The 57,189-nt window shown below is 68.8% G+C and carries 51 protein-coding genes, 1 tRNA gene, 1 pseudogene and 1 riboswitch (2 of these 54 running past the window's edge); of the genes and pseudogenes, 18 read left to right on the forward strand and 35 right to left on the reverse strand.

The features are described from left to right. Nucleotides 1-631 carry the 3' portion of a hypothetical protein gene (locus IG75_RS0132495; RefSeq protein ID WP_030525118.1) on the forward strand. The gene continues 38 nt to the left of window position 1, outside the view, so the window shows 631 of its 669 coding nt (coding positions 39-669); its start codon lies beyond the left edge, outside the window; the stop codon is at nt 629-631. A 20-nt stretch (nt 632-651) separates the two neighbouring features. Here the strand turns inward: IG75_RS0132495 and IG75_RS0132500 are convergent, their stop codons facing one another. Continuing rightward, nucleotides 652-885: a hypothetical protein gene (locus IG75_RS0132500; protein WP_030525117.1), complete on the reverse strand. Its 234-nt coding sequence runs from the start codon at nt 883-885 to the stop codon at nt 652-654. An 18-nt stretch (nt 886-903) separates the two neighbouring features. Between IG75_RS0132500 and IG75_RS0132505 the strand changes: the two genes are divergently transcribed. Next, nucleotides 904-1,560 (forward strand): hypothetical protein, encoded by a 657-nt coding sequence (locus IG75_RS0132505; RefSeq protein WP_030525116.1) that lies wholly within the window; start codon nt 904-906, stop codon nt 1,558-1,560. A gap of 45 nt (nt 1,561-1,605) precedes the next feature. On the opposite strand, the gene IG75_RS0132510 is transcribed toward IG75_RS0132505, so the two are convergent. Both IG75_RS0132510 and IG75_RS0132515 read right to left on the reverse strand, forming a co-directional pair. Next, complete coding sequence (locus IG75_RS0132510) at nt 1,606-1,932, reverse strand: histone-like nucleoid-structuring protein Lsr2 (protein ID WP_030525115.1); 327 nt, start codon at nt 1,930-1,932, stop codon at nt 1,606-1,608. A gap of 290 nt (nt 1,933-2,222) precedes the next feature. Then, nucleotides 2,223-2,597: a WDGH domain-containing protein gene (locus tag IG75_RS0132515; protein WP_030525114.1), complete on the reverse strand. Its 375-nt coding sequence runs from the start codon at nt 2,595-2,597 to the stop codon at nt 2,223-2,225. Between the two features lie 67 nt (nt 2,598-2,664). Here IG75_RS0132515 and IG75_RS0132520 point away from each other — a divergent pair, with 67 nt between their 5' ends. Then, nucleotides 2,665-3,633 carry an ADP-ribosylglycohydrolase family protein gene (locus tag IG75_RS0132520; RefSeq protein WP_051715398.1) on the forward strand — a complete coding sequence of 323 codons (969 nt, stop codon included), beginning with the start codon at nt 2,665-2,667 and terminating at the stop codon, nt 3,631-3,633. Nucleotides 3,634-3,716: 83 nt separating this feature from the next. Here the strand turns inward: IG75_RS0132520 and IG75_RS0132525 are convergent, their stop codons facing one another. After that, nucleotides 3,717-4,070, reverse strand: a complete 354-nt coding sequence (locus IG75_RS0132525; RefSeq protein WP_030525112.1) for a UBP-type zinc finger domain-containing protein — start codon at nt 4,068-4,070, stop codon at nt 3,717-3,719. A gap of 406 nt (nt 4,071-4,476) precedes the next feature. Between IG75_RS0132525 and IG75_RS0132535 the strand changes: the two genes are divergently transcribed. Then, nucleotides 4,477-5,850 carry a cytochrome P450 gene (locus IG75_RS0132535; RefSeq protein WP_051715400.1) on the forward strand — a complete coding sequence of 458 codons (1,374 nt, stop codon included), beginning with the start codon at nt 4,477-4,479 and terminating at the stop codon, nt 5,848-5,850. A gap of 50 nt (nt 5,851-5,900) precedes the next feature. Here the strand turns inward: IG75_RS0132535 and IG75_RS0132540 are convergent, their stop codons facing one another. After that, a complete protein-coding gene (locus IG75_RS0132540; protein WP_030525110.1) occupies nt 5,901-6,308 on the reverse strand; it encodes a four-helix bundle copper-binding protein in 408 nt (135 codons plus the stop codon). Between the two features lie 117 nt (nt 6,309-6,425). Further along, nucleotides 6,426-7,373, reverse strand: coding sequence for a helix-turn-helix transcriptional regulator (locus tag IG75_RS0132545; protein ID WP_030525109.1), 948 nt, complete (start codon nt 7,371-7,373; stop codon nt 6,426-6,428). A gap of 467 nt (nt 7,374-7,840) precedes the next feature. Here IG75_RS0132545 and IG75_RS0132550 point away from each other — a divergent pair, with 467 nt between their 5' ends. Beyond that, nucleotides 7,841-8,662: a SigB/SigF/SigG family RNA polymerase sigma factor gene (locus IG75_RS0132550; protein WP_030525108.1), complete on the forward strand. Its 822-nt coding sequence runs from the start codon at nt 7,841-7,843 to the stop codon at nt 8,660-8,662. A gap of 106 nt (nt 8,663-8,768) precedes the next feature. Here the strand turns inward: IG75_RS0132550 and IG75_RS0132555 are convergent, their stop codons facing one another. The 4 genes from IG75_RS0132555 to IG75_RS0132570 form a co-directional block, all read right to left on the reverse strand. Then, a complete protein-coding gene (locus IG75_RS0132555; protein ID WP_030526060.1) occupies nt 8,769-9,356 on the reverse strand; it encodes a TetR/AcrR family transcriptional regulator in 588 nt (195 codons plus the stop codon). A 204-nt stretch (nt 9,357-9,560) separates the two neighbouring features. Next, nucleotides 9,561-10,739, reverse strand: a complete 1,179-nt coding sequence (locus IG75_RS0132560) for an acyl-CoA dehydrogenase family protein (RefSeq protein WP_030525106.1) — start codon at nt 10,737-10,739, stop codon at nt 9,561-9,563. A 163-nt stretch (nt 10,740-10,902) separates the two neighbouring features. Beyond that, a complete protein-coding gene (locus tag IG75_RS0132565) occupies nt 10,903-11,745 on the reverse strand; it encodes an IclR family transcriptional regulator (RefSeq protein ID WP_081877284.1) in 843 nt (280 codons plus the stop codon). A 192-nt stretch (nt 11,746-11,937) separates the two neighbouring features. Continuing rightward, on the reverse strand, nt 11,938-12,699 hold the full coding sequence (locus IG75_RS0132570) for an SDR family NAD(P)-dependent oxidoreductase (RefSeq protein WP_030525104.1): 762 nt from the start codon (nt 12,697-12,699) through the stop codon (nt 11,938-11,940). Between the two features lie 184 nt (nt 12,700-12,883). Here IG75_RS0132570 and casG point away from each other — a divergent pair, with 184 nt between their 5' ends. Next, on the forward strand, nt 12,884-14,548 hold the full coding sequence (casG, locus tag IG75_RS0132575; RefSeq protein ID WP_030525103.1) for a steroid-24-oyl-CoA synthetase: 1,665 nt from the start codon (nt 12,884-12,886) through the stop codon (nt 14,546-14,548). On the opposite strand, the gene IG75_RS0132580 is transcribed toward casG, so the two are convergent. Further along, entirely contained in the window at nt 14,538-15,158 is a 621-nt protein-coding gene (locus tag IG75_RS0132580) for a TetR/AcrR family transcriptional regulator (protein ID WP_030525102.1), read from the reverse strand. The two genes, casG and IG75_RS0132580, sit on opposite strands and share 11 nt — an antisense overlap. A gap of 269 nt (nt 15,159-15,427) precedes the next feature. Here IG75_RS0132580 and IG75_RS0132585 point away from each other — a divergent pair, with 269 nt between their 5' ends. After that, nucleotides 15,428-16,270, forward strand: a complete 843-nt coding sequence (locus IG75_RS0132585) for a mycofactocin-coupled SDR family oxidoreductase (RefSeq protein WP_030525101.1) — start codon at nt 15,428-15,430, stop codon at nt 16,268-16,270. A 78-nt stretch (nt 16,271-16,348) separates the two neighbouring features. Here the strand turns inward: IG75_RS0132585 and IG75_RS0132590 are convergent, their stop codons facing one another. Beyond that, nucleotides 16,349-17,170: an SDR family oxidoreductase gene (locus IG75_RS0132590; RefSeq protein ID WP_030525100.1), complete on the reverse strand. Its 822-nt coding sequence runs from the start codon at nt 17,168-17,170 to the stop codon at nt 16,349-16,351. A gap of 171 nt (nt 17,171-17,341) precedes the next feature. Here IG75_RS0132590 and IG75_RS0132600 point away from each other — a divergent pair, with 171 nt between their 5' ends. Continuing rightward, a complete protein-coding gene (locus IG75_RS0132600; RefSeq protein ID WP_030525099.1) occupies nt 17,342-18,214 on the forward strand; it encodes a P1 family peptidase in 873 nt (290 codons plus the stop codon). Between the two features lie 80 nt (nt 18,215-18,294). Here the strand turns inward: IG75_RS0132600 and IG75_RS0132605 are convergent, their stop codons facing one another. Beyond that, a complete protein-coding gene (locus IG75_RS0132605) occupies nt 18,295-19,038 on the reverse strand; it encodes a hypothetical protein (protein WP_156059312.1) in 744 nt (247 codons plus the stop codon). Between the two features lie 268 nt (nt 19,039-19,306). Continuing rightward, a complete protein-coding gene (locus IG75_RS0132610) occupies nt 19,307-19,942 on the reverse strand; it encodes a TetR/AcrR family transcriptional regulator (protein WP_030525097.1) in 636 nt (211 codons plus the stop codon). Between the two features lie 62 nt (nt 19,943-20,004). Here IG75_RS0132610 and IG75_RS0132615 point away from each other — a divergent pair, with 62 nt between their 5' ends. The 4 genes from IG75_RS0132615 (at nt 20,005) to IG75_RS0132630 (ending at nt 24,074) form a co-directional block, all read left to right on the forward strand. Further along, nucleotides 20,005-20,943, forward strand: coding sequence for a TIGR03564 family F420-dependent LLM class oxidoreductase (locus IG75_RS0132615; protein WP_030525096.1), 939 nt, complete (start codon nt 20,005-20,007; stop codon nt 20,941-20,943). Nucleotides 20,944-21,027: 84 nt separating this feature from the next. Then, entirely contained in the window at nt 21,028-21,876 is an 849-nt protein-coding gene (locus tag IG75_RS0132620; RefSeq protein ID WP_030525095.1) for an alpha/beta fold hydrolase, read from the forward strand. A 323-nt stretch (nt 21,877-22,199) separates the two neighbouring features. Beyond that, entirely contained in the window at nt 22,200-22,697 is a 498-nt protein-coding gene (locus IG75_RS0132625) for a cupin domain-containing protein (protein WP_030525094.1), read from the forward strand. A 183-nt stretch (nt 22,698-22,880) separates the two neighbouring features. Further along, nucleotides 22,881-24,074 carry a thiolase C-terminal domain-containing protein gene (locus tag IG75_RS0132630; RefSeq protein WP_030525093.1) on the forward strand — a complete coding sequence of 398 codons (1,194 nt, stop codon included), beginning with the start codon at nt 22,881-22,883 and terminating at the stop codon, nt 24,072-24,074. Nucleotides 24,075-24,283: 209 nt separating this feature from the next. On the opposite strand, the gene IG75_RS0132640 is transcribed toward IG75_RS0132630, so the two are convergent. The 6 genes from IG75_RS0132640 to IG75_RS0132665 all read right to left on the reverse strand — a co-directional run bounded on the left by IG75_RS0132640 (nt 24,284) and on the right by IG75_RS0132665 (nt 33,235). Next, nucleotides 24,284-25,621, reverse strand: coding sequence for an NAD(P)/FAD-dependent oxidoreductase (locus tag IG75_RS0132640; protein WP_245713396.1), 1,338 nt, complete (start codon nt 25,619-25,621; stop codon nt 24,284-24,286). Between the two features lie 89 nt (nt 25,622-25,710). Next, the gene (locus IG75_RS0132645; RefSeq protein ID WP_245713395.1) at nt 25,711-26,904 is read right to left on the reverse strand and encodes an ATP-binding protein; all 1,194 of its coding nucleotides are present in this window, start codon (nt 26,902-26,904) and stop codon (nt 25,711-25,713) included. Nucleotides 26,905-27,105: 201 nt separating this feature from the next. Beyond that, on the reverse strand, nt 27,106-28,053 hold the full coding sequence (locus tag IG75_RS0132650; protein WP_210436866.1) for an alpha/beta hydrolase fold domain-containing protein: 948 nt from the start codon (nt 28,051-28,053) through the stop codon (nt 27,106-27,108). Next, nucleotides 28,040-30,064: a CocE/NonD family hydrolase gene (locus IG75_RS0132655; RefSeq protein ID WP_030525089.1), complete on the reverse strand. Its 2,025-nt coding sequence runs from the start codon at nt 30,062-30,064 to the stop codon at nt 28,040-28,042. The genes IG75_RS0132650 and IG75_RS0132655 overlap by 14 nt, the downstream gene beginning before the upstream one ends. 219 nt (nt 30,065-30,283) lie before the next feature. Continuing rightward, nucleotides 30,284-32,434, reverse strand: coding sequence for a catalase (locus IG75_RS0132660; RefSeq protein ID WP_081877283.1), 2,151 nt, complete (start codon nt 32,432-32,434; stop codon nt 30,284-30,286). Nucleotides 32,435-32,626: 192 nt separating this feature from the next. Further along, entirely contained in the window at nt 32,627-33,235 is a 609-nt protein-coding gene (locus tag IG75_RS0132665; RefSeq protein WP_030525087.1) for a LysE family translocator, read from the reverse strand. Between the two features lie 209 nt (nt 33,236-33,444). On the opposite strand from IG75_RS0132665, the gene IG75_RS36790 reads away from it, so the two are divergent. Further along, on the forward strand, nt 33,445-34,314 hold the full coding sequence (locus tag IG75_RS36790) for a globin domain-containing protein (RefSeq protein WP_307689017.1): 870 nt from the start codon (nt 33,445-33,447) through the stop codon (nt 34,312-34,314). After that, a complete protein-coding gene (locus IG75_RS40790) occupies nt 34,311-34,664 on the forward strand; it encodes a ferredoxin reductase domain-containing protein (protein ID WP_307689015.1) in 354 nt (117 codons plus the stop codon). The genes IG75_RS36790 and IG75_RS40790 overlap by 4 nt, the downstream gene beginning before the upstream one ends. Before the next feature lie 10 nt (nt 34,665-34,674). Here the strand turns inward: IG75_RS40790 and IG75_RS0132675 are convergent, their stop codons facing one another. Next, the gene (locus IG75_RS0132675; RefSeq protein ID WP_051715406.1) at nt 34,675-35,427 is read right to left on the reverse strand and encodes a MerR family transcriptional regulator; all 753 of its coding nucleotides are present in this window, start codon (nt 35,425-35,427) and stop codon (nt 34,675-34,677) included. A gap of 27 nt (nt 35,428-35,454) precedes the next feature. Here IG75_RS0132675 and IG75_RS0132680 point away from each other — a divergent pair, with 27 nt between their 5' ends. Next, a complete protein-coding gene (locus IG75_RS0132680; RefSeq protein ID WP_030525085.1) occupies nt 35,455-35,925 on the forward strand; it encodes a DUF6194 family protein in 471 nt (156 codons plus the stop codon). A 22-nt stretch (nt 35,926-35,947) separates the two neighbouring features. Here IG75_RS0132680 and IG75_RS0132685 read toward each other — a convergent pair whose 3' ends face one another. The 4 genes from IG75_RS0132685 to IG75_RS0132700 all read right to left on the reverse strand — a co-directional run bounded on the left by IG75_RS0132685 (nt 35,948) and on the right by IG75_RS0132700 (nt 41,914). Beyond that, entirely contained in the window at nt 35,948-37,108 is a 1,161-nt protein-coding gene (locus IG75_RS0132685) for a bifunctional 2-methylcitrate synthase/citrate synthase (RefSeq protein WP_051715409.1), read from the reverse strand. Next, nucleotides 37,108-38,022, reverse strand: a complete 915-nt coding sequence (gene prpB / locus IG75_RS0132690; protein WP_030525083.1) for a methylisocitrate lyase — start codon at nt 38,020-38,022, stop codon at nt 37,108-37,110. The genes IG75_RS0132685 and prpB overlap by 1 nt, the downstream gene beginning before the upstream one ends. Next, nucleotides 38,019-39,524, reverse strand: coding sequence for a 2-methylcitrate dehydratase PrpD (prpD, locus tag IG75_RS0132695; protein WP_030525082.1), 1,506 nt, complete (start codon nt 39,522-39,524; stop codon nt 38,019-38,021). The genes prpB and prpD overlap by 4 nt, the downstream gene beginning before the upstream one ends. Nucleotides 39,525-40,486: 962 nt before the next feature. Then, nucleotides 40,487-41,914, reverse strand: coding sequence for a short-chain fatty acyl-CoA regulator family protein (locus IG75_RS0132700; protein ID WP_030525081.1), 1,428 nt, complete (start codon nt 41,912-41,914; stop codon nt 40,487-40,489). 291 nt (nt 41,915-42,205) lie between these two features. Then, nucleotides 42,206-42,436, reverse strand: a riboswitch (cobalamin riboswitch). A 484-nt stretch (nt 42,437-42,920) separates the two neighbouring features. Here IG75_RS0132700 and IG75_RS0132705 point away from each other — a divergent pair. Next, nucleotides 42,921-42,997, forward strand: a tRNA-Pro gene (locus IG75_RS0132705). Nucleotides 42,998-43,859: 862 nt separating this feature from the next. Here IG75_RS0132705 and IG75_RS0132710 read toward each other — a convergent pair. From IG75_RS0132710 to IG75_RS0132745, 8 genes and pseudogenes are all read right to left on the reverse strand, one after another. Beyond that, the gene (locus IG75_RS0132710; RefSeq protein WP_030525080.1) at nt 43,860-45,140 is read right to left on the reverse strand and encodes a cytochrome P450; all 1,281 of its coding nucleotides are present in this window, start codon (nt 45,138-45,140) and stop codon (nt 43,860-43,862) included. Nucleotides 45,141-45,386: 246 nt separating this feature from the next. Continuing rightward, nucleotides 45,387-45,578: pseudogene (locus IG75_RS0132715) on the reverse strand (IS256 family transposase); the annotation flags it as partial. A 118-nt stretch (nt 45,579-45,696) separates the two neighbouring features. Further along, a complete protein-coding gene (locus IG75_RS0132720; RefSeq protein WP_245713394.1) occupies nt 45,697-47,079 on the reverse strand; it encodes a DoxX family protein in 1,383 nt (460 codons plus the stop codon). Continuing rightward, nucleotides 47,076-47,234 carry a hypothetical protein gene (locus IG75_RS39445; protein WP_156059310.1) on the reverse strand — a complete coding sequence of 53 codons (159 nt, stop codon included), beginning with the start codon at nt 47,232-47,234 and terminating at the stop codon, nt 47,076-47,078. Before IG75_RS39445 ends, IG75_RS0132720 begins: the two co-directional genes overlap by 4 nt. Before the next feature lie 2 nt (nt 47,235-47,236). Next, nucleotides 47,237-47,779, reverse strand: a complete 543-nt coding sequence (locus IG75_RS0132730) for a helix-turn-helix domain-containing protein (RefSeq protein ID WP_030525077.1) — start codon at nt 47,777-47,779, stop codon at nt 47,237-47,239. Nucleotides 47,780-47,794: 15 nt separating this feature from the next. Then, nucleotides 47,795-47,986 carry a hypothetical protein gene (locus IG75_RS0132735; RefSeq protein WP_030525076.1) on the reverse strand — a complete coding sequence of 64 codons (192 nt, stop codon included), beginning with the start codon at nt 47,984-47,986 and terminating at the stop codon, nt 47,795-47,797. Nucleotides 47,987-48,240: 254 nt separating this feature from the next. Then, nucleotides 48,241-49,644 (reverse strand): MFS transporter, encoded by a 1,404-nt coding sequence (locus IG75_RS0132740; RefSeq protein WP_036515737.1) that lies wholly within the window; start codon nt 49,642-49,644, stop codon nt 48,241-48,243. A gap of 14 nt (nt 49,645-49,658) precedes the next feature. Next, the gene (locus IG75_RS0132745) at nt 49,659-50,231 is read right to left on the reverse strand and encodes an NADPH-dependent FMN reductase (RefSeq protein ID WP_030525074.1); all 573 of its coding nucleotides are present in this window, start codon (nt 50,229-50,231) and stop codon (nt 49,659-49,661) included. Nucleotides 50,232-50,343: 112 nt separating this feature from the next. Between IG75_RS0132745 and IG75_RS0132750 the strand changes: the two genes are divergently transcribed. After that, the gene (locus IG75_RS0132750) at nt 50,344-53,460 is read left to right on the forward strand and encodes an ATP-binding protein (protein WP_030525073.1); all 3,117 of its coding nucleotides are present in this window, start codon (nt 50,344-50,346) and stop codon (nt 53,458-53,460) included. Between the two features lie 928 nt (nt 53,461-54,388). Here the strand turns inward: IG75_RS0132750 and IG75_RS0132760 are convergent. Both IG75_RS0132760 and IG75_RS0132765 read right to left on the reverse strand, forming a co-directional pair. Continuing rightward, a complete protein-coding gene (locus tag IG75_RS0132760) occupies nt 54,389-55,315 on the reverse strand; it encodes an aminoglycoside phosphotransferase family protein (RefSeq protein WP_030525072.1) in 927 nt (308 codons plus the stop codon). Between the two features lie 473 nt (nt 55,316-55,788). Continuing rightward, on the reverse strand, nt 55,789-56,808 hold the full coding sequence (locus tag IG75_RS0132765) for an alpha/beta fold hydrolase (protein ID WP_081877282.1): 1,020 nt from the start codon (nt 56,806-56,808) through the stop codon (nt 55,789-55,791). Between the two features lie 99 nt (nt 56,809-56,907). On the opposite strand from IG75_RS0132765, the gene IG75_RS0132770 reads away from it, so the two are divergent. After that, nucleotides 56,908-57,189, forward strand: the 5' end (the start) of a protein-coding gene (locus tag IG75_RS0132770) for a TetR/AcrR family transcriptional regulator (protein WP_051715410.1). 447 nt of this gene lie beyond the right edge of the window; the window shows 282 of its 729 coding nt (coding positions 1-282); it begins with the start codon at nt 56,908-56,910; the stop codon falls past the right edge of the window.

Genomic DNA, 57,189 nt, shown 5'->3' on the forward strand with positions numbered 1-57,189 from the left:
CGAAACAGGAAAGTTGCTACAGCCGTATGGTTTTCACGGCACCGATGCCCCCTGGGTGCGGGTCGAGCCGGCGGGCGTCGCGTCCGTCGGCCGCACCCGGGTGTCGCGGACCTGGGCCGACGGTCAGCAGGTCCTGCGATTCGGGCTGCATCTCGACGCCACGCCGCGGGCATGGTGGGAATTCGGCAACTGGCGCAACGAACGGCTGGGCCTGGACCCGATCCCGCTGGAGGAGGCCACCGGCCCCGATTTGATCGACGACCACGGCCTGCCCGAGGAACTCACCCGGCCCTGGTCGCTGCGGGTCGATCCGGAGCAACCGGGCGGGCACGCGCTACAGACCGATCTCGACACCATCCGCGCCGAACTCCCCCGCCGGGTCCACGCGTACGCGCGCCGGGCGATTCAGCTCGCCGACCCCGACCGCTACCTGACCGAACTCCTGGCGCAACCCGGTGACCGGATCGGCACCCGGGAGGCGATCGTCGTCCTGCTCGCCGACCGCGGCCGCGGGGCGGACCTCGACCTGGCAATCCACCGGCTGCGGACCTGCTTCGCCGACCGCACGGCGTCGGAGTTCGCGGAGGAGGTCATCGCCTACGCGCAGACCCGGGCCGCCACCGTCGTCTGAACGGTGGCCGCGCCCGGACGTCAGCGGCGGAGGAGCCGGCGCACCCGGGCGCGGGCCCGGGCGGCGCGTGATTCCGGTGCCGGGACCTCGACCGCCTGCTCGGCGGCCACCGCCTGCGCGAACCGGGCATGTAACTGCTCGCGGACCTCGTCCGGCGTGTAGGCGCGCCGGCGGCGTTCGGCGCGCACCACCACCACACCGGTGGCCACCACACCGGCCGCCCCCGCCAAACCCAATACCTTCCACCACCTCATAACGCATAGGCTACGTCCATGGCGGGTGTGGATCTCGATCTCGACCGGGCTGTCGAGATCACCAGGACAGGCGATATCTGGTTGTTCCGTGGACATTCCACGGCCGATCGGATGATCCGGATGACGACGAACAGTCCGGTCAACCACGTGGGTATGTCGGTGGTGATCGACGATCTTCCCGCGCTGATCTGGCACGCCGAACTCGGCCGGTCGCTACCCGATATGTGGTCGGGCACCGCGCACCGCGGCGCTCAATTGCACAATCTGCGCGACGCGGTACTGACCTGGGCGAACCGCTACGGCCAGCAGGCATGGCTGCGCCAGCTCGAACCGCCCGCGACCCGGGAGATGGAGGACGGCGTGCTGCGCACGGTGGCGCGACTCGACGGCACCCCGTTCCCGTCCACCGCCGCCCTGGCCGGGCGCTGGTTCCGCGGCCGGGTCCGGCTGCCGCGCCGCCGTTCCCGCCCGCCCGCCGCCCGTGAGGTGGAGAACGCGTACTGCGCGGAGATCGTGGCGGCCACCTACCAGGCGATGGGGCTGCTCCCGGATACCCGCAGCCCCGACTGGTACGACCCCGGCCGCTTCTGGAGCGGGGACCGCCTGCGGCTCAGCGGCGGCCGTACGCTCAGCGGCGAGATCGCCGTCCATGCCCCGCCCGAGCCGGCGAACTGAAATCGCCGGCCGGGGACTGCCACGGCCTACCGTGGTGCCCGGGCGTCAGCCGGCGGCGCGCTGATACGCCTCCAGCACAACACCGGGGATGCGGCCGCGATCGGGCACCTCGTGCCCGTTGCGCCGAGCCCACTCCCGCACCGCCTTCGCCGATTGCGGACGGTCCGGTGTCTGTCCCTTCGCCCGGCGCTGTTTGCCGACCCTGCGGGCGAACGGCACCCATTTGTCCAGTGCCGCGCGGAATTCCCGCGCATTCTCCTCGGAGAGGTCGATTTCGTACAGCAGTCCGTCGACTCCGAACGACACCGTCTCCGCCGCGACGGATTCGCCGTCCAGATCATCGACCATTGTGACAATTACCCTGCGCGCCACACCCACATCCCTTCACTCACTACACCACCGGCCGACCCGGCACGCGACACCGTACTGGTCCCACCCTCGGATACCGCCTCAGAAACGCTGAGAAACCAATGAGAAAGAGGCACTTGGACTCTCGTCCGACAGCGCCGAGGCGCCGCGGCGACTTCGGAAGGGTGGTCCTGCCGCCCCGGAAAGACTCCGGCGCTGCCGTGTCCGGGAGTGCCCCGACTCCCTCGGCGAGGCCCTCACCTCGGCATACAGCGCTGTCAGGCGTGTGCCGACGGCGCTGCGCGCGGCACCGATCAGGACACCTGCGCCCGGCCGCATCCCGGCGGCGGTGGTTCCCGCAGGAAGCGGAGCATCCGCTCGGCGGCCTCGCGCGCGCTGTGCCCATCCCATACGGCGGGCACCTGCCGTTCCGGGATCCGGAACAGTCCCCAGTGCCGCATCCGGTAGTGGTTGGCGATCTGCCCGGTCGGCAAGGTCGCGTACACGACGAACCAGCCACCGCCGAAACAGAGTTCACCGTCGCTGTGCCGGATGCTCTTGTGCACGTCGTATCGGTCGCCGCGCGCCCACTCGTTGAATACGAGCGCGTTGTACAACATCCGATAGTGATACAGCTCGGCGAACGTATGGACGCCGTCACTGGTGTTCTCGTCCGCCTTGCCGTGCACGCCGCCTCCAGGTCGCTCACTGTGGTGGTGATCGGACGAGTACCCGATCCGGCTACCATTCGACGCGATGCACATCGACTCGATGCTCGATTCGCTGGACGGCTTGTCCGTGGGGGATGCGCTGGGCCAGCAGTTCCCGGTCATGCGCCGGTCCATCGACGACCTCCGGGCAGGTGAGCTGCCCACCGAGCGGTCTTGGGCGTGGACCGACGACACCGAAATGGCCTGCAGCGTGGTCGCCGAACTCCTGCGCAACGGTGCGATCGACCAGGATCGGCTCGCCACCGCTTTCGCGCGCCGGTTCCAGCCGCACCGTGACTACGGGTTCAACACGGTCGGGGTACTGCGCCGGATCGGCGCCGGCACACCCTGGCGGGACGCGGCCGGAGAGTTGTTCGAGCACCAGGGGTCCCGCGGTAACGGGGCGGCCATGCGGGTCGCCCCGCTGGGCGCCTGCTTCGCGGGCGATCCGCAACGGATCGTCACCGAGGCCGCCCGATCGGCCGAGGTCACACATACCCACCCGGAGGGTATCGCCGGCGCGGTCGCGGTGGCGCTGGCCGCCGGCCTGGCCGCCCACACGCGGCGGGCCGGTGTCCGGCCCACCCCGGCGGAGTTCGTCACCGCCGTTCTCGACCGGCTGGCCGACAGTGAGACGACCCGGCTGATCCACCGGGCCCGGTCGATGCTGGGCGTCTCCGCGGCGGAGGCCGCGCACGAACTCGGCAACGGTTCGCTGGTCACCGCGCAGAACACGGTGCCGTTCACGATATGGGTGGCGGCGGCCACCCTCGAGGACTATCCGGCCGCGATCACCACCTGTATCGCGGCGGACGGCGATATCGACACCACCAGCGCCATCACCGGCGGTATCGTCGCCGCCCACACCGGCACCGGCACCGGCCGGGCCGGTGCGGTGCCGCGGCAGTGGCTCACCGCACGGGAACCGCTGCCCCGCTGGTTCGACCCGGAACGCCGGCCGCCCCGGCCGACGGGGCTCGCCCGCGTGCGCCGTTGGTTGCCCGGCGGCTCGTGACGGTCCGGCGAGCGCACCTGTTCATCGACTGTCGCCGATCGAATTCCACGGCTCGCAGACACAGGCGGGGCCGGCCGGCGATCTCAGTGAATATGGTCCTGCCAGTCCGCCGGTACCCGATCCCGCGGCCCGGGCACGGTCTGCGAGCTCGGATGATCCCGCGGCGGCGCGAGTTCCGGGCCGGCCCCGTACATCTCACCGGACCGGTAGTCCCAGAACCAGTCCTCGCCCGGTTCGTAACTCTGCACGAACGGGTGCCCGGTCGCGGTGAAATGCGCGGTGGCATGCCGGGCGGGAGACGAATCACAGCAGCCGATATGACCGCACTGGGCACACCGCCGCAGATGCACCCACCAGCCCCGCGCCTGTTCGCATTCGACACACCCCGGGCCGCTGGGCGGCACGGCCGGGTCGATACCCTCGATGGCCTGAGACATCATGTACCTCCGCAAATGCCGATGGGGACGATTATCGCGCCGCACGCCGCCCGGGAGCAGCGCGGGGCCGGTAGCGAGAACGCGGACGCCGCCCGGCCACGACCGGAACCCTACCGCGTCCGCGAGGCCGATCGCCGTACACGCGGACAGATCGTCCGAGGTCGATGGGCCTGCCCATCCCGTCCTCGGCCGAGCAGCCGGACGTCGAGTCCGGCGAGATGGTCACGGCCGTAGCGACCGTATCGACGTCGCCGGTGTAGGCGGAGCAGAGCGCTCATCGCAGTTGACGAAACGGTCCGCCGGGTTCGCCGGCCACCGGCGCGGCCGTGTTCCGTTTCACCGGCCCGCACCCGGGTACGCGCCCGACGCCGGCAGTCGCCGGCCAGGGCAACGGGAGGAGAACGGCATGGCGGATGTGCACGCGCACCGGCTCACCGGAATCCGGGCGGCCACCACCCTGGTGGATCTGGGTTTCCCGGCAATCGCCGCGGGGGTGATCGCGCGCCGCCGGCCGATGCTCGGACTGCTGGAACGTCTCCGTGCCGACGAACGCGCGATCCAGCGGATCCGCGCCCTGCGCGCGGAGTTCGGCCGCGGACCGGTCGAACTGGTGGTGCCCGGCCGCCGGATCGTCGTGGTCCTCGACCCCGAGGATGTCGGCCGCGTACTCGATGAAGCACCCGCCCCGTTCGACCCGGCGAATCGGGAGAAACGGGCCGCGCTGGGGCAGTTCCAGCCGCACGGCGTGCTGGTGTCGCAAGGACCGGTCCGCGAACGGCGGCGCGCGGTGAACGAGGCGGCACTCGACACCGGCGCACCGCTGCACCGGCTCGCGACGCCGTTCGCGGCGAAGGTGGCCGACGAGGCACAGGATCTGCTCACCCGCGCCCGGGGGCGCGGGGTGCTGGACGCCGGTACGTTCACGGCCGCGTGGTGGCGGCTGGTGCGGCGGATCGCGCTCGGTGAGCGGGCGCGGCACGACGAGGCGATCACCGACGAGTTGTGGCGGCTGCGGTCGGCCGCGAACTGGTCGTTCCTGGCACCTCCGCACCGCAGACGCCGCGACCGGTTCCTCGCCCGGTTGTACGACTACGTGGAGTCGGCGGAACCGGAGAGCCTGGCGGGCGCGCTGGCCGCGGTACCCGCCGCCGGAGCGATCGACCCGGTGGGTCAGATGCCGCAGTGGTTGTTCGCCTTCGACGCCGCCGGAACAGCGCTCTCGCGGACCCTGGCCCTACTGGCCGACCATCCGGACCAGCGGGCGCGGGCCCGCGCCGAAGCCGAGGACCCCGGCACCGCCGGACTGCGGCCCTACCTCCGGGCCTGCGTGCTCGAATCGATCCGGTTGTGGCCCACCACTCCGGTCATCCTGCGCGACACCACCGAGTGGACCCGGTGGCGGTCCGGCTCGGCGGAGTTCGCGCTGGAGCCCGGGGCGGCACTGGTGATCGTGGCTCCGGCCTTCCATCGCGATCGCGACACGCTACCGTTCGCCGACCGGTTCGTGCCCGAGATCTGGCTGGACGGGCGCGCACAGGAGTATCCGCAGTTGGTGCCGTTCAGCGCCGGCCCCGCCGAATGCCCGGGACGGAATCTGGTCTTGTTCGTCACCAGCGCACTGCTCGCGCATCTGGTGTCCGGGCCCGAACTACGCCTGCGCTCGCATCCGCCGCTCGGCCCCGCCGCACCGCTGCCCGCCACCTTGAACAATTATGGGCTCGAGTTCTCGGTCGTGCCCGGCGCCGAAGCCCCGAGAATCGCGGACGCCACGCCGCGATGAGCACGGCCACAGCGGCCCACCGGCTCGTCCCGGGTGGTCGCCACGCCCGGTCAGCCGAGCGTCGCGAGCAGGTTCCGGCAGGCCTGCTCGCAGCGGCGGCATGCCTCGGCGCACACCTCGCAGTGCTCGTGCATACCGGCATGCCGCAGGCATTCCTCCCGGCACGCCGCACATGCGGCGGCGCAGGCCTCGAGCAATGGCCGAGTCGGCGCGGTGCGACCGCCGGTGTGCCGGGTGAGCACGCGACCGGTGGTGTCACAGATCTCGGCACAGTCCAGGTCGGTGCGGACACAGGTGACCAGGTCGGCGACCGTGGCTTCGCTCAGGCAGGAGTCCGCGCACGCGGTGCACACCTGCGCGCAGGAGAAACATTCCTCGATGCACCGGGCCAGTGCGGTGCGGTCGATTCCGTCCAGGTCGTGCGGGTACAGGTCCAGCATTTCGGCCGCATGCGTCATGGTGCGCTCCTCGCTCCGGTGGTCGGATTTCCCCGGCGTGCTACCCAGCGACCGGGCCCGCACACCTCCGCCGGGGAGGCGGCCCTCAGCGGGGTACCGCATACCGCGGCGCCGGACTCAGGTGTGCAGAACCTCAGACGGGGGGCGTCCGTAGTGATGGCGGTAGGCGATCGCGAAGCGGCCCGGATGGGCGAAACCCCACCGGTGGGCGATGGTCGCGACGGTCCGCCCGTCCCCGGCCGCGGCGGCGCGCAGGTCATCGTGCGCGCCGGCCAGCCGCAGCCTGCGCAGGTACCGCAGCGGTGTCGTGCCGAGGTGACGCCGGAACGCCAGCTGCAGGGCGCGCGGCGTCACGAACGCCGCGGCCGCTACCTCCGTGATGGTCACATCCTCGTGCAGATGCGATTCGAGATAGGCCACCGCGCGGCGGACCGTCTCCGGGTGGGCGTCGCGGCGGTCGGCGGCCGCGGCCTCGGTCACCGCCGTGGTCGGCATGGTGGCGAGCACGGTCGCGGCGAGATAGTCGGCCCCGGTCGCGGCGAGCAGTGGACTGTCCGCGGTGGCGGGGTCGGTGGCGACCCGTTGCAGGTGGATGATCACCGCCGTCAGCTGCCGGTTCGCCGCCTGGCTCATGGCCCGGTGGCCACTGATCCGGACGGGGTCCGCCGGATCGGCGGTGGTCGCGAGACGGTCCAGCAGCTCCGGGCCGAACATGGTGATGTCGTAGCGCGCGGAGCGGATCACCCCGGAATACGGCAGATCGTGCGGGGTGAGCAGGCCGGAGTCGCCGGGGGTGAAGGTGTCGCGACCCTCACCGTGGTAATCCTCCTCGACCGTCCCGGAGTGCACCGTCACCAGGCAGACCTTGTTCAGCGGGTCGGCGTCGTAGGCCATATCGAAACCCAGGTCCAGCCGGTCGAGACTGACCGGGCCGAGCATGTCGCGGCGGATGCGGGTGCGCACCCCGCGTGGGCTGTCGTTGCCGATCTGCATCTGGGTGTAGGCGTCGTTGAGGAATGCCTCGGTCGCACCGAGGTCCTCGCTGTCGAACGCCAGACTCTGCATGAACAGCCTCTCGTCGGGTCGAACGCACCATCGGCGGTCGTACAAGTGGAACGATGGTCGTTCTCTTCTACGACACCATGTGTACTCGCCCGGATCAAACCGGTCGACGAACGCTGTGACCCCGACGACCCGCCGATTCCCGGCAGGCGGCTCCTGGGAGAAGCCCGCACCACGCTCATGACCGCCACGCACCGAGCCGAAAGGCCGACGCATTGCCGGTCGTGCTGTCGCCCCCGGACGGGACGCCCGGAGGCGTCCAGTATCCGCGACCGGAGGCGCCCGCATGCGCGGAGCGACCTGCCGGCCGCCTCGGCTATCCGGAAAACGCAGCCCACCGACCTCGGCGATTCACAAAACGAAAGAAGCGGGTCGATCTTGATTGCTGACGCCGCGAGGCGGTAGCCGGGGATCGTGTCGCCCTCCGACGGCGCCGATCGAGGCGGAGGCAACGGAAAGCGAGGTTCTCGATGACGACTGTGGCCGCATACGACTCCCCCACCACCGCGCGGCGGGCCAGCCGCGGTACCGACAGCTACGACGGGATCGAGCCGCTCTTGGAGCAGCTCGCGGAGATGGACAGCGACGACCCCGGGCGACCGGAGTTGCGCGAGGAGATCATGCGGCGTTGCCTGCCGCTCGCCGATCACATCGCGCGCCGGTTCACCGGCCGCGGGGAAACCTACGACGATCTGCACCAGATCGCCTCCCTGGGCCTGGTGCTGGCCGTGGACCGTTACGACGCGACCCGGGGCGCCAACTTCCTGGCCTTCGCGGTGCCCACCATCATGGGCGAGGTTCGCCGCCATTTCCGCGACCACACCTGGGCGGTCCGCGTCCCGCGGCGGTTGAAGGAAACCCAGCTCGCCCTCGGCCCCACCATCGAACGCCTCAGCCAGGAGCTCGGCCGCACCCCGACCGCGCTCGATATCGCCGTGGCCATGAATCTCGACCTCAACGAGGTCACCCAGGCACTGCTGGCCGGGAATGCCTACCGCACCGATTCGCTCGACGCCTCGGTGGAGCAGAACGACAACAGCGGGACGGCGGCGAAGAGCGCCGACACCCTCGGCGACGAGGATCCGTCCTACGAGCTCACCGAGAACGCCCTGACCATCGCACCCCTGCTGCGGGACCTACCGGCCCGCGACCAGCGGGTGCTGCATATGCGATTCTTCGAGAACCGCACCCAGGCGCAGATCGCGGCCGAACTGAATGTCTCCCAGATGCAGATCTCGCGCATTCTGTCGCGGACACTGGCACTCCTGCGCGACCGCGCCCTGCGTGACTGACCGCCCGGCGACCGCGGACGGCACTGCTCCGGCCGAGCGTCGCGGGGGCGAATCGCCTCGCGGACGCTCGGCCGGAGCATCGGTCACCGGTGACGACGAACGGTTCTCACTTCGCGGGCATCGCGTACCGGCCCATGAGCTCCTCGACGAACGCCCGCAGCTCGGCATGCCCCTGCCGCATCCCCACCGCCCCTTCGTTGCCGAGGATGCGCGCCGCGCCGGTGAGCAGCATCGAGACCACGACGGGCGGGAATCGCTCCAGATCGACACCGTGCGCACGCAGTACGAGGGTTACGGCCGCGGTCTCGATATCCCGGACCCGCTCGGCGTACGCCTTGAGTTCGACGCCGACCGCTTTGCGATGGTTGGCCAGCGCCATGAACTCGGTGTTCAACTGGGTGAACCGGTCGTCGGTATTGATCTCCCACAGCGCCTGGAGCGGGTCGGCGGCGGTGAGCGCCTGCCGCATTCGCTCCAGCGCGCGCTCGGCGCCCGCCCGCATGACGGCGACGAACAGCTCGTCCATCGTGGGAAAGTAGTAGTAGACCAGCGCGGATCTCACTCCGGCCTGTGCCGCGACCCGGCGCGATGTGGCCGCGGCGTACCCCTCTTCACGGATGATCTGAGCGGTCGCCTCCATGAGCCGGAGCCGCGTTCCGGCCTCGTCGGTCCTGGTCGCACGCTTCGTGGCCATTCAGCGACACCACCCGGACGCGTTCCCGGCAAGCGTGTTCGCGCGCGCCGCCACACTCCTCGGCCGGCCGAAGCGGCACATGGTAGTCATGCCGCACCTTAACATTTGATCGATCGATCAAATTCGGCCGCTTCGGCTCGCCGACCCCGCACCGATAATCAGGCCCATCGGTCGGCACCGTCCGGCAAGTGCCCCGTTCCCGGTTCAGATCATCGAGCGGTGCATGCCCTGCGGTTCCCCACCCAGCTGCGTCAACGCCGAGGCGTGGAAGATGTAGCCGGGCACATGGATCGCGTGCGCCAGCCCGGCGTGCGCGTCGCGGAAGAACCGCTGCATGGGGAACCGGTAGTGCAGCGCTCCGCCACCGGACCTGGCGAAGATTTCGTCCACCGCGCGGACCGCGCGCCATGCCGCCGCGGTCTGGGTGCGCCGGCCGATCGCGCGTTCCTCGAAGCCGACTTCCCGGCCCTTTTCCGTACTGTCCCAGAACCGGTCGACGTTCTCGAGCAGCGCCGCCCGGGAGGCGGCGATTTCGGCGGCCGCCTCTCCGATCGCGAACAGGATGTACGGATCCTCCTTGATCGGGATACCGGTCACCGCGACCCGCTCCCGCTGGGCGGCGATATGGCAGGCCAGCGCTCCCTCGGCGATACCGATCACCGCGGAGGTGATACCCAGCGGGAACATGCAGGAGAAGGGCATCCGGTACAGGGTCTCGGTACGGCCCGCCCGGCGCACGGCGGTACCGTCCATGACTTTCGCGGCCGACAGTGTGCGGTAGGCGGGGACGAACGCGTTCCGCACGATCAGGTCCTTGGATCCCGTACCGCGCAATCCGATCACATCCCAGGAGTCCGCGACGATCTCGTAGTCGGACCGGGGCAGGATCACGTGCAGCGAATCCGGCGGCAGCACCGGTTTGCCGGCGGCATCGCCGACCAGCGCGCCCAGGAACGCCCACTGGCAGTGGTCGGTGCCGGAGGAGAACGACCAGCGTCCGTTGAGCAGGTAGCCGCCGTCGACAGGGGTGGCCACGCCCATCGGCGCGTACGGTGACGCGACCCAGGTGTCCGGATCGGTGCCCCAGATCTCCTCCTGTACCCGGGGATCGGCGAAGGCGAGCTCCCACGGGTGCACGCCGACGATCCCGGTGACCCAGCCCGCCGCACCGTCCATGGCGGCGATGGCCATGGTGGTCTCCGCGAATTCACGGGGATGGCATTCGAGTCCGCCGTACGTTTTCGGTTGCAGCATCCGTATCGCACCGGATTCGCGGAGTCGGCGCGCCGAGGTGTCGGCGAGGCGCATGAGCCTGTCGCCTTCGGTTCCCGCGGCGCGGATTTCTTCCGCGTACTGCTCGATCCGGTCCGTTACCCGACCCATGGCTCCCACTTCCTGTTCGATATCCCGCCGCCGCGCGGTGCGCGCGGCCGCGGCGCCGCGGAGACGCCGTAGACCCACGCCTTCCCGTCGCCGAGGCTGCCAGCCGTTTCGCTGTTCTGTCCGAGGACCTTCCGGTGAGCGAGACGATCACCGGGCCGGTGGCTCAGTGCGAGCCCAGCGCTTCCAGCGGTCGAACGCCTGCGGTCGGCTCCGTCCGGTCGCGAGGGCCGGGGAACAGGGTGCGCGAGATCTCGCGGGACAGGTTCATCACCAGTGGCGCGACCCGGTCGAGCCGCGCGGTGCTCGCGTCGCCGCACAATGAGACCGCGGCGACCGGACCGGCGTCACCGCGCACCGCGGCGCCGACACAGGCCACCCCGGACGCCGATTCGCTGTCGTCGAAGGCGAGTCCGCCGCGCAGCCGGATGCGGCTGAGTTCGTGGTGCAGGCTCGCGCGCTCGGCGATCGTCCGGCCGGTGCGGCGGGGCAGGGACGGGCGGTAGAGGCGGTCGATCGACTCCGGTTCCAGGGCCGCCAGGATCGCTTTTCCACCGGCCGTGGCATAGGCCGGGGCGGACCCGCCCACCCGGGAGGGCAGCCGGGTGGCGAACCGCCCACCGACCTTGTCGAGGTAGACGGTGTCGCCGCCGTCGAGCACCGTCAGGTGCACCACCAGGCCGGTCCGCAGGTGTAGTTCATGCAGCAACGGGGCCGCCGCCGCCCGGATCCGGTCGTGCCCGTCCCCGCCGAGACCGCGTGCGCGGCGGCCGAGCGCGTAGCCGAGGGAGGTGTGCTCGACCCAAGCGGACTCGGTGAGCTGGTGCAGGATGCGGTAGACGGTGGAGCGCGGCAGCCGCGCGCGCCGCGCGACCTCCTCGAGGGACAGCCGCGAGCTCCGGTTGTCGAACGCATCCAGGATCCGGGTCATCCGCTCGACCATGGACAGCGGCAGGTCCGGTTCGCCGGTCTGCTCGGCAGTGCCGTTCCCCGAATCAATGATGGTCATCGACTTCTCCAAAAGAGCTGTTCAGAAGCCTTTCATAGGCAAAAACTGAAATTGATTCTCGCACCACAGTAACACTCGCCGGCTCCCGCGGAGCGGAAACGACGAGTTACCCGCGAGCACAGCTCATGACCCGGCCCGGACGAGTCCGGCGGCCGCCGCGCGTACCACTCCCCCGTGAACCTGCCCGCGTCCTCAGGACCAGCGCGCCTGCCCCCCGTCCAGCGGAATCGTCGCCCCGGTCAGGTAGCCCGCGTCCGGTCCCACCAGGAACGCGACCGCGCGGCCGATATCGTTCTCACAGTCACCGATCCGGCCCAGCGGGATGGTGGCGACGAATTCGGCCGCCTCCTCGGGATTGTGTTCGGTCCACCATTTCAAACCCGGTGACAGGGCGTGCGGGGCGACCGCGTTCACCCGGATGCCGTCCCGCCCCCATTCGCTGGCGGCGGTCCGGGTCAGCGAACGCATCGCCTCCTTGGTGGCCGCGTACAGACCGTATCCGCTGGCATCCCAGCGCACCGCCGCCGAGGTGACCATATTGACGATCGCCCCACCGCCCCGGGCCTTCATATACGGATGGCAGGCCTGCATCAGCCGCAAGGTGGCGACCGGGCCGGTGGTCAGCGCCTCGTTCATGCGTTTCGGCGTGATGTCGAGCAGTGGCCCGAGCGCGGTCTGGTTGGCGTTGTTGATCAGGATGTCCACCCCGCCGAAGAGCTCCGCCACCTGCTCGACCAAGGGCTCCAGCCGATCGGTCTCGCCGATATCGCACACCACGGGTGCGGCCCGGCCCCCGGCCGCGCGGATGTGCTCGGTGGTGGCGCGGAGGGTGTCCTCGGTTCGCCCCACCACCGCGATCGCCGCACCTTCCGCCGCGAGCGCGTAGGCGATACCCTGCCCCACACCCTGACCACCGCCGGTCACGATGGCCACCTTGCCCTCGGATGAACCCATTGTCGATCGTCTCCCACTGTTCGTCGTGTGCGGCACCGTGCGGCGCACGGTGCCGCGGACGCTAGCCGCGCCGCGGTTTCGACCGCGGACGGTGGTCTCGCTCAGTGGCAACGACCGCCTGACTTTCCGGCGCGCCGTGAGAGGTTGTCAGCCGCTACGCACCGTGAACGAGAGGGTCGCCACCATGACGACACCGGCAGACGCACAGCAGCGCCTCAACGAAGTCATCACGCGGCTGACCGGGCCGGGTGGCCGGTTCGAGATCACCGTGGAAGAGGTGCTCGGCGCCACCATGCCCGTGATGCGGCATCGCGGGCGCGCGGTCGGCGACCTGGTGGCCGCGTCCCGGGCCTGGCAGGACCGCGACTACCTGGTGACCGCCGACCGCCGTATCTCCTATGCGCAGCACGCGGATGCCGTCGCCGCGCTGGCCACCGCGTTGCGCGACGAGTACGGCGTACGCCGGGGCGACCGGGTCGCGCTGCTGGCCGCCAACTGTCCCGAATGGGTGACGGCGTTCTGGGCCGCCCAGTGCCTGGGCGCCGTCGCCGTCGGGCTGAACAGCTGGTGGATGCCCCGGGAGATCGAGTACGGACTCGAACACAGCCGGCCGCGGGTGCTGATCGTCGATGCCAAACGCGCCGCGCTCCTGGCCGATATCGATACCGCGGAGATCGCCGTGCTCACCGTCGAGGAAGACGTTCCACGGCTCGTCGCGGCCCACTCCGGCGCCGAGCTGCCCCGGCCCGAGGTCGACGAGGACGATCCGGCGGTCATCCTCTACACCAGCGGCACCAGCGGCCGGCCCAAAGGCGCGTTGCATTCCCAGCGCAACCTGCTCGCGGTCGTCGACTACCACCGTTTCTCCGACGCCATGGCGGCGGCGTTCACCGGGCGCGCCTATTCCGACACCGAGCCGAGTCCCCTGCGCTATCTGCTGACCTCACCGCTGTTCCATATCGCCAGCCTGCACAACCTGGTGGTGCCACGCCTGGCGACCGGGGGCACCGTGGTGATGTACCAGGGCGCTTTCGCCGCGGATCCGGTGCTGGGACTGATCGAACGGGAACGGGTCACGAACTGGGGCGCGGTGCCGACCATGGCCGCACGACTGCTCGAACACGGCGATATCGACAACTACGATCTCTCGTCGTTGACGGCGTTCGCACTCGCCTCGGCCCCGTCGTCGATCGCGCTCAAGGACCGGCTGCGGCAGCGGTTCCCGTTCGCCCGCGACGCCCTGGTCGACAGCTACGGGCTCACCGAATGCAGTACCGCCGTAGCGGTCGCCACGACCGCCGAGCTCGAGCAGTACCCCGGCACGCTCGGCCGGCCGATTCTCACGGTATCGGTGGAGATCCGCGACCCGTTCGGCGAGCGTGTCCCCGACGGCACCGAGGGCGAGGTGTGCGTGCGCAGCCCCTTCGTCATGCTCGGCTACTGGGCGGACGAGGCGGCCACCGCCGCCGCGATCACCCCGGACCGCTGGTTGCGCACCGGTGATTTCGGCATCCTCGAGGACGGCCGGCTGCGGTTGACCGGCCGCCGCTCGGATCTGATCCTGCGCGGCGGCGAGAACGTCTACCCCACCGAGATCGAGCAGTGCCTGGACGAACATCCGGCGGTCGCGGAGTGCGCTGTCGTGGGTGTTCCGCACGAGGATCTGGGGCAGGAGGTGGCGGCGATCGTCGTGGTACGCCCGGGTGCGACCGTCGACGAGGCGCGACTGCACGAGTACGCCGCCGCACGGCTGTCGTACTACAAAGTGCCCAGCCGCTGGCGGATCACCACCGAGCCGCTGCCGCGCAACGCGACCGGGAAGGTCATCCGGCGCGGTCTCACGGCCTGAATGACTCCGGCCACTCCGCGAGCAGCAGATCGCACGCCATGCGCAGGTCCGCTTCGGCGTCGGCGATGGTGATCCGGCCGTTGAGGCACGACTGGATGATGCCGAAGACCGAATGGATCAGTACCCGCAGCAGCCGGGCATCCCGTTCGGTCACCTGCTCGATCCCGGCGGCGTCGTACAGCAGGTGCCGGAAATTGCGGTCCACCCCGGCGGTGTCCGGCACCGCGGACGCCCGCGCCGCGCTGTTGGACTGGATCATCGCGGTGGCCAGCAGCGGCCGGCCCAGCAGTACGCGAACCACCTGGAGCAACCGGTCGTGGACCGCGTCCCGGGCGCTCTGTTCCGGGTCGGGCCGCCGGGCGTATTTCGCGCGCATCCGGTCGATCTGATCGAGCATGACCGCCACGAACAAATGGGTTTTGGACGGGAAATACCGGTACAGGGTGGCGACCGCGACACCCGCGAGTTTCGCCACCTCATGCATCTGGACCCGTTCGAGTTCCTTGTCGGTGGCCAGCGTCGCGGCGGCGTCGAGGATGCGGACCACCCGGGCATGCTGCTCGGTGGAACTCGGTGCCGCGGCATCGCGCGTTTCGGCGATCCTCGGCATAACTCCCCTTCCTCGTCCCACCGCCCGGTATCCGTCGCGTCGGCACCGGCCGCCCGAGACCGGCGGCGGACTTCTTCCTCGGGTGGGACCGCCCGCCGCGGAGTCGACGCTACCGACCCCGCATCGCCGCCCGGTGGTCGCGGTCCCGGCCAGTGAGAGCGCCGGCCGCGGCGCCGGCCGCGCACCCCTACCGTGAGCGCCGCGGGCCACGCGCAGGTCGTGACCGAACCCACTGCTGTGCGCGAGTCGCGCACCCGAGGAGGATACCGATGTCACAGGAATTCCAAGGCCGGGTCGCGCTGGTCACCGGCGCCGCACGCGGTCAGGGTCGCGCGCACGCACTCGCGTTCGCCGAGCGGGGCGCCGATATCGTCCTGTGTGATCGGTGCGAGGACAGTGCCGCCCTGGACTATCCACTCGGCACCCGCGCCGACCTCGCGCATACCGCGGAACTGGTCACCGCCCTCGGCCGCCGGTGTGTGAGCGTGCGGGCCGATACCGCCGACCGGGCCGCGATGGACGCGCTGGTGCGGCGGGCCGAAGACGAACTCGGATCGGTGGATATCGCGGTCGCCAACGCGGGGGTCACCGGGGTCGCGCCGATCGGTGAACACACCACCGAGCTCTGGCACGAAGTGATCGGCAGCAACCTCACCGGGGTGTTCAACACGCTGGCCGCGGTCACCCCGGGCATGATCGCCCGCAAGTACGGCCGCATCATCACCACCTCATCGATGATGGGACGCGGCGCGAGCCCGGCCATGGCCTCCTATGTGGCCTCCAAATGGGGTGTGATCGGCCTGACCAAATCGCTGGCGATGGAACTCGCCCCGCACGGCATCACGGTGAACTCCGTGGCCCCGGGCAATATCGCCACCCCCATGGTGCAGAACGACGCCATGTACCGCCGCTTCCGGCCCGATCTCGCCGATCCAGCCTGGGAGGACGTGGCGCCGGTCCTCGCCGGGCTGACCCATCTGCTGCCCGTCGCCGCCCTGGAACCGGAGGAGGTCTCCCGGGTCGTGCTCTTCCTCGCCGCCGAGGCGAGCGCCCACCTCACCGGCATGGTCTTCCCGGTGGATGCCGGAGCCGGCGCCAAGGGCAACGCCTGAGCCGCACAGCCGCCACGTATCCGCGACCGACTCTCCGCCCAGGCGCGCCCCGACCGGACCGGCCACCCGGAGGCACGGTCAGAAGCGGGACCGCCGGAAACCGCCCTCGGAGTCGAGCACCTGCCCGACCACCCAGCGGCCCGCGTCGGAGACCAGCCATTCGATCAGCCGGGCCGGATCTTCGGGCCGGCCGGCCCGGCCGCGCGGGAACGCGGAGTGCACCTGTTCGACGAACTCCGCGGGCAGGCCCGTGGTATCCGGGGCGAGGAAGCCCGTATCGACCGGGCCGGGATTGACGGTGTTGAGCACGATGCCGCGGTCGATCAGTTCGTCGGCGACCGTCGCCGTCATGCCCGCCAGCACCGATTTCGCCGAGCCGTAGGCGATTTCCGCGCGCATCGGCGCCAAGTGCTGGCCGGAGGTCATCCAGATCACCCGGCCGCGATCGGCGACCTCGCCACGATCGGGCCGGAACTGCCGGGTGAACGCCCGGGTGAGCAGCAGCACCGAGCGGGCGTCCACGGCCCAGTGCGCGTCCAGCATCGCGGCGTCGATATCGAGCAGGGTCCCGTCTCCACCGCTGCGGGCATGATTGGCGATCAGGATGTCCACGTGCCCGAACTCGGCGACCGCGGCGTCCACGACCTCCGCCGGGGCGGCGGGGTCGGCGAAATCGACACTGTGGTCCACCACCCGTGGCGCGGCGGACAATCCGCGGCGGATCGCGTCGATATCGTCGGCGCCCCAGGGTTGTTCCTCGTCGTGGGGCCGCCAATGGGTCAGGTAGAGCGCTGCGCCCCGGTCGGCCAGCCGCCGGGCGATCGCGTAGCCGATCCCGGCCCGGCGTCCCACGCCGGTCACCACGGCCACTCGTCCGGTGAGGTCTCGTTCGGCGTGCATCACCGGACATTGCACTGCCCACCGGCCGTCGACGCAACTGATTTCCGGGGTGTGTCACTTCGCGGTCCGGTCCGCGACAGCACCTTCCACACGGCCGCGCGCCAACGGTGCGATGATCGCTGTGCCGCGCCCGGTTTCCGCGGGCGCCGTCGGGAGAACGGAGGCCACCGGGTGGGTATCGGAATTTCCGGGGTGAGTGTCGGCCACTGGACCGATGAGGTGGGCCGGACCGGCTGTACGGTGCTCCTGCTACCGGCGGGCACCGTCGCCTCGTGCGAGGTACGCGGCGGCGCCCCGGCCAGTCGTGAACTCGATGCCCTGTCCCCGGACAAAGCCGTGGTATCCATCGATGCCGTCGTCCTGACCGGTGGGTCGGCCTTCGGTCTCGCCGCGGCCGACGGTGTCCTGCGCCACCTCGAAGAACAGGATCGCGGCGTCCCCACTCCCGCCGGGCGCGTCCCGATCGTCCCCACGCTGGCACTGTTCGACCTGGGCGCGGGCGATCCCGCGGCCAGGCCCACCGCCGAGTCCGGTTACCTCGCGGCCCGGGCGGCCGCCGGGGAGCAGATCCTCATGGGCCGCGTCGGCGCCGGCACCGGCGCCCATACCTCCCAGTGGCGCGGGCCGGAGCTGCGCCGGCCGGGCGGCCTGGGCTACGCCGAGCGCCGGCTGGGTGATCTGGTGGTCGGTGCGTTGTGCGCGGTCAACGCCTTCGGCGATATCGACCTCGGTGCGGCGGATATCTCGCTGGACGCGGTGCTGCGGCTCGAGGGCGGGTTCGATTTCGCGCGCACCCGCGACCACACCACCATCGGCGCTGTCATCACCAATGCCCGGCTGGACAAACCGGGCTGCCGTATCGTCGCCCAGGGCGCCCACGACGGTCTCTCGCGGGCCCTGACACCGCCGCACACCCGCTTCGACGGGGACGGTTTCATCGCCGCCGCCACCGGCACCGTCGACGCACACGTCGATACGGTGCGGCTGATGGCGCTGGCCGCCGTCGTCGACGCGATCCGCTCGGTCGCCACCCGCGAAACCTGAACCGGCCCGGCCCGTTCACGCCGAGCGCGCCGCGGGACATCACCACCGGAAGCGGGCCGGGCCGCCGCCGGTCTGTGGATTCAGCGGCCGAACACCGTGTTCAGCACCTCCGCCGCGGCCTGGTTCAGCGGCACCAATACCCGCCGGTTCAAGAAACCGAGCGGGCGCACGACGACGAAATCCCATACTGCCGCGAGCGCACGCAGCACCGGCCGCAACACGGTCCGATAGACAAAAACACACGGCACCACGACCAGCACCCGCACCACAGCGGTCGCCCCGCGCCAACCGTAGGACACGATCGTCGCGAGGAGCAGCCCGCACGGCCGTAACACCCAGCGCCACAGCTGCCGCAGCGGCCACACCACACACCACCGCCACAGCCACTCCGCGGTCGACGCGATCGCACCCAGCACCGGTCGCAGGACCCAGCGCCACAGCAGTTCGAGTCCGGGCAGCAGCAGCCGTCGCCAGAGCCACCGTTCGATCGCGTGCCGCAGCGGCCGCAGCAGCCAGTCCATCAGCAGCGCCCCCAACGGCGTGAGCACCATGCCCCACAGCACATGCTGGAGCGCCCACCCCCACACCACATCCTTGACGAACAGCCACAGCGGCCGCACCACCCAGTACCAGAGGAACCGGCCCACCGGCACCAGCAGCCGTTCCAGTACGTAGACGCCCGCCGCGACGACCGCCCGCCCGCACAACTTCACTCCCTCCCAGAGCAACCGCACCGGCACCAGCAACACCACCGCCAAGGCCCGCGCGACCCATTCGCCGATCGACACCCGTGGCCGGGGTTCCCGTGGATCTGTCGAAGACATCGAATCCTCCTCCCGCCCGGAATCATCGCACCCCGGAGGACCCACCGTTAACGGTTGGTTCCCTTGGGCCGTGGCCGTGTGCAGACCAGCGGGCCGGCGCGACAGGGTCCCGGCGGTAGGCGCGCCCGGACCGGCTCACGCCCGAACCGGGCCGTCGGCAACACTGCGGTGGATGCGCGGACCGCCGAGGCCGCTCGGGACCATGTTCGCTCGGATGCTGTTCATCGGTCCGGGGCCGGGGCACGGGCGGAAAGGCGAGGTCCGCGTCTCAATCCGCGGTCGGTACCCTCGGCGCGAATCCCTCGGCGAGCAGTTCGAAGGCGCGGTCGGCCTCGGCGATCGCGACCGGGTGCCGCTGTGCCGCGCTGCGCCCGGCAGCCATCTCGCGCCAGTTGGCCTCGCACAGGTTGCGGCGCACCGCGGTGATCGCGCTCGCGGCCAGTCGCGCGTCGAGATCATCGGGCGGGCCGAGGGTTCCGGCGAGGGCGATCTCGCCGCTGCCGAGGAACCGCGCGAGTCGCGCGGTGAGCGCCGGAGTATCCAGTACCAACCGGTAGCAGGCCACCACTGCGGGTGTGTCACACAGGCCGGTGGCGGGTTCGTGGTTGTCCAGGCCGGTGCGGAACGCCGCGTGCAGCGCGTCCAGTGGTGTCTGCCCTCGTCCCCGATCCCGTACCACCCGGGCCGCGTCGTCGACGTGGTCGGCGAATCGCTGTACGACGAGGTCCTCTTTGGAGGGGAAGTACTGGAAAAGGGTGCGCTTGGACACCTCTGCCGCCGTCGCGATGTCCACCACCGATACCGCATCGAACCCGTCGGCCAGGAACAATTGGAGGGCGGCATCGGAGATGGCCGCGCGCGTTCGACGCTTCTTGCGCTCACGGAGGCCCGGCTCGGGATTCATACCGGACAGCCTAGCCGAAAGGTAGACCTGGTTAATAAGTAAACTTGGTATACATTTGCGATATGCGAATCGGCGTTGCCCTGCCCACCGACTACTACGAACAACTCACTCCCGGCGTGAATCCCGTCGAATACCTACTCGATCAGGCCCGCAAGCTCGTCGAACTCGGCGTCTCCGCGGTGTGGCTGACCCAGCGTTTCGACTACGACGCATTGGCGGTCGCCACGCTGATCGGCCGGGAACTTCCCGGTACCACGGTCGGTACCGCGATCGTGCCCATCCACCCGCGCCACCCCAGCGCGCTGGCCATGCAGGCGCACACAGCGCAGGCGGCCGGTGGCGGACGATTCGAACTCGGCCTGGGCCTGTCCCTGCCGGAGATCGCCGCCGGCTACGGCAATACCCACCCGCGCATCCGATACCTGCGCGAATACCTCTCCGCCCTGCGCGAACTGCTGCACACCGGCACAGTCGACCACACCGGCGAGACGCTGGTGGCCAGGTCTCCGACCCGCAGCACCATGCCGGCCCTCCACTCACCGGTGCCCATACTGCTGGCCGCCTCCGGCCCGCTGACGCTGCGGGTCGCGGCGGAACTCGCCGACGGAGCCCTCCCGCTGCTCACCGGGCCGAAGACACTGGCGGACTTCACCATTCCCACACTCGCCCGACGAGCCGCGGCAGCCGGCCGGACAATGCCCCGGGTGATCGGCATGGTGGGTGGCGTGGTGACAGCCGACGTGGCAGGCGCACGCGAGCGAGCGGCACAGCAGATGCACAGATATGGCGAGATGCCTGCGTATCGGGCGCTACTGGACCGCGAGAACATCACCGACCCGGCCGAACTGGCCGTGATCGGCGACGAGCAGACCATGGCGGACGCGGTGTCCCGCTACGCCGAAGCCGGCGCCGACGAACTGATCTTCGCACTCACCGCTCTGGGTTCGGACCGTGACGAGGAGCGAACCTGGGCGTTACTCGGCGAGCTCGGCAGCCACTGAACACCCACTCCGGCCCCGGTCCGGTTCGCGGCTTCGAGAAAACCGTTGGCGCCGACCGCTGGAGTACGGGCGATCATGGCCGGTATGGACGTGCCGAATGTGGAAGACCCTGACCGGATCGGGGAAGCGAAGTTGCGAGACGGCCGCCGGTTGGCGTGGGCCGAGTGGGGCCCGGTCGACGGCCGCCCGGTGGTGTTCTGTCCCGGGGCAGGGTGGGGGCGCCGGCTCGGGTTCGGCTCCGGAGTGCCGGCCCGGTCGGGGGTCCGGCTGGTCTCGGTGGAGCGGCCCGGTTCGGGGGAATCGACCGGGATGCCGGGGCGCACACTGCTGGATTGGGCCGACGATATCGGGCAGTTGGATTTCGCCGACCCCGCGGTCGTGGGTTTCTCACAGGGCGCCCCGTTCGCCCTCGCCCTGGCTGCGCGAGGGGTCACCTCCTCGGTGGCGATCGTGTCCGGCGGTGACGAGCTCGCCTATCCGGGAACAACTCTGCCGGCGGAGGTCCGGCGGCTGGTCGAGCTGGTGGCCGCCGACCCGGCCGGCGCCGAGCGCGAATTCGCGCGCTTCGGGAGCGCCGAGACCCTGTGGCAGCTGAGCATCGAGGGCAGCTCCCGAGCCGACCGTGAGATCTACCTGCGACCGGAGTTCGCCCGAACCTTCCGTCGCGCGCTGGATGCCGGCTTCGCGCACGGCTCGGCCGGCTATGCCCGCGATACGGTCCTGCACTTCGCGCGCTGGCCGTTCCGAGTCGAGGAGCTCACTGCCCGCGTTCACCTCTGGTACGGCGGGCAAGACGGCAACCCCACCCACTCCCCCGATCACGGCGCCACTCTCGCCGGCCGGATCCCGAACGCAACCCGGCACTACCTGCCCGACAGCGGCGCCGCGCTGCTGTGGACACACGGCTACGAGATCCTCGAACAAATCTTGTGATCGCCCGAGACCACGGGGTGGCCACTGTCGACCGGTCCCGCGGCGTGGACATCGGCCCCGGGGCAGCCGGTCGGCGCAGACGAGGATTTCCCGCCCGGACAGCGGCCGGGGCGGTGGTCCGCAACGCTGTCCACGATGGTGGCGGCCGTGGGCGAGTGGCCGGTGGAGCTCCACCACGCGGTGGCGGACCCCGCCGCGCCCGAACCACTTTCCGCGGCGGCGATACCCCGGCCGCGGGGATGTCACAGTCGGTGCGGCTGCTCCGTCGACTCTGCAGCAGACGAGAAACGGGTACCGCACCCGCCGAGACCTACGGAGTTCCGATGACCGCTTCCGCCCAGACCGCTCCCGTCCTCGTTCGATCCGCCGAAGCCGAGACCCTCCAGGACGGTGCGCTGAGCCTGATCACCCTCCTCGCCGACGCCGGCGCCACCGGAGGTGCGCTCACCGCGAACAAGGCGACCCTGCACAAGGGTTCGCCCGGTGCGCCTGCGCATTTCCACACCGCCGCGACCGAGATGTTCCTGGTGCTGGACGGTTCGGTGCGGATCCTGCTCGGCGAGGAGATCGTGCACCTCGAGCGGGGTGATTTCCTGACCGTGCCGCCCACGGTCCCCCATGCCTTCGCCCCGGCCGCCGGGGCCGAGGCGGAACTGCTCGTGGTCTTCACCCCCGGGCTGCACCGGTTCGACTACTACCGGCTGCTCGAGCGGGTTCATCGCGGAGAGGCGAGCGTCGAGGAGATCCGCGCGAGCTCGCAGCGCTACGACAACCACTACGTCGAGAGCCCGGTCTGGCGCGACGAGCTCGCCCGGGCCTGACTGCCCGAACGCACCGCAGCGGCCGCCGGCCCCCGGTCATCGCCGATAAGGCCTCCACCGAAATCTCGGGCGGCAGCGGCGAGCGGGGCGGCTACCCCGAGCAGGTTCGGCCGAAGAGCCGATACGCACCCCGAACGCGCTTTATCGTTGATACCGGGGTTCGCCGCGGCAGGGAGGCCGGAAATGCGTGTGCGTGCCGTGGTCGCGGGTGTCGGTATCGTGCCGTTCACGGCACCGGGCCGCTCCCGGCCCTATACGGTCATGGGCGCCACCGCGGCGCGGGCGGCGCTCGCGGACGCCGGGATCGACTATCCCGCCGTGCAGCAGGCCTACGTCGGTTACGTCTACGGTGATTCGGCTGTGGGGCAGGCGGTTCTGCACGACCTGGGACCGACAGGGCTTCCGGTTTTCAACGTGAACAATCATTGCGCGTCGGGTTCCACGGCCCTGTTCCTGGGGCGGCAGGCGGTGGAGTTCGGTGCCGCCGATGTGGTGCTGGTGCTGGGAGTGGAACAGATGCGGCCCGGCGCGCCGGAGACGCTCTACACCGACCGCCCGACGACGTACGACCGCTACTTCCAGGTCATGCAGCGGGTGCCGGCACTCGACGAGGCGCCTATCGCCGCACAGCTGTACGGCGAGGCGGGAGAGGAGTACATCCGCCGCTACGGCGCCGACCCGCAGACCTTCGCCCGGATCGCGGTCAAAGCGCGGGCGCACGCCGCGGGGAATCCGAACGCCTTGTCCACCGAGCCGGTCACCGTGCAGCAGGTACTGGCCTCCGGACCCGTGCACGGACCGCTGACCCGGTTGCAGTGCAGCCCACCCACCTGCGGGGCGGCCGCGGCGGTACTGGTCAGTGAGCGGTTCGCCCGCCGGTACGGCTGCGCCGGACCGGCGATCACCGCGCAGGCGATGGGCAGCGATTCCGCCGCCACCTTCCTCGGCGCGGATCCGACGAAGATCGTCGGTTACGACTCGTCGAAGGTCACCGCGCACCAGGTCTACGAGCAGGCCGGTATCGGCCCGGCCGAACTACCGGTGGTGGAGCTGCACGACAGTTTCACCACCGGCGAGATCCTGGCCTACGAAGCGCTCGGCCTCACTCCGGAGGGGACTGCGGAAAGATTTGTCGCCGACGCGGCCAACACCTATGGCGGGCAGGTTGTGACCAATCCCTCCGGCGGGATGCTGGCCAAAGGCCATCCGCTGGGTGCGACGGGGGTGGCGCAGTGCGCGGAACTGGTGTGGCAGCTGCGCGGGCAGGCCGGTGCCCGCCAGGTCGACTACGCGAACCTGGCCCTACAGCACAATGTCGGGCTCGGCGGCGCGACGGTGGTGACGCTGTACGCGAATACCGGATCGATCCATCGCTGAACCGCAGGTCAGCGGCTGCGCACCCGAACCAGTGTGCGCGGCGCCACGGCAGCCATATGGCTGGACAACACCATCAGCGTGAGCACTGCGAACCCGGCGGCAGCCGTCGCGTAGACCATCATGGGGAACCTCCTCGTACGGTTTCCCGGTCCACCTTTCCCGCCGAACCTGGCAACAACCTGTGCGCCGTTCGGTAATGCGGTGTGTGTTCAGTGGCGGATCCCCTCGCTGCTGACGAAGCTCGCCTCCTCCGGGCCGACCAGGCCGAGCAGTGTGAGAGGGCGGGAGGCGAACGCGTTGGTCAGATAGGTCAGCGTGATCGCCCAGCGGTTGATTCCGCGGGGGAGGGCATAGGTGTGATACGCACGAGTCACCGCCTTGGCGGGCAGGCCGGAGAGCCGGATACCCACCGGGTTCGCGACGGCGAAGCCGGGCCCCAAGTCCACCACCAGCCCCATATCGCGGTGTTTGTACACCGTCTGCGTGCCGATTCCCATACTGGCGGCCACATTGCGGGCGAGGACCTTGCCCTGCCGGGTGGCGTGCTGCGCGGTCGGCGGGGTGATCTTGCCCGGCTTCGTCAGATCCGGAACGGCGGCCGCGTCCCCGCCGGCGAAAACGTCCGGGTGGCCGGGCACTCGCAGATCGGCGTCGACGCTCAGCCGCCCACGTTCCATCGGCAGTCCCAGGGTGCCCAGCACGGGCGCGCCGGTCACGCCCGTCACCCAGGCAACGGTGTGGGTCGCGATCCGGGTGCCGTCGGTGAGCACGACATGGTCCTCGGCGAGCTCCTTCAGCGACATTCCCAGCCGGATATCGATACCGCGGTTGCGCAGCACGGTCAGTACCTTGTCGCTGAGCTTCTCGCCGACCTCCGGCATCACCCGGTCCGCCATGTCGAGCAGCACGAAACGGACCTCGGCCGGGTCGAATCCGCGGCGCTTCGCATAGGTGTCGGCGAGAGCCCGCAACTGCGCGACGAGCTCGGTACCGGCATAGGAGGCACCGACCACGACCACGGTACGGCGTGCCCGGCACAGCTCCGGGTCTTCCTCGTGGTCGGCCAACTCCAGTTGCCGCAGCAACTGTTCCCGCAGGTACAACGCCTCGGCGACCGTTTTGAGGCCGCGACCGTGCTCGGGGAGGCCGGGAATATCGAACAGCCGGGTCACCGACCCCGGGGTCAGCACGAGCCGATCCCAGGACAACTCCCGCGGAGTGTGGTATTCGCTGGTCACCGTGACCGTCTTGGTGTCGAGATCGATCGATTCGGCCGTGGCGACGACCAACCGGACCCGGGGCAGGGCGTCGGCCAGCGACACCGCCACGAACCGCGGGTCGATGAGCCCGCCGGCCACATCCGGCAGCAGCGGTGTATACAGCATGTAGTCGTTGGGCGTGACCAGCACGACCTCGGTATCGCGTTCCTGCTTCGCCAGCAGCCGGCACAGGTGACGGGCACAGGTGAACCCGGCGAAACCGCTGCCCACGATCACCACCCGCTGCGGTCCGGCACTGCGGTCGACAGAACTCTCGACGTCCGACACGGCCACCTCCTCCTTCGTCTCGGTTCCCTCGGCGGTTCCCGCGAGATCGCCGCCGAAACATGCGGCGGCGATCCGGGCGGCGGCGCCCCTCAGTCGGTCTCGGCGAATTCGAACGGCAGGGCGTCGATCGCTTCGCGGTACCGCCGCTCCAGCTCGTCCGCGTCGGGTGCCCCGATATAGAGGGTTGCGAGTTTGTACCGGTAGGCGTCCTGGTTGGGCAGGTCGGAGAGACGGTCTCCGGGCCGAACCTCGATGTGCACCAGTGTGCCCGGGAAACGGCGCTGCAATGCGGCGATATCGGCTTCGCCGGGCACTGCGCGCACGATCCCGTCCTCGTACCGGGGCACCATGCACTGCGCGGCGACCGCGAATTCGCCCTTGCGATGTGGCATGCGGGGCCGGTCGCCCAAGGCGATATCGATGGCGACACCGTGGTTGGAGCTACCGTCGACTTTTGCGAACAGATCGCTGTGCGACTGCGAGATACGCGTATTGACCTCGATCAACCACAGTTTCCCTGTCTCGGAATCCCACATGAACTCCGAGTTGAAGCAACCGTTGTCGTATCCGGTATGCCGCAGATAGCGCTCGGTGACGTCGATCATCCGCTGCTGGACGTCCTCGGGGACGGTGCGCGCCGGATAGTCCAGGTGGTCGAAGCTGTGCCCGGCCGCGTCCTTGCGCATATCGAACAGGCCGTGCACATGGTATTCACCGCGGAACATCGTGCCCTCCGGCGCGGCCTGGGTGCCGGTGACCACCTGCTCGGCGAGGCAGGTGCGTCCCCCCGCCACACGGATCTCCTCCGGCAGGTCCACCCGCTCGAGCGCGCGGTCGAAGGGGTCGGCGATCCGGCCGATCTCGGCGCGGATCTGCGCGATGGCGGTGGCGAACACCTCGGCGTCGGTCACTTCGAATCCCAATTGCGAGGAATGGGATTTTATCGGCTTCACCCAGAAGGGGAACGGAATGTCGATCTTGTTCAGCGCATCGGGGTCGAACGGATCGAAAGCACAGAAATCCGGTACACATTCCGGCACCGATTCCCGCTGCAATACCCGGCTCCAGTATTTGTGCTCGTTCTTCAGCACGCTTTCCAAACTGGGCGAAGGCAATCCGAATTCATCCGCCAGAATCGGCACGAGCACGCTGGTCGGGAAATCCCAGTGCGCGATGATCGCATCCACCCGGCCGTCGAAGGCACGCAGCTCCGTCCGAGCCCGGTCGAGCAGCTCGTCGAAGTCGAACTCGTCGGCCGTGATCAAGGTGTCGTAATCGAGCAAGCCGTGGAGAGAAAATCCGCCCGGAACATCCACGGTCGAGATTTCATCGCGCTGGGAATCGGTCAGAGCAGGTACGAAAATATTTTTCCTCACGCAGACCGGCTAACCATATGTCCCGAGCTCAAACACTTCGGCCGGTGAACGAAATCGCGCCCCCGGAACCGTCCGGAAAACGAAGCGGCCGGGGGCACGAAGAGATTGTCACGACGGCGGACGATTCACGATTCGTACCAGGTCGCCCCGTGCCCGCCGGGCCTCCGGGATATCGGCCAGCGGCCAGGCATGGAACATTCCGGCGAATTCGTGGTATTCGAGTGCGACGCCCTCGGCGGCACACCGCGTACGGAACCGGCGCGCATCCGCGAGCAGGACATCCCTGGTGCCGATGAACAGGCTCAGCTCTCCGGGCGTCGCGGCCGGGGCGTACAGCGGGCTGATCAACGGATCGGTTCTGTCGAGGTCACCCGCGTACAGCCGGCCGGCCTCGGTCAGGCCCGCGACACCGAGGTAGGGGTCACTGGGATCGAGCTCCCGGGCCCACGGGTCGGTCATGGTCACATCGAGCCACGGGGAGATCAGCACCACCTCCTTCGGTTCCACCCCACCGGCCGCACCGAGCGCGCGGGCCAGCACCAGCGCCAGCGCTCCCCCGGCCGAATCCCCCATCAGCACCTTGTCGTGCGACGCGGCGCCGGCGAAGGCCGCGTCGTGCGCGGCGAGCACCATGGAGAAGGTGTCGCGGGGGTGGTTCTCCGGGGCGAGCGGGTAGAGCGGAACCGTCACCGTGCATCCGGTCTCGTCGATCAATCGCGACAGGAATTTCCAGTGGTCGCGCTGGATCTGGTGGACGTAGGCGCCTCCATGCAGGTACATCACGTGCCGGGAGGTACCCGCGGCTCGTGGCCGGATCGTGTAGACCGGCCGCCCGTGTATCTCCCGGCAGCCGACCCGGTGCCGCCGCCCCAGCGCGGCCGGCGGCCGGTCCCGCGCGGGCTGCTGGCTCTCGCGGATGCTCTCGCGCAGGGCCTCGGCACTGGAGAAGGGTTTACCGGCCCGGGTCAGCCGCAGGGCGGCGATCAGCATCCGGCCGCGCAGACTGGTCGCAGCGGACTCCTCGGGCACCGCCGACCGCACCTCAGACGTGGTCACGCGGGATCCTCCTGTCCCAGTTCCGCGAGAAAGTGCGTTGCTCCCCCTCGAAACCGTCGAGTTCGGCGTGCACCAGGAAATGGGTGGGCGTGCAGGTGACCCGGGTACGGGTCTCGGTCCTGGTGCGCCACTCCCCGCGGCCGAAACTCATCGACCACGCGGTCTCCGCGGTGGCCGAGCAGAAGTCGTCGGCCTGCCAGCCGTAGCGTTCCCGGACCTTCCGGTCCACTTCCAGCTCGTGTTCGTCATAGCGGACCAGGCCGGCGTCCTTGACGATCTCCAGGGCGGACCGATAGTCGACCAGGTCGCGGGACACCGTCCATTTCTGCTCACCGGGACTGATATGTGTCACCGCCATCGGTTGCGCGCCCTCGGGCTCACCGAACGGCTGCACCGATCCTTCCTCGGCACCGGCCATCGGCCGGATCGGCAGTCGCAGACTGCTCCCCGCCGTGTGCACGGTGACCTGCGCGGGCTCCGGCGGCGGCCAGGCCAGCGGCCAGTACGACGTCGACAGCGACAGCCGGATCCGGTGGCCCGCCGGAAATGCCTGGGCCACGGCATTGAGCTGCACAGTGACGTGGTAGCGCTCGCCGGGCTCCAGCGGCCGGGGATCGTCGTGACCGTCCCGGTGGGTCAGATTGAGCAGGCCGTAGGTCACCCGGGTCGCTCGGCCGTCCGGCGCCACATCGGACAACCTGGCCGCGACCATGGCGACCGGTTTGTCCGCCGACACCTCGAGAGTCACCGTCGGCGCGCCCAGGATCTCGCATCGTTGTGCGAGGGCGTCGGTCTCGAACACCAGTGAGCCGCCGTCCTCCTCGCGCTGGTCGTAGGGCAGGTCGGGCGGGGCGTTGTAGGACGCCCACTTTCCGGCGAACTGCCCGACCGACAGCGGCGATTCGACCGGCAGCGCCACCTGCGCCACCTCCTCGCCGGGCTCGGCGATCCGGTACCGCCCCAGCGGGTATTCGGTGAACTCGATATTCGGCGAGGGCCATTCCGGCTCCCCCACCCACCGGCCGGGCCGGTCCTCGTAGGCGGTCGACGGCGGCACGCTCTCCTGCATCCAGGTCTGCAACACCGGTCCGTCGAGCACACCGTTGTCGACATCCTTGAGCCAGTGATCCCACCAGCGCACGACTTCCTGGAGATACCCGATGGCGGGTCCGGGCTCGCCCAGATGCGGATACTTGTGCGACCAGGGACCGATCAGTCCCTTGCGCGGGACGTCCAGGTTGGCGAGCAGCCGGCCGACCGCGTTCGAATAGCCGTCGGCCCACCCGCTCGAGGCCAGAACCGGCACCTGGACGGCGGCATAGTCCTCACACACCGAGGCCCGGCGCCAATAGTCGTCGCGCCGCTGGTGTTCGAGCCAGTTGGCCGCCCACAGACTGCAGTTCTCCAGCCGCTCGAACCACATATCGCGCCAGCGGTCGCCGACCAGCGCCGGATCGGGCGGCAGGGTGCTGTAGGCGAACATGGTGGCGGATTCGGCGATATTGTCCGACAGCAGTGCGCCGCCCATGTAGTGCATATCGTCGGAATAGCGATCGTCGGTGAACGAGGAGATGACGATGGCCTGCAGGTGCGGTGGTTTGCGGGCCGCGATCTGCAGCGAGTTGAACCCGCCCCAGGAGATACCCATCATCCCGATCCGGCCGTCGCACCAGGGCTGCGCGGCCATCCACTCCATGACATCCTCGGCATCGCGATGCTCTCGGTCGAGGTATTCGTCCACGAGTACGCCCTCGGACTCCCCGGTGCCGCGCAGATCGACTCGGACGCAGGCGTATCCGTGGCCCGCCATGTAGGGGTGGTGAATGGAATCCCGGACCGCGGACAGATCCCGTTTCCGGTAGGGGATGTATTCCAGGATGCCGGGGACCGGCCGGTCGTCGGCGGCGACCGGCCGCCACACCTTGGCCGCCAGTCTGGTTCCGTCCGACATCGGGATCCACAGGTGTTCGTCCACGGTGATCTGCTGGGGCAGCGATGTCACTGTCCGCATCGATCCTCCTCGTCGTGCTCACGATCCGTCCGGCCGCGCCGCGGGCACGGCGGCCCACCACACGCGGACAGCGTCCCGTGCGGTGGCCGGCGCGGATCTTCACTTCTCGTCGAACCCGCACACCGCCTACCCGCTCGCGCCCCGGCTACACCGGGAGCGCCGGCGCGGTGTGCGCTGTACCGGTGCCGCCCCGGACGAGACGGCACCGGTACGACGGCCTCAGGCCGGAATGCTGTTGGTGTCCCGTTCCCAGATCCGGTGCCCCGCGAGCAGCGTGGCGAACGCTTCGGTGAAACCGTCGGACACCGTGTCACCGCTGCGCAGTACCCCGTCGGCGGGGGTGTCCGGCTGCGGGGGCTCCGCGATACCGCCTGCCCGCAGCACCTCGATGCCCGCGCCCAGCGCGGCGACCGGCTTCGCGTGCTTGTACGCCTCGGTGACGAAGTGCACGGCCGGACCCGCCGCGGCGAGGGCGCGCGCGCATTCGTCGCCCCCGGCGACCACGACGGCGTCGTAGAGGACCGAGGCCATGGTCGCCAGGGCTCGGTCCACGGCCAGGGCATTCCCGCCGGTTCCGCGCAGTTCACCGCCGTGCGGTGCGAGGACCTCGGTGACGGCACCGCGATCGGCGAGGGCGCTGCGCAACTGTTCCACACTCGCGGTATCCACCCCGTCGGTGGCCAGGATCGCGATCTGACGGGTGGCGATGGTCTGCGGGGGATCCTTCAGCTGGGACAGTGCGGGTGACAGCGCGACCTCGGACACCTCCTGCGCGGCCGGAGCCGGCAGGCCCAGTTCGCTCGCCACCCGGCCGGCCAGGTCGGGGTCGACGCGTACCAGCTCGTCCAGCACCCGGGTCCTGATCTCGACCTCCCGGCATTTACCGAGTTCGAACGCGAACGCTTCGACGATATGGGTGGCCTCCGGCTCGGTCATACTGCGCCAGAACATGCGCGGCTGCCGGTAGTACTCCTTGAAGCTCTCGCTGCGGGCCCGGATCGTCTCGCCCTCCACCCGGCGCGTGTAGTGGCGATAGACGTCCTCGTCGGCCAGCGCGGGACAGCCGCCGCCGAGCGTGTTCTTGGTGTAGAACGCCCGGCCGTGCGGAATATCGTGGCGGCTGTATCCGTCCTGCTGATGGGTACGGACGTCGGCCAGCGGGCGGTTCACCGGCAGATGCGCGAAATTCGGGCCGCCCAACCGGATCAGCTGGGTGTCCAGGTAGGAGAAGTTGCGCAGCTGCAGCAGCGGGTCGTTGGTGAAATCGATACCGGGCACGATATTGGCCGTATGGAAGGCGATCTGCTCGGTTTCGGCGAAGAAATTGTCCGGGTTGCGGTCCAGCACCAGCTCGCCGACCGGGCGCACCGGCACCTGCTCCTCCGGGATGATCTTGGTGGCATCGAGCAGGTCGAAATCGAAGTCGAATTCCTGCTCCTCGGGAACGAGCTGCACGCCCAGCTCCCAGCGCGGGAAGTTTCCGGCCTCGATATTGTCCCAGAGATCGCGCCGGTTGTAGTCGGGGTCGCGGCCCGCCACCTGCTGGCATTCATCCCACAGCAGTGAGTGCACACCCAGACTCGGCTTCCAGTGGAACTTCACGAAAGTTCCCCGCCCCTCCGCGTTCACCAGCCGGAAGGTGTGCACACCGAAACCCTGCATCATCCGGTAGCTCCGCGGCAGCGCACGATCGGACATGAGCCACATGATGGCGTGCAGGGTTTCCGGCTGGGCGGCCACGAAATCCCAGAGCGTGTCGTGGGCCGACTGGGCCTGGGGGATCTCGTTGTGCGGTTCGGGCTTCACCGCGTGCACGAAATCGGGGAATTTGATGCCGTCCTGGATGAAGAACACCGGGAAGTTGTTGCCCACCAGATCGTAATTCCCTTGCGGAGTATAGAACTTGGTGGCGAATCCGCGCACGTCACGGACCGTGTCGGAGGAACCCCGGGACCCGGCGACCGTGGAGAACCGGACGAAGACCGGCGTGCGCAGCTGCGGATCGGTCAGGAATTTCGCGACCGTGTAGTCGGCCAGCGAATCGTCGTATGGGCGGAAGTATCCGTACGCGCCCGCGCCGCGGGCATGGACCACCCGCTCCGGAATTCGCTCGTGATCGAAATGGGTGATCTTCTCCCGGGCGTGGAAATCGTCGACGAGGGTGGGGCCGCGCTCGCCGACGGTCAGCGCGTCGTCGGTGTGGTCGACGCGCACCCCCTGCTGGGTGGTGAGGTACCCGCTCTCGCGATCCTGCCGCAGCGGATCGAGCTGCCGCTGTTTCGGGTCGTCGCCCCCACGCCCTTCACCGAGCGCCTGCTGCTGCGCATCGGACGCGGCAGGGTCGGCGGACGGCTGTGATGTTCGGTCCATAAGTGTCCTCCTCGCTGGCGGGATGACCTGGTGTCCCCGATCCGGGCGCAACTCGCCCTGGTCGGGCGGCTTCCCCGCAGGGGCGGTGCTAAACAGTGCCCGGTGAGCGCCCGAATCCCGCGGTTCTCCGGTCCGGGGCCGGCGCTCTCGTACCGGTCGGGTATGGCCCCGGCGCCCGGCCGGGAACCGGGCTCAGTCGCTCGCCAGGCGCGCCCCGAAGGTCACCAGCGCCGCCCCCGCCACGGCGTCCAGCAGCCGTCGCACCACCCGGCGGGCCAACCAGGGCCGGACCCGGTGGACGAATGCCGCGAGGCACAGCAACCACAGCGACCCGAGCACGGCCACGGTATAGGCCAGCAGCAAGGCGTGGGTGATACCGGAATCCGCGTGCAGAAACTGCGGGAGGACGGATAGATACAGGGCAAGGATCTTCGGATTGGTGATATTGCTGAGGAATCCGGCGCGTAACGCGCGGTCACCGCCGGCGTCGACCGCCCATCCGGGACCGTCACCGCGGCAGGCGGACCACAGCGCCCGCACCCCGAGGAAGCACAGATAGGCCGCGCCGAGCCACCGCAATGCCGTGAACACCGGTTGCGATCCGGTGATCAGCGCTCCCACACCCAGTGCCGCCGCACTGCCCTGTACGAGACTGGCGGCGCAGATACCCGCCACCGCCCGGGCGCCGCCGCGGAGCCCACCCAGCACCGAGTGCTGAAGGGTGATCACCGTATCCGGCCCGGGCGCCAGCACGACGAGGACCACGACCGCGAGGTAGCCGACATATTCGTGCACTGTCACCTCGCCGGACTACCCCGCAGGCGGACGCCGAATCGGCGCGTCAGGGCGCCCTCGATCGCGAACAGACCGAAGAAGTGACTGATAATTCTCGCCAATCAACTCTGGTTAGCTGGGCATATAGGTCACTATGTAAATGCTTGATCCGTTGAGTACAACCGCCGTGGGCGCAAGCCGCAGGCAAGCGCTGCGGTGGAGTGAAGGACACCGATATGACCACCACGCCGCCCGGTCTCGATGACCGGCACGCCGATATCGTCCGTGCCACGCTGCCACTGGTCGAGGCGAATCTCGACGCGATCACCGCCACCTTCTACCGCGACCTGTTCGACCGGCATCCGCAGCTCGGCCGTGACCTGTTCAACCGTGGCGACCAGGCCCAGGGCAGCCAGCCGCGCGCGCTGGCGGCGTCCATCGCCCGCTTCGCCGCCCGGCTGATCGATCCCACTGCCCCGCAGCCGGACTCGATGCTCTCCCGGATCGGCCACAAACACGCGTCCCTCGGGATCACCGCCGAGCAGTACGACGTGGTCCACGAACACCTCTTTGCGGCCATCGTCGCGGTTCTCGGTGCCGAGGTGGTCACCGAACCGATCGCCGCCGCCTGGGACCGCGTGTACTGGCTGATGGCCGACGCGCTCATCGCCCTGGAGAACCGGCTCTACGCGGAGTCCGGGGTCGCGCCGGGCGCGGTCTTCCGGGAGGCGCTGGTGACCGCCCGGGAAGACGATCCCGCCGGCGTCGCGGTGTTCACCGTCGAATCCGCCGATCCGGTCCGGCCGTTCCCCGGATACGCTCCGGGCCAGTACATCTCGGTGGGCATCCCGCTGGCCGACGGCGCCCGCCAGCTGCGGCAGTACAGCCTGCTCGGCCTGCCCGGGGACGGACGTCTCGTATTCGCGGTGAAACGCGTCGATCCCGCGGCCGGGCGGCCCGCCGGCGAGGTCTCGACCTGGTTGTACAACCGGATCGGGCTCGGTGACACCCTGACGATCACGCTGCCGTTCGGTGATGTCACCGTGGACCCCGGCGCCACGACACCGCTCATCCTGATCTCGGCCGGTATCGAATCACGCCGATGATCGGCATTCTCGAATACCTGGCCACCCATGCCCCGGGCCGGCAGGTGCATCTGGATCACACCGACCGCTCCCCCGGCACCCGGCCGCTGGCCAACCGGCTGGCCGCCCTGGCCACCCGGCTCCCCGCACTGGGCCTGCGGTGGCGCTATCGCGACCACATCGATGATCTCGCGCCCGGCAAGTTCGACCTCGATGCCTCCGCTTTCCCCGGCGACGCCGAGTTCCTCCTCTGCGGCCCCACCACCTTCCTGCACACCGTCCGCGGCACACTGCTGGAGCACGGTATCCCGTCCGAACGGATCCGCACCGAGCAGTTCGGCCCGACCGACTGGCGGGACAACACCGCCTGACCCGGAGACGTCAGCCGCGCTCCGTACGCAGCAGTATGTGCAACGCGGCACCGGCCTCGAACAGGGCCGCGGACCGGGCGTCGAGCCCGGAGTCCCGTGCCGCCAGGGCCCGGCCGATCTCGTCCCAGCCGTGGGCGCCCCGCAACGAGGGAATCAGTTCCCGCAGCGCGGAGATGCCGTACCCGGCGAGGCGGAACTGGTGGACCAGCCGCGCGATCCGGACATCACCGGGCAGGTACCGGCGGGTCGCGCCCTCGGCGCGCTGCGGAACGACCAGCCCCTCGGCGTCCCAGTGCCGCAGGGTCGAGGGCCGGATCCCGAGCGCGCGGGACAGTTCGGAGATGCTCATATCGTCGGCCGGCCGGATATCGCCGAGTGGCTCGCCGGCGATGGACCGGGCCGCCTCCCGCGCGAACGCGAGGTCCCGGCGTTCCCGGTCCAGTTCGGCGTGTGCGCGATCCAGCAGCGCGAACAGCCGGGACGGGCCCCGCTCCCGCGCCGCGCGCAGAATCCGTTTCGCTTCGACCGGGCCGACGCCGGCCGCCAGCGCGCGATAGGCCCGGACCGACCACAGATGGGCTTCCCCGTACACCCGGTACCCGCTGGATGTACGCGGCACGGGCGGGAGCACACCGTCATGTTCGAGGTTGCGGATCTGCTGAACCGAGTACCCGGTAGCGCGGGCGATATCGGCGGTCCGCAGACCTGCGGAGTTGCGACTTCGGGTCGCGCTTTCCAGCTGTTTCTTGTCACAACTCTCCATAAGCACTTCAATGTAACGCTCGAAGGCATGACTTTCGACGAGATCATCGAATACCTCGGCGCCCGCGACGGCGTACTGACCCAGCAACCCCGCCCCGGCGACGGCACCCCCGAGATCGCGTGGGGTGACGCGTTCTTCTTCTACGCGCCCGACGGCGCGGTCCCGGCCAATACCCAGCCCTTCGCGACCCTCGTCACCAAGGACTATCCCGGCGACGAGCGGTCCCGGCTCGACCGGCCCGGCGTCTTCCGGGTGAACATCCACGTCGGTAGAGAGCTGTTCACCACCTGGACCGGCCGCGCTCCCCGCGACCCGGAACCCGCGGGCACGGACCCCGCCGTGACCGATACCGTGATCGCCCATCCGGTGTACGGCGAGCTCGGCTGGCTGGCCGTGGTGGCGCCGGGTCCGAACACCGCCGACACCGTGCGGGAACTTCTGGCGGTCGCCCACGACCGGGCCCGGGTACGTACCCAACGGCGGTCCGGGATCCGGTAACCGGTCCGTCCCGGTTTCGGCCTCAGGCCACGACCGGGCGTTGCGCGACGCCCACGTATTCGCTCAGCGGCCGGATCAACGCATTGGATTCACCCTGTTCGATGATGTGGGCGGTCCATCCGGTGATCCGGCTCATGACGAATATCGGCGTGAAGACCTCGATATCGAAGCCGAGCAGGTGGTAGGCGGGGCCGGTCGGGAAATCGAGATTCGGCTCGATCCCGGTGGCCTCGTCCATGGCGCGCTCGAGGGCCTCGTACATCCGCACCCACCGCTGTCCGTCGGTGGCCGCGGCGATATCCAGGAAGGCCTGTTTCATGGTGGGCACCCGGGAGTCACCGTTCTTGTAGACCCGATGGCCGAAACCCATCACCTTCTCCTTCCTGGCCAGCCTGTCGCGCAGCCACTGCCCGGCCAGCGCCGGGTCACCGATCTCGATCATGTGCTGCATGACGGCCTCATTGGCGCCGCCGTGCAACGGGCCCTTGAGCGCGCCGATGGCGGCGGTGACGGCGCTGTAGATATCCGACAGCGTCGAGGTGACCACGCGGGCGGCGAACGTGGAGGCATTGAAGCTGTGCTCGGCGTAGAGGATCAGCGAGACCTCGAAGGCCTGCACCAGCTCCGGCGCAGGGACGGTCCCGAAACACATGTGCAGGAAGTTCTCGGCGTAACCGAGGTGGGAATGCGGTGCGATCGGATCGAGACCGTGGCGACGGCGGTGATCGGCCGCGACGATCGTCGGCAGCACCGCGAACATCCGCAGCGCCTTGGCGCGATTGGCCTGCGCCGAATTGTCCTCCTCGGCGGGGTCCTCGGCACCGAGGTAACTGATGGCGGTCCGGACGACGTCCATGGGGTGGCAGGTCTCCGGCAATTTCGCCACCAGCGACAGCAGCGACCGGTCGGCGCGGCGCGAGGCCCGTTCCCGCTGCCGGAACCGCTCCAGCTCGGCGTGGCCGGGAAGTTCGCCGTACCAGAGCAGATATGCCACCTGGTCGAAGGAGCAGTGGGCGGCCAGATCCTGCACCGCGTACCCGCGGTAGGTGAGCGAATTGGTTTCCGGCACGACCTTCGAGATCGCGGTGGTATCGACGACCACGCCCGCCAGACCTTTGTAGATGGTCGATATCACGGCATCGGCCCCACCCCGCACCGGCTCGCCGAGCGACGCTGTGCTCATCACTGGTCCCTTCCCAGAGTGAAATCGAATATGTCCGTATCGAATTCGCTGTAGCGCTCGTACCGGAGCAGTTCGTACAGGCGGCTGCGGGGCTGCATACGGTCCAGCAGTCCGGATTGCGTACCCGCGGCGTAGATTTCGCGCAGGCCCGCCTCCGCGGCATACATCGCCAGCCGCAGCGTGGAGACCGGATAGATCACCACGTTGTATCCGATGGATTCGAGGGTCGCGGCCGGGAACAGCTCCGATTTACCGAATTCGGTCATATTCGCCAGCAGCGGAGTATCCACCGCATCGCGGAACTTCTCGAATTCCGTGGGCGTGCGCAGTGCCTCGGTGAAGATCAGGTCCGCACCGGCCTCGGCATAGGCCTGCGCCCGCTCGATCGCCGCGTCGATTCCCTCGATTCCCGCGGCATCGGTACGCGCGCAGATCACGAAGTCCGGATCGCGGCGGGCGGAGACGGCGGCCCGCAGCCGACGGACCATCTCCGCGGTGGAGACGACCGCCTTGCCGTCGAGATGTCCGCAGCGTTTCGGGTTGACCTGATCCTCGAAATGGCAGCCGGCGATCCCGGCGTCTTCGAGGACGGTGACCGTCCGGGCGGCGTTCATCGGCTCGCCGAAACCGGTATCGGCATCGATGAGCACCGGCAGATCGGTGACCCGGGCGATCTGCTGCCCGCGTCCCGACACCTCGGTGAGCGTGGTCAGGCCGATATCCGGCAGACCCAGTTCGGCCGACAACACGGCGCCCGAGACGTACACACCGTCGAAGCCGATCTCCTGGATCAGGGTCGCCACCAGGGGGTTGAAGGCGCCGGGGAAGCGGTGGATGCGCCCGGAGGCCAGGCCGGCACGGAACGCGGCACGCTTGTCCGCCGCGGGCGTCGGCGCCGCGAGCGGCCCGGTCATCGGAACAGTCCCTTCGGGGAACGCGGTGCGCGGTCGAGCACATCCGGCGAGACGGTGAAAGTCAGCCGGGACAGTTCGTCCGCGGACAGCTCCCCCGTACGCTGGGCCACCTCGAGGAAGCGGTCCTGCTCGGCCGGTTCGACCACGCCCTCGGCGAGGGTGCGGAATTTGGCGATGTACTCGTCGCGGGCGAAGGGCCGCGCGCCGAGTGGGTGGGCGTCGGCGACCGCGAGTTCGTCGACGATCACCTCACCGCTGTTCAGGGTGACCTCGGCACGGGCGCCGAACGCTTTCTCGCGCGGATCGGTGGAGTGGTAGCGACGGGTCCACTCCGGATCCTCCGCGGTGGAGATCTTGCGCCACAGTTCCACGGTGTCGGGGCGCTGCGCGCGCTCGGGCGCATAGGACCGCTCATGGTGCCAGGTGCCGTCCTGCAGGGCGACAGCGAAGATGTAGGGCACCGAATGGTCGAGCGTTTCCCGCGAGGCCCGCGGATCGAACTTCTGCGGATCGTTCGATCCGGTGCCGATCACCACATGGGTGTGGTGGCTGGTGTGCAGGACGATGGAGGCGATCCGGTCCAGGTCCCCGATCCGCGCACGCAGCCGGCGGGCGAGGTCGATCGGTGCCTGACTCTGATACTCCGCGGAATGCTCCTTGGTGTAGGACTCGAGGATCGCCCGCTTGGGCTCCCCCGGACCCGGCAGCGGCACCGTGTACTCCGCCTCCGGGCCCCCGAGCAACCAGGCGATCACCCCGTCCTCGCCCTCCCAGATCGGCGCGGGCGCCCCCTCCCCGCGCAGCGCGCGATCGACGGACTCCACCGCCATCTTCCCGGCGAACGCCGGGGCGTAGGCCTTCCAGCTCGAGATGTCGCCCTTCCGCGACTGGCGGGTCGCGGTGGTGGTGTGCAGGGCCTGGCCGATGGCCTGATAGACGGTCTCGGTGTCGAGGCCGAGCAGCGTGCCGATACCGGCCGCGGCCGAGGGGCCGAGATGGGCCACGTGATCGATCTTGTGCTCGTGCAGGCAGATCGACCGCACCAGGTCGATCTGGATCTCGTAGCCGGTCGCCAGACCACGGAGCAGGTCACGACCGGTGCGGCCGGCGTGCTGGGCGACCGCCAGGATCGCCGGAATATTGTCGCCGGGGTGGGAGTATTCCGCGGCCAGGAAGGTGTCGTGGAAGTCGAGTTCGCGGACCGCCACACCGTTGGCCCAGGCCGCCCATTCCGGCGAGAACCGGCCCGCGGCACCGAACACGGTCGCCCCCGGCAGGTAGGGATGCGCCAGCGCCTGGGCCCGGGCATTGGCGACCGGGCGCCGGGTCAGCGCGGCCGCGGCGACGGCGGCATTGTCGATGATCCGGTTGACGATCATTTCCGCGGTCTCCGGGGCGACTTCCACCGGATCGGTCGCCACCTCGGCGATCTGCCACGCCAGATGCTCTTCGCGAGGGAAATGTTCCGCGGAACGGTGGGTGCGGACGAGATGATTCTTCACGGTCCAGGGCCTCCAGGCGATCGGTGGAATTCACTCGATTCGCACGCTACCGAGAGTCCGGGTCGGCGGAAACGGGTTGCAGAAGGGGAATTCTGCAGAATCAATTCTGCGAATTTGCGGAAGTTGCGGAAGGTCGGCATACGACCGGACCTGCGCTGACACCACCGGCGGCGGGCCGAGTGCACGATCCGGTGACGCAGCAGGGCCGCCCGCGCGCACATCGAGATGAACGGTGCGTACACGGTGGCAAACCGTAGATAGGGGGAAATACCAGTTCACGGAAATCCACGCGTCCGATTCCGGCACGCATCGGAATCTTTGCGGTATCGATCCGAAAATGCACACGAATAATCCTCGAATTTCCCACCGACAATTCGGCGACGAAGTCGTTGTGCGCTCGCAAGGCGCACGTCGCCGGGCCGGACACGGCGGCGATCCGCGCGGCTACGGCACGCCACCCGGAGTCATGCACCGCCAGGGTCCTCCCGCACCTGCCGACGCATCCCGAACGCCTCCGGGTCTTGTCCTGGACAACGACCCGATGTCTGTCACGCACCACCAATTGCCACTGGAGGTCACAGCATCCCGCCTACAGAGCTCGCCCCCGCCGACCGCAATTCACCGGGGATACCGGTAACCCGTACCTGCCGACGCTCCGCGAGCACCAGCAGTCCGAGAACATGCCCGTGCCGAACAGGAGGCGCCGGCCGTCAATCGGCGTGAGCAGTGCCGGATTCAGCACGAACCGAATGCAACGCACCGCCGGAGGCACCGGCCGATGGCTGCGCTACGGCGAATCCTCGACAATGCCACGCGGCCACAGCGCCGGCACCGTGGGGTCGGCGGCGGGAGCGGCAAGCTCTATCTCCCAGCGCCCGGAATCGCCGGCCCCCGCCGCACAGTCGGCACTCCCTATCGACTCTCGACCGAAGGCGGCATGGGCCCGCGGCGCTCGGGCGACGTCAGCGAGTGCTGCTCGCCGGTGCATAGGGAGTGTTCGCCGGACGGTTCTCGTCGGCCGCGAGCGGACGACCGATCTGCGGGAACGCCCGTTGCGCGCACACGGTGCGTTCACAGACCCGGCAGCCGGCGCCGATCGGGACAGCGACCGCCGAATCGCGCACCGGGAGCCCATGCGAGTAGACGAGCTTTTCCGCGAAGGCCAGGTCGCATCCGAGACCGACGGCGAAATGACGTGCGGGTGCGAGGTATCCGGGGTTGCTCTCCCCGGTGGTGCGGGCCAGCCAGAGATAAGTGCGCCCGTCGGGCATCTCGGCGATCTGCGTGCGGATCCGCCCCGGGGTCGCGAAAGCGTCGTGCACCACCCACAGTGGACAACTCCCCCCGACCCGGGAAAAGTGGAAAGCGGTAGCGGACTGCCGTTTCGAGATATTTCCCGCCCGGTCGGTGCGGACGAAGAAGAACGGCACACCGCGTTGCCCCCGCCGTTGCAAGGTCGACAGGCGATGACAGACCGTCTCGAACCCGACCTCGAATTGCGCGGAGAGCAGGTCGATGTCGTAGCGCAACCGCTCGGCCGCGTCCAGAAACCGCCCGTAGGGCAGGATCAGCGCGCCGGCGAAGTAGTTCGCCAGCCCGATCCGCAGCAGCCGCAGCGACTCCGCCGGTAGCACCCCGGTCTCCTCGAGCAGTTCGTCGAGCACCCCGGACTGTGTGAGGAACGCCAGCTGCGTGGCCAGCTGGAACGCCCGTTGACCCGCGGTCAGACGCCGCGCGAGGGTGAGCACGCGGGCCTGCGGATCGAACACCCGCTTGGGCCCCGGCCTGCCGGGATCCTCCGAACGGATCCGCACCGCCACACCGAACTCGTCGCGCAGCAGCCGCGCCAGCTGCAGATCCAACCCGCCCAGCGTGAACCCGCTCCGGGTGAACAGTTCCTCCGCGGCGGTGTCCAGGGCCGGGATGTGATTGCGCCGATCGTAGAAGTAATCGCGCACGTCCTCGTAGGGCATCGCGGCGCGCGGGGCCGCCGCCGGACCGTCGTTTCCGGCGGTGAGTTGTTCCAGCTGCCCCTCGGCGGTACGCAGCCGCCGATGCTGGCTGATCAGCAGCCGCGCCGCCGTCGGCGCCCGGGACAGCAGATCGTCGAGTTCGCTACCGGTCACCGCCGCCGTCTCCGGATCCTCGGCGAACACCTCCTGCAGGTCCGCCAGCAGCCGGGCATCGGTCTCCGGCGCGAAGAACCCCACCTCCAGATCGAAGGTGGAGGTCAGCCGCATCAGGACCGGCACCGTCAGCGGCCGCTGATCGTTTTCCAGCTGGTTCACATAGCTCACCGACAACCCGAGCGCCTTGGCCAGCCCCGACTGGGACAGCCCCCGCTGCTCCCGCAACGCACGCAACCGGCCCCCGCCGTACATCTTCTCCACCGACGGCACCTTTCCTCGCAAGACGACTGACAGATATCGAACCGCCCGATACAGCGGTCCGCACGACAACGACAGCGAACCGGGCCACCGGCACCGGCCCGCGCGGAAACCCCGGCGGCGCCTTCCTGTTCGCGCTGAGCAGCTTCGAAGAGGCCGGCACGGCGCACGCTCCATCGATAGCACCAACAACCACCACCCGCGCCCGCGCACGACCGGCACATCCGGGTCCGGCCCGGATGCATAGAACGCCGGCGTTACGCCCGATCCGCGAGGCGACAGCCACCGGACACGGCGTGCCCGGCGCAACCGGCAGGTCTTCGGACTCGCGGGCACCGACCTCACTAGGCCGACCCGGGTCCGCACCCGGGCTACTACTACCACGCCGTCGCTTCCCGGACCCCCGGCCCAGTGCGTGTGACAGCGGTCGCTCCCGCTCACCGCTGCGGGACAGTCCCGGATTCCCACCGGGTTCCCTCTCACCCGCCCCACGGTGTCACCGACACCGGACGACAGGCTTCGACACCCCACGCCCAGCAAAGCAGCGCGGGATGAACCAGCTGCGCCCGCCAGAATATGCCCAGCTCGAGCGCGCACTCCAGTCGGGCGGTGGGCACAACCGGCCACGACACGCACTGATCCAGCGATCGGATGAGATAGGCCGCGGGAAATGACAGCGAAACGCCGCCGGGCGATGAGCCCAGCGGCGTCCGGTCGGGAAGCCGACGTCCAACAAGCGCCTCTCGGCGAGTGGTCGCTCGTAGCGACAAAGGGTGCGGCCCAGGGCTGTCCGGACGCCGGCAGGGGATTCGACAGAGACACCTGGACGCTATTCCACAGGGCACGTGACCCCTGCCACGACCACAGCGAGCGCAGCCCACGCGCCTCACGCGCTCGGAGGGCGAGCGTAGAGCGGGCGGTAATCCGACAACACCCCGCTCAACCTGCCGATTTCCGGTCTCGAACACCTCTGAGGTAATCTCATCGAGCGCCGGAACGCACGGCGCGACGGGCTGTGGCGCAGTTTGGTAGCGCACTTGACTGGGGGTCAAGTGGTCGCAGGTTCAAATCCTGTCAGCCCGACCATAGAAAAACCCCTTCCCACCTGCATGGGAAGGGGTTTTTCCTTATTCCACCAATCGGAGTTTTGGGACCAATTTGGGACCATCTCGGCCCCGCCGGGCTGTCGCAGGGCCTTGACCAGGGGCAGCCAGGAAGCGTGACAGCCGGTCATCCCGGGAGCGGTGTATTCGCACACCTGGATCCCGGCCTCCCGCGCCAACCGAATCGTGTCGGCGGTGCCGGCGGATTCGGCCTGGTGCGGGCCCCATCACCCACGTAAACGCGCCGGCGTCTCGTCGGTGCCGGCGGTGGATGCGGACTCCCTTGCGCGCCACTCTCCACACACCTCCACCAACCGACCCCGCCGGACCCTACATCCTCCGGCACCGTAACAGCGCCTGACAGGCCCCCGCGCAGAACACCGACGAAAACGGCTCCCCGCCGGGGCTGCATCCGATAGAGACGCCCAGGCGTGGGTGGCCGGATCAGCGTCTGGACAAACGAGCATGTCCAGGGATGACCCGATCGAACGGGCGGGCGTTCTGCCCGCTGCGAAGATCAGCGAGATCGAAGATGCCTTCCGTCTCACCGGACAGGCGAGGGAATGGACCCCCCGCGACGTTCAGCGAGATGAGGAATGCCCTCCGTCTTGGTGGACTCGAAGGCGGCAAGAAGATACGGACGCCCTCGATGGTGTGGTCGATCTAGTCCGGACGATCAACGCTGGCCAACTGTCTCCGCCGCGCCCCTCACCAGCAAGGTTACGATCTACGGATGGAGTACTGGGGTGTGGGCATTGTGGCGGCGGGTGCGCTCCCTGCGATATGGAACACTTCAACTCACCGGGCGAGCCGCTGCACCGAAGGCCTCCGGTAACCGGCCGGGGTCAGGGGGTGGCCTGCCGGACCGTCATACGTTTGATGCCGTGGATGAGCGCGCTGTGCCCGTACTCGGGTTTGCCGAGTTCGACCGGCGGAACCTTGGTGATCAGCTCCCGGAACAGATGCTTCAATTCCATGCGGGCCAGCCAGGCGCCGAGGCAGTGGTGGGGGCCGCCGCCACCGAACCCGGCATGGTGGTTGGGTTCGCGGGTGACATCGAAAGCGTGCGGATCGTCGAACGCCGACTCGTCGCGGTTGGCGGAGCTGTAGAACATCACGACCTTCTCACCTGCCGCGATCGGAGTTCCGGCGATCTCGGTGTCGCGGGTCGCTCGGCGGGCGAAGTGCACCACGACGCTGCCCCAGCGGATGAATTCCTCGATCGCAGTGTTCATCCGCCCGTCGAGATCCGCACGCAGCCAATCGATTTGATCCGGATTCTCCACCAACGCTTTGAACGCATGGGAGGTGGTCTGTTTGGTGGTGTCATTGCCGGCGGCGGAGATCAGCACCATGAACGCGCCGATGTCCTCATCGCTGAGGCGGTGCCCGTCGAATTCGGCGTCGATCATCGCGGTCATGAGGTCATTGCGCGGTTCCGCGCGGCGCCGCCGGGCCAGGCCGGTGCCGGCGGAATGGAGGATGCCGATCTGCCGGTAGAAGAACTCGGCGCGCTCCTCGAGACTCGTGTACTCGAGATCGGTGGTACCGAACAGAGCTTCGGTCGCGAACGCGACCGCCTCGCGGTCGGCCTCGGGGATGCCGATCATCTCCGAAATGGTCTGCATGGGCAGTTTCCGGGACACCGCATCGACGAAATCGAGGGTCCCGCCTGTCTGCAGATCGGCGACGAAATCGTCGACGATCCGCGTAGCATTGGCGCGGACCTGCTCTTCCACCCGCTGGATCTGGCGCGGAGTGAACGCCGAGCTGATCAATTTCCGGTAGCGGGTGTGCCGGGGCGCGTCCAGGGCGATGAAGAATTTGGTGCGGTATTCGACATCGGGCGGCATATACCCCAGGGTCGTGCCGTCTTCCGAGGAGAAGATCTCCGGGTTCCGGCTGACCTGCACGACATCCCGGTACCGTGTAACAGCCCAGAAACCCGGATCGGGATCGGCGAAGATCAGCGAATCCGGCGGGGCATGCCAGGTGAGGCCCTCGGCCGCGCGTAACCGGGCGAACGCCGCCTCCCGGCCGTCGAAGTCTCTCTCCCAGAACTCGTAACTGGAGATATCGACCTCGTGATGGGACCGAATGGACGCCGCGCTGCCTGTCTGCGTCATGACCGCCTCCGAACCGGGTGTGTTCTCCCCATGGTGGCACCCCTGGGCGTAGGGGTCTCGGAATCGACCTGGACACCGAACCCGGGCCGGCGGGGAGTGGTCGGGTCGGCGGGGAGCAGGCCGCGCTCGCGAATTCGAATGCCGGCGCAATGACGAATCGAGATGTGCCCATGCTCGGTGAAACCGCGTTTGCCGTCGCCGGCGCGGCTACAGCAGTGGCGACCCGGGTGCCTGGTTCGGCTCGAAGCCCGGGTGCTCGGTCATCTCCTCGTTCAACGCGGTTTCGAGGACTGTTTTGGTGAACTGCTGGAGCAGCCCCTCGTGCCCGGTCAGGGACAAGCCCTGCTCCTTGGCCATCCGGACCAGCTCCACCGCTGCCAGTTGCTCGGCCGAGGGCTCGGCCTTCTTCTTCGCCACAGCATCAAGTGTCGTCATCACGGCACCTTCCCGCTGACCATCGGTCAGCGAATCAGACCGGAAACACCCTTAAACCCACAGTCCCGGTGCAGTTGCGCGGCCCGGGCCGGAGAGCCGGGCAGGGCGGAGTGTTCGGGGGTCATTGCGCCGGTTGGTCCTGGACCCAGCGGAAGCCGGTGCTACGCAGGGTGAACGAATCCGGGTCAACGCGGTGCAGAACCATGGTCACCGAGTGTCCGCCGAGTTCGCCGGTCAGCGTGGCCCGGTCCGGGGTGGTCTGGTCGAAGGTCAGCGCGGCCGGAGATGTACCGCCGACGTCTTCCGCAAGGACTTCGATGCGGTGGGTGTCAGGGTCGACGGTGCCCGGTGCCGTCACGAGTGTGCCGTCCATCAGTCGATACGAGATTTCGCCGATGTGTTCGAATATGACAGTGCGCCACTGGGTGGCGTCGGTCAGCATAGGCGGTGCCAGCTGTCCGTCACGGGTGAACTCCGATACCGACCACATGCCGTACAGGGGTGGCTTCGGACGGTCGGGTCCGACCGCCTTCCAGATATCCCAGGTGAAGTACGTGATCGATACTGTCACCCAGACAGCGAGCGCGACCTGGCACCAGGTAGCGATTCGTTGTGCGCGGGTGGTCCGGAAAGGGTAGGGCGCGGTGGACGGCCCTGCCGTGTGGTTCAGTACGAGCACCTCGGTGAGCCTGCGTGCCTCCGGGGCAAGCAGCAGCATACCCATGAGCAGCAGGTGGCCGGACAGGATCTTCACCGGTACGCCGAAGGTCATGTTCAGGATGAACACCTGCGCCATGCTGACCACGGCCAGAATCGTCCCCACCAGCGCGGTTCGCGGGATGAACAGCAGGAGGCCGGCTGTCAATTCTGCTGCGCCGAGCAGGATCTCGTATGCCGGTGACGCACCGACCTGATTCCACAGCAGCGTAAACGGTGTGAGGTCGCCGACCGGCGTCAGCAATGTCGTGAGAGCAGGTTCGGGCATCTGCGCCGGAATGACCTTGGCCAGACCGTAATGCACCAACTGCGCGGCAACACACAGACGCAGCACCAACAGCAACCATCCGGCCGGCCGCCGATACTCCACGCGCCGGTCGAGCAACGTCCATACCAGAGTGCCGACCAGCGCGATCACCAGCACGCAGAACAGCTGAACCCAGTAGATACCTTGATCGCCACTGCCGTTCATGTACAGGGCCACATCGACGTCGAAGACGGTGTGTCCCACCCACGACAACGCCGGTTCCATCAACCGGACCTGCCAGAACACCGCGTCGTCGGGTAACCGGGCGCCGAACAATCCGGTGAATTCGAACAGCATGACCGGGGAGACCAGGCAGAACAGGCCGAAGTACAGAATGCAGAATCGGAACAGGATACGGGTGAACGGGTTCCAGGGGCGCGGTGCAGGAGCCGACGATTCCCGCGGCGCCGGTCGGGTCGCCGTGGTGGAGGGTGTCCGGGGTTGCACCGAGATCGGAACGGTCCGGTCGATGTTTTTCATGCGCCCACCACTGTGATGCCCCGGACCGAGTGGTCGGCGTCGGATATCGAGACGATGACTTCATCGACGGCGCCATCGGAACCGGAGCGATTCAGGAGCAGGTGCGATCCGGGCAGGACGGCCACCACGCAACCGGCGGAATCTACTTTTGCCATGGTCATCCTTCCGTCAGTGGGAGCAGGATGGTCGCCAGCAAGCGCGGCGTTCGTCCCCCTCCTGGTTCATTCGCGAGCAACGGTTGCACCAGCTCGGCGAAGTTTTGGGCGAAGCGCGCGAACTCCGCGTCGTCCAGGTGTAGCGCCACCTGCTGGTACCCGGCGCCGTCCGCCACCAGATCGATGGACTCCCTGGCGAGATAGCGGGTGAACTCCGATAGCAGGCTGCTGACGAATGCCGTGAAGTATCGTGCGTGCTCCTGCGGAGTAGCCGAGGCCAAACTCTCCGCCGTCGGTGTCACGCCGCCTTCGGGCACCGAATACACCCGCTCGGTCGCGCCGCCGACCTTACGCTCGGCAACCACCTCCAGCATTCCTGCTTCGGCGAGCGTTGAGATGTGCCGGTAGAGCGTGGCCTGCGGCACATCCGGCAATAGACCGGCCAGATCGGATGCAGTTCGGCGGGTCCCGGACACCGAAGTAAGGATTCGGATCCGCACCGGATGCAGTGCAAGGTCCGCCCAACGTTCCGATGATGCGCCCATGACCCAACATTATCATTATCGATAACGAGAATGAAGCGAGTCGGTGGACAACCGGGGCACGCATCCACCGAGTGCCCGCGGGACCGGTTCGTGCCGGTCGAAGACCGGTCGGGGGCCGCCGAAGTAGATCACCGCGTCCGGTGAGCCGATCGCGGGAGCGATGGTCATGATCTGGCCGTGCAGCTGGTCCGCGCCCAGGCCGGTCACCAGATCTGCTGCGGCGCCGTCCTGTTCTGACGGGCCGTCGGCAGGTTGACCACGGTGCGCCCGGCGAGGCGGCGCCTGCGGCCATCAGCCGCTCGGCCTTTTCGGGCGACCGGTTCCAGACAGTGAGCGGGTGTCCGGCCCCCAGCAGGACGAGGGCCGGACACTCCATTTCTCCCGAACCGAATAGTGCGATGGTCGTGATTCTGCGATCTCGTTGCTTACAACAAACGGTCGAATCTCGACCATTGCCGAGATCAAGAGGGCGAGACGTAGGCGACCTCGGCCGGCAGCGCGCGCCGATTGGGCAGCGCCCAGGCCGCGAGGAGGCCGAGCAGGATGAGAGCGGCGGCGACGACAACTGTGCTGCGCAAGCCTTCGGCGCCGGCCATCCGCAGCGCGTCCCCCTCGAGCCCTGTCGTGCCCGCATTCGCGATACCGACGAGGACCGCGAGTCCGGCACCGATGCCGACCTGCATCGCGGTGTTGGCCATCCCGCCCGCGGTGCCCTGCTCCTGTTCGGCGACGCCCGTGCCCGCCGCTGCGTACATGGTCGGGTAGACGGTGCCCATCCCGGCGCCGTAGACCAGGATTCCGACCACGATCGTTCGGTAGGAGCCGTCGGCGACCATCCCCACGGCGAGCAGGGCGCCGCCCACCGCGCCGAGCAGCAGCCCGGCGATCAGCGTGGCGCGGATGCCGATCCGCACGATCAGCCGCTCGGCGACGAAATTCGCGACCGCGATGACCAGCGACAGGCTCAGGAACACCAGCCCGGTGACCAGCGCGCTGTAGCTCCACACGTTCTGCAGGAACAGCGTGAGGAAGTAGACGATGTTCTGCATGGTCGCGCCGAAAACGAAGATAACGGCCAGCACCGGCCCCAGTGCGCGGGCCAGACGCAACGGCATGAGCGGGCTGTCACTGCGCGACTCGATGACCAGGAACGCGGCCAGCAGCGTCACCGCGAGCGCGCCGCCGCCCAGGACAGGCACCGAGGTCCAACCGGATTCCGGTCCCTGCGCCACGGTGAACACCAGCAGCGTCACACCGACGGTCCCCGTGAGCGCGCCGGGCACGTCGAACCGACCCCGATCGCGCGGACCGTCCGCGCGCAGCAGCGGAAACGCCGCCACTACGCCGACCACGACCAGCGGCACGTTGATCAAGAACACTGCCTGCCAGCCGAACGCACTGGTCAGAACGCCGCCGAGCAGCGCACCGAGGCTGAGTCCGCCCGCACCGGCCATCGCCCACACCGCGAGTGCGCGGATCCGCTGCCTGCCCTCCTCGAACATGATGTTGACCAGCGAGAGCGTCGCGGGAAACAGCAGGGCCGCGCCGATGCCCTGGATCGCGCGGGCGGCGATCAGCGCGATCGTCGTGGTCGCCAGGCCCCCCAACAGCGACGCGACACCGAACACCACCATGCCGAGCACGAACATCCGCCGCCGGCCGAGCAGATCCGCGGCGCGTCCGCCCAGCAGCAGCAGACCGCCGAAGAAAATAGCGTAGGCGCTGACCACCCACTGCATGGAATGCTCGGAGAACCCGACGTCACGGGCGATATCCGGCAGGGCGACGTAGATGATCGTGAAGTCCAGCGAGGTGATCAGGCTGGAGAAAGCGAGTAGGGCGAGTGTGGTGGCGGGACGTCTCATGACGGTGTCCTTCTCTACAGCGGGTAGGGGCGGGCTTGGCGGGCATCGTGCAGCGCGCGACCCCACCAGGTGAGCTGGTTGAGCAGCGCGGTGGCGGCCGCACCCGCACCCGCGCGGTCGAGCGGCTGCCCCGCGTCGTCGAACTTGTTCCAGCACGAGTGGAAGCTGACGGTGTCGCGGATCGCGATGGCGTGCAGTTCACCGAACACCTGGCGCAACTGTTCGGCGGCCCGCAGACCGCCGGAGACCCCGCCGTAGCAGACGAACGCGACCGGCTTGGCCTTCCACTCGTCGACGTAGGAATCGATGGCGGTCTTGAGCGCGGCGGGATAGCCGCGGTTGTATTCGGGCGAGACGATGACGAAGGCGTCGGCCCTGGCCAGACGTTTCGACAGGGCCGCGACCGTCTCGTCGGGCCGGTCGAGGTCGGCGGGCAGCGGGGTCTCGGCGAGATCGATCAGGTCGAGGTCGAGCCCGCCGTGCTCGACGGCGTGACCGTGGAACCAGCGGGCGACCGTCGGTCCGAATCGCTCGGTACGGGTGCTGCCGATGATGATCGCCACACGCATGAGATCGGATGCGGGCATCGAGTCTGCCTTCCAGTCGGGTCGTTGTCGTCACGACCTTCGCCCCGGTGGCCTACGCCGTGCCTACAGTCGCCCTACACGGTGCGGAAAGCGGGTCCGTATCGTCACGATCATGCGGTTCGGTGTGCTCGGTCCCTTGACGGTGTGGACGGACCAGGACGAGCCAGTCACGATCCCGGCCGGACAGGTGCGCACGGTGCTGGCCGTGCTGCTGATAAATCGTGGGCGTTCGGTATCGACCGATCGGCTCGTCGAGGCGCTGTGGCCGCGGCGGGTTCCGCGGGATGCGGCGGCGGCGCTGCAGGTCAAGATCTCGCAACTGCGCAGCGCGCTGGCCGCCGCCGAACCGCGTGCGCGAGCCCTCGTGGTGTCCGGGCCCGCGGGATACAGCCTGGACGTGACAGCCGATGCGGTGGACGCAGGCCGCTTCGAGGACTTGCTAGCCCACCTCGACCCGGACCTCCGGCAGCGCGCCGATACCATCACCACCGCGCTCGCGCTGTGGCGTGGCCCCGCGTTCACGGAGGTGGCCGATGCGGAGTTCGCGGAAGCCGAGATCGCCCGGCTGGACGAATTGCGACTGTCCGCGGTGGAATCCCGGGCCGAGGTGCTGCTCGAACTCGGCGAATATGCCGGACTGGTCGGCGAGCTGGCGCCGGTGGTAGCCGAAAACCCACTACGCGAACGCTTGCGCGCGGCACACTTGTGGGCGCTGTACCGAGCCGGACGGCAGAGTGATGCGCTTGCCGGTTTCACCGATCTGCGCACTCGATTGCGCACCGAGCTCGGTGTGGATCCCAGTCCTGAGATCGCAGCCGTGCACCGGGCGATCCTCGCCCAGGACCCGCTGCTCACACCCCGGTCGGCCACCGCGACGAACTTGCCCGGCCAGCTCACCGACCTCATCGGCCGGGCCGAGGCAGCGCGCGACGTGCGGATGCTGGTCGGCGCGCATCGCTTGGTGACCCTCGTCGGGCCCGGCGGTGTCGGCAAGACGCGGCTGGCGATCGAGGCGGCGCGCACGCTGCTCACCGACCACCCCGACGGCGCGTGGTTCGTCGAGCTGGCCGGGATCGAGGCGACCTCCGCCGCGCGCCCGACCATCGTGGACACCATGCACGCGGTGCTGGGCATCCGCGATGACGTCCGCTCCCCCGCCGGCCCGATCGACCAGCTGATCAGCGCATTGCGCGGCAAGCGGGTGCTGCTGGTCCTCGACAACTGCGAGCACCTGGTGGCCATGGTCGCCGAACTCACCGAGCGGCTGTTGCGCTCGGTCGCCGAACTGCGCGTGCTGGCCACGAGCCGCGAGCCACTCGGCGTCGCCGGCGAGGCCGTATATCCGGTCGCCCCACTCGAAGTGCCGCACTCTCCTGCGGATATCGGCCCCGACTCGCTACCGAGATTCAGCGCGATCCGCCTGTTCACCGCACGCGCGACAGCCGCGGCGCCCGGTTTCACCCTCGATGCCGGAAACGTCGCCGCAGTCGCCACCATCTGTCGCCGACTCGACGGAATTCCGCTGGCGCTCGAGCTGGCCGCCGCGCGGGTGCGTGCGCTCGGCGTACGAGAACTGGCCGACCGGATGGACGATCGCTTCGACCTGCTGGTCGCCGGACACCGCGGCGGGCCGAGTCGCCAGCAAACTCTGCGCGCGATGATCGACTGGAGCTGGGAACAGCTGTCCGAGGCCGAACAAGCTGTACTGCGCCGTCTTTCGGTGCACGCCGACGGTTTCGGGCTGGCGGCGGCGGAGTACATCAGCACGATCGGGGAACTCCCGCGCGGGCGGGTCCTCGATCTGCTCGCCCGGCTGGTGGACCGGTCGCTCGTCACGGCGATCGACACCGAGGACGGACCGCGTTACCGGCTGCTGGAATCGGTCGCGCTGTACTGCTCGGAGCGGCTGAGCGAAGCCGGTGAGGCCGACCCGGTGCACGAGCTGCGCAACGCGTATTACGCAGCGCTGGCCGAGCAGGCACGCGACCGGCTACGCGGCGTCGAGCAGCGGCAATGGCTCACGGTAATGGATATCGAGTACGCAAATCTGCGTGCTTCCATCGAGGATTCATCGCGTCGCGGGGATCGTGTCGTCGCGCTTCGGCTGGTAAACGCGACGGCCTGGTACTGGTTCCTGCGCGGGCGCATCGGAGAAGGTGTCCGGCTGCTCGATACGGCGCTGGCCACCACCCGCGAGGCCACGACCGTGCTGGGGGCCAGGGCGAACGGCTGGCGGTCGGCGCTTATGCTGCTCGGCGGCGGCGACGCGGACCGTTCGGGACTGGTGCCTACCGGGCTGGCCGGGTTCGACGAGGTGGACGATCCGGCGGGTCGCGCGTTCGCCGAATGGCTGCTCGCCGAGGTGCTCCTCGGCGGCGGCGACCAGGCGGTCAGCGATACGCTGGCACAGCGCGCGCTCGCCGGATTCCGGGCGGCCGAGGATCACTGGGGCATCGCTGCGGCCCTGAGCAGCGCCGCGCACCATGCCATGCTGCGCGGAGATCTCCCCGCCATGGCCCGCGATGCCTCCGAGAGCGCCCGGCTGTTCACCGATCTCGGCGATCGATGGGGACAGCTGCGCGCCACCGAGTTACTCGCCCGCCGCGCCGAGATCATCGGTGACTACCCCGAAGCCGCTCGCCTGTGCCGCGACGGTCTGTGCCGGGCCGAGGAGCTCGGGCTCTGGCCGCAGGTCGCCGACATGCTGTCCGGACTGGGCCGACTCGCTCTGCTGGCGGGCGATCTGGACCAGGCGCGCCGCCTCCACGAGCGCGCGCTCGAGCTGTCGGTGAGCCAGGGCCACGAGCTGGGCAGGGTCTTCGCCGAGGTGGGTCTCGGCATCGGTGCCCGGCGCGCGGGCCGCCTCGACGACGCCGAACGCCACACCCGCGCGTCCCTGGACTGGAATCGCGAAGTGGGCTACGCGCCGGGCCTCGCGCACAGCCTCGCCGAACTCGGCTTCATCGCCGAACTGCGCGGCGATCCCGAACGAGCACGCGCGCTACACGAAGAGGGGATCGCGGTGGCCCGGCGCACCGGCGACCCCCGTGCGATCGCCCTTGCGCTGGAAGGACTTGCGGGAGCCGCTGCCCTCGTGGGGGATTTCGACCAGGCGAAGTCTCTGCTCGCGGACGCCACTGCGGCACGCGACGCCGCGGGAGCGCCACTGCCGGAAGGAGAACGCGCCGATGTGGACCGCATCGTGGCGGCGATCCGCACGGCCGAGTGACCCGGCGTTTCGGCCGAGTCGTCGCGACAGAGAGCGTGCACAGTTGATGAGAGGGCCACTGACTGCGCACTCGCCGCCGCGCGTACTGTTGCACCATCCGAAGTAACCAACACGGTCACCGGACTGGAGCGTTGTTTGTCGGGGATCCGGATACACCACGAACCCCGGAAGACCGCTGCTCCGAATCCATGCGTGTCCGGGGTCGAACCAGTTCGTCGGTGGCGAGGTCGGCGATGATGCCGTCGGCAGCGGCGCGGGTACCGGAGTGTTCGTCGATGCCCCATTGCTGCATTGATTCAGGCCCCGCACAGTGCGTTACGAAATAGGCTGAACCAGGGGTGTCATGCCTGGTCGGCTGCACGGATTACGTCGGTGTCCAGGCGAAATCGATGGTCACTGCTGGGATTGAACCACACGTCGGTGCCGGCGGGGACGATCTCGGACAGTCGTGAGCCCAGGACGGGCAGCCATCGTGACACGGGTAGGTGTTCACCACCCGTCCGGTGTGTCGGTCGGGTGGCGCCGGTGTGGGTTCAGGGGGTTGAGACTTATCGGCGAGGAAAGTCACGCTGAGCGGGCAGGTGGGTTGGTCGCTGTACGGGCCGTGCGGCTACACGGAGTGTTCGAGGGTTGGGTTCGTTTCCGATTCCAGCTACGGCACGACGGCGCGGACGAAGCTGTCCGGGTTGGTCATGGGGTGGTCATTCATCACGCGCCGAGGACGAGATGGCCGGCACCGAGGAGGGGCATCCCAGACGCAGGCCCGGTGGAACATCTCGGCGGGCACGGCCGGCGGACGGTGTCCCGGCCATGGCATGCCATCGCAGCGTCGAGGGCGGCGCCCGACCGGCGCCACCATGTTGTCCGCACGACAGTGCGCGGCATCGTGCAGCCATGGACGAAACCGCCCGGGGCGTCCCCTTGCCTCTTACCTCGAACGTCCTAGCAACGCCGTCGCGAGGGCGACCTGCGCCGACTCGAGTGTCGACTTGCCATCTTCAATGTCCCATAGTGCGTTCTGCAAAACGCGGCCGAGTGTCCAGCCGGCCGCGCGCTGACGGTCCAAGCCGAGGACCTCGGTCAACTGGTCGAAGCGGCGGAGCACGGTGCGTGTCACGTCACCAGTCGCCACTACCGCATCCCAGCGGCTGTCGAGGGCCGGCCACAGATCGAAGCCGGGGTCGCCGGCAAGCGGTTCGGGGTCGATGGCAAGCCACGGTTCACGCTCCCCTGCGAGGACATTGTCATAATGCAGGTCCCAGTGCAGCAGGCGGTCGCCGGATTCGCCGATCAGTTCGGCCACGGCGGACGCGCACGTGCGCACCAGGCGCCGTTCAGCGGGATCACGCAGCGCCGGCAGGGCCTGTGGGAGCTGGTCGAGCATGGCGGCGGCGACGTCGGCCAGCTGTCGCAGGTCCTTCGGGGCGGGTACCGAGCTCAGGCGGGCCATCAGCTCGGCCAGTATCTGCATGGCCAGGTGATCGTCGGCCACCGATGACAGGGTTCGGGTCGCGTCCAGCCGTTCCAGCAACTGGGTGCCACTCTCCTCGTCATAGTCGAGTAGGCGCACCGCGCCGTTGCCTTTCCACGCCCGCAGACCGGTCACGGCCCCGGCGGTTTCCTCCCGTAGTTGCTGAAATTTGAGGACGGCGGGTGTTCCGTCGGCCCGGAGGACGGGCAGGACCAGCGAGGCCATGCCGTACGCAGCAGGACCGTCGAGCCGTAGCCGCCAGCTGCGCAGCAAGTTGCCGCCGAGGCGAGGCAGTTCGGCGATCCAGGCACGCGCCGAACCCCTGCTCGCACCATAGGACGCGGCGAACGCGTCCGGGACGTCGATGTAGGCCCACATGCTCATGGAAGGGTCTCCTTCGTGGGATCCAGAGTCGGGACGCGACGAACGAAGGAGGTCACGGGGGTTCCCGGTTACAGGGCGCGAGTCAACGCATTCCCCACCCTAACCGAACTCGAAAGTCGCGTAAGCCGCGAGCAGATTTCCCGGTGAGGGCGCGCGACACCACTATCCGGGCTTCCTCATCTGGAGGTTCCTCCGCCCGGACCCAACAGCCGAAGTGGTGAAGCACGCTTGTCCTCTCACCGCAACCTCCAAAGCGGTTTCAAAATTCGCGACCACGCCCCTGCCACTGTGGCCACCGCGATCGCGGTGAATGACCGGGTTGTAGCCGTCCCAGCGCCGGGCCGAGGATCCCGGCCACATAACTGCTGCTGGGTTGCATCTGGGCCTGCCATACGAAGCCGGCCGCCGCCACCGGAGTGGTTGTTTTCGTCCCATCACACTGTGCGAGACGCGATCGTGAGATGTTGGCCGGCCTATGAGTGTTGGGGGTCGTTCGGGTCGGGGGTGAGGGTCGGGCGGACGTGAGCGAGTAGCAGGTCGAGGAAGCGGTCGGGTCGGCGGAAGGCGGCGAAATGGCTTGCACTCTCGATGAGTGCGAACTTCTTGACCGGGGCAGTGACGTCGTCGAAGAACGACTTGGCCGATTCCGGAGGGGTGATGACGTCGTGCTCGCCCTGGAAGAGGAACAACGGGATCGCGAGGGTGGTGCCCTCGGCCCATTCGTCGATCGCGACCGATTGGGGTGCGAGGCATTCGGAGAAACTCATCGCCTTCAGGTAGGTGCCGACCTCACCGAGCGAGTGCAGCGGAGAGGTCAACAGCGAGCCCATCACGACTTTCTTGACGGTATCGAAGGTGACTGGGTCGGAGCTGACCGTGTACTTGTTGTACTGCGACCAGTCCTTGGTGGTCCATGTCGATCGGTCCGCTCCCATGGCGGTGACAGCGGCGAGGTCCTTGTGCTTGCCGGACTTTTCGAGGCGTTCGAGCAAGCCCAGGTAGGCGGTGTGGTCGCGGCCGCCGGCGTTGATGTTCTGGTCGGTGCCGACATAGGCGGAGAACAGCTGCGGGTGACGGCGGGCGAGGCGCAGCGCGACGAACGAGCCGAAAGAACACCCGACCAGCACGACCTTGTCGACGCCGAGCCGGTCCTGCACATAAACCGCGACCTCCAGGGCATCATGTTCGAGCTGCCGCAGACTCATCTCACCCTGACCGTCCGGGCCGGTATGGCCGAAGGTTTTTCCGGCGCCTCGCATATCCCAGCGCACCACGGTGAAGTGATGTTCCCAGCCCCGGGTGCGCGTGGCGTAGATGAGGTTGGAAGCGCCGGGCCCGCCGTGGAGTTCGAGTAGGACCGGATTACCGCGGTGCTCCCCGCGAATCGAAATCCACTGGCCGATTCCGCCGATCTGCACGAATCCGGCTTCGTCGATGCCTTCCGCCGCGGTGATGCGCAGGCGCTGGGAGTGCTTCGTGGCAGGAATCCGCATGATTAACCCTTAAACTGTTTATGCTGCAAACAAGACTGTTCAAGGTATAAACGGACGGGTCTTCTGTCAACTCGATCCCAGGAAAGAGGACTTCCGGCCATGCCCCGCCGTGCCGAGAACAAGCCCCGTGACCTGCGCACTGCTGCCGCACTACTGTGGGGCAAGCCCGACGGGCCCGTGCGCGGACCCAAGCCCGGTCTCACCATCGCAGGCATCACCACTGCCGCAGTCGCCTGCGCTGATGCCGATGGGCTGGATGCGGTGTCGATGAACAAGGTGGGTGCCGCGTTCGGCGTTTCCGGTATGGCCCTCTACCGCCACATCCCCGGCAAGACAGAACTCGTCGAATTGATGGTCGAAGCCGTCCTCACCCCCGGACCC

It is taken from the genome of Nocardia rhamnosiphila NBRC 108938 (assembly GCF_000720425.1).
Classification (GTDB): domain Bacteria; phylum Actinomycetota; class Actinomycetes; order Mycobacteriales; family Mycobacteriaceae; genus Nocardia; species Nocardia rhamnosiphila.

Excerpts from the sequence above, each read along its gene's own strand:
- prpB (WP_030525083.1), bottom strand. The coding sequence starts at position 38,022 with ATGACCGGGCCGCTCGCGGCGCCGACGCCCGCGGCGGACAAGCGTGCC.
- IG75_RS0132525 (WP_030525112.1), bottom strand. The coding sequence starts at position 4,070 with ATGTCTCAGGCCATCGAGGGTATCGACCCGGCCGTGCCGCCCAGCGGC.
- IG75_RS0132590 (WP_030525100.1), bottom strand. The coding sequence starts at position 17,170 with ATGCACGCCGAACGAGACCTCACCGGACGAGTGGCCGTGGTGACCGGC.
- IG75_RS0132540 (WP_030525110.1), bottom strand. The coding sequence starts at position 6,308 with ATGACGCATGCGGCCGAAATGCTGGACCTGTACCCGCACGACCTGGAC.
- casG (WP_030525103.1), top strand. The coding sequence starts at position 12,884 with ATGACGACACCGGCAGACGCACAGCAGCGCCTCAACGAAGTCATCACG.
- IG75_RS0132730 (WP_030525077.1), bottom strand. The coding sequence starts at position 47,779 with ATGGGCGCATCATCGGAACGTTGGGCGGACCTTGCACTGCATCCGGTG.
- IG75_RS0132720 (WP_245713394.1), bottom strand. The coding sequence starts at position 47,079 with ATGAAAAACATCGACCGGACCGTTCCGATCTCGGTGCAACCCCGGACA.
- IG75_RS0132545 (WP_030525109.1), bottom strand. The coding sequence starts at position 7,373 with ATGCAGAGTCTGGCGTTCGACAGCGAGGACCTCGGTGCGACCGAGGCA.
- IG75_RS0132660 (WP_081877283.1), bottom strand. The coding sequence starts at position 32,434 with ATGGACCGAACATCACAGCCGTCCGCCGACCCTGCCGCGTCCGATGCG.
- IG75_RS39445 (WP_156059310.1), bottom strand. The coding sequence starts at position 47,234 with ATGGCAAAAGTAGATTCCGCCGGTTGCGTGGTGGCCGTCCTGCCCGGA.
- IG75_RS0132745 (WP_030525074.1), bottom strand. The coding sequence starts at position 50,231 with ATGCCCGCATCCGATCTCATGCGTGTGGCGATCATCATCGGCAGCACC.
- IG75_RS0132615 (WP_030525096.1), top strand. The coding sequence starts at position 20,005 with ATGCGAATCGGCGTTGCCCTGCCCACCGACTACTACGAACAACTCACT.
- IG75_RS0132610 (WP_030525097.1), bottom strand. The coding sequence starts at position 19,942 with ATGAATCCCGAGCCGGGCCTCCGTGAGCGCAAGAAGCGTCGAACGCGC.
- IG75_RS0132570 (WP_030525104.1), bottom strand. The coding sequence starts at position 12,699 with ATGGGTTCATCCGAGGGCAAGGTGGCCATCGTGACCGGCGGTGGTCAG.
- IG75_RS0132740 (WP_036515737.1), bottom strand. The coding sequence starts at position 49,644 with ATGAGACGTCCCGCCACCACACTCGCCCTACTCGCTTTCTCCAGCCTG.
- IG75_RS0132500 (WP_030525117.1), bottom strand. The coding sequence starts at position 885 with ATGAGGTGGTGGAAGGTATTGGGTTTGGCGGGGGCGGCCGGTGTGGTG.
- IG75_RS0132760 (WP_030525072.1), bottom strand. The coding sequence starts at position 55,315 with ATGAGCATGTGGGCCTACATCGACGTCCCGGACGCGTTCGCCGCGTCC.
- IG75_RS0132535 (WP_051715400.1), top strand. The coding sequence starts at position 4,477 with ATGGCGGATGTGCACGCGCACCGGCTCACCGGAATCCGGGCGGCCACC.
- IG75_RS0132710 (WP_030525080.1), bottom strand. The coding sequence starts at position 45,140 with ATGACGCAGACAGGCAGCGCGGCGTCCATTCGGTCCCATCACGAGGTC.
- IG75_RS0132520 (WP_051715398.1), top strand. The coding sequence starts at position 2,665 with ATGCACATCGACTCGATGCTCGATTCGCTGGACGGCTTGTCCGTGGGG.
- IG75_RS0132675 (WP_051715406.1), bottom strand. The coding sequence starts at position 35,427 with ATGGAGAGTTGTGACAAGAAACAGCTGGAAAGCGCGACCCGAAGTCGC.
- IG75_RS0132655 (WP_030525089.1), bottom strand. The coding sequence starts at position 30,064 with ATGCGGACAGTGACATCGCTGCCCCAGCAGATCACCGTGGACGAACAC.
- IG75_RS0132580 (WP_030525102.1), bottom strand. The coding sequence starts at position 15,158 with ATGCCGAGGATCGCCGAAACGCGCGATGCCGCGGCACCGAGTTCCACC.
- IG75_RS0132555 (WP_030526060.1), bottom strand. The coding sequence starts at position 9,356 with ATGGCCACGAAGCGTGCGACCAGGACCGACGAGGCCGGAACGCGGCTC.
- IG75_RS0132765 (WP_081877282.1), bottom strand. The coding sequence starts at position 56,808 with ATGCGGATTCCTGCCACGAAGCACTCCCAGCGCCTGCGCATCACCGCG.
- IG75_RS36790 (WP_307689017.1), top strand. The coding sequence starts at position 33,445 with ATGACCACCACGCCGCCCGGTCTCGATGACCGGCACGCCGATATCGTC.
- IG75_RS0132505 (WP_030525116.1), top strand. The coding sequence starts at position 904 with ATGGCGGGTGTGGATCTCGATCTCGACCGGGCTGTCGAGATCACCAGG.
- IG75_RS0132585 (WP_030525101.1), top strand. The coding sequence starts at position 15,428 with ATGTCACAGGAATTCCAAGGCCGGGTCGCGCTGGTCACCGGCGCCGCA.
- IG75_RS0132605 (WP_156059312.1), bottom strand. The coding sequence starts at position 19,038 with ATGTCTTCGACAGATCCACGGGAACCCCGGCCACGGGTGTCGATCGGC.
- IG75_RS0132750 (WP_030525073.1), top strand. The coding sequence starts at position 50,344 with ATGCGGTTCGGTGTGCTCGGTCCCTTGACGGTGTGGACGGACCAGGAC.
- IG75_RS0132625 (WP_030525094.1), top strand. The coding sequence starts at position 22,200 with ATGACCGCTTCCGCCCAGACCGCTCCCGTCCTCGTTCGATCCGCCGAA.
- IG75_RS0132685 (WP_051715409.1), bottom strand. The coding sequence starts at position 37,108 with ATGAGCACAGCGTCGCTCGGCGAGCCGGTGCGGGGTGGGGCCGATGCC.
- IG75_RS0132630 (WP_030525093.1), top strand. The coding sequence starts at position 22,881 with ATGCGTGTGCGTGCCGTGGTCGCGGGTGTCGGTATCGTGCCGTTCACG.
- IG75_RS0132550 (WP_030525108.1), top strand. The coding sequence starts at position 7,841 with ATGACGACTGTGGCCGCATACGACTCCCCCACCACCGCGCGGCGGGCC.
- IG75_RS40790 (WP_307689015.1), top strand. The coding sequence starts at position 34,311 with ATGATCGGCATTCTCGAATACCTGGCCACCCATGCCCCGGGCCGGCAG.
- IG75_RS0132680 (WP_030525085.1), top strand. The coding sequence starts at position 35,455 with ATGACTTTCGACGAGATCATCGAATACCTCGGCGCCCGCGACGGCGTA.
- IG75_RS0132620 (WP_030525095.1), top strand. The coding sequence starts at position 21,028 with ATGGACGTGCCGAATGTGGAAGACCCTGACCGGATCGGGGAAGCGAAG.
- IG75_RS0132560 (WP_030525106.1), bottom strand. The coding sequence starts at position 10,739 with ATGGGTCGGGTAACGGACCGGATCGAGCAGTACGCGGAAGAAATCCGC.
- IG75_RS0132565 (WP_081877284.1), bottom strand. The coding sequence starts at position 11,745 with ATGACCATCATTGATTCGGGGAACGGCACTGCCGAGCAGACCGGCGAA.